The following is a 42,875-nucleotide window of genomic DNA, read 5'->3' on the forward strand; positions in this document are numbered from 1 at the left end:
CCCCAACCCCGCCCCCGCAACCGAGTAGGAACAAAACCTCGGGTACTTCAACCTACGCCGACCAACGCCTAGCCGAACGCAACAAACCCCCACCCCTCTACGGGTCGTAGGGCACTCCCACGGCGCGGAACACGTATTCCGGCGGGACATCGAAGGACACGGATCGCAGGGGGATCCGCATCAGCACGTCTTCGGGGATGGAAACCTTGTAGTGCATCGAGAGTTCGCCGCTGAAGCGGGAATCGACGGCGGCGAGGTCGACGTCGAGCCGCACACCGGTCTCGGAGAGTTGGGCGGTGACGGTTCCGGACTGCGCGGCGTCCCAACGTTGGTCGATCGTGCGGCCCGCCAGTTTCGGCACCGTCGACAGCGTGGCGAGCACGCGTCGATTGGTCAGCGCCAGCGAGCCCGCGTAGCTTGTGAAGTTTCCGTTCGCGCGTCGTCCCGGGATCTTGCCGCTGAAGCGCCGGGTCACCGGGATGTACTCGGCGAGAAAGAGGATGCCCTCGGCGTCCAGCTCCGCCCGCATATCGTCGGGCAGTCCGCCGATACGGAGTAGCTTGCGCAGGAACACCGCCATGGGCAGTCACCCTAATGGCCCGACGATCCGCGTGGTAGAGGTGGACGATGGCCTCACACAAGCCTTGGTTGGCGCTGTCGGCGCTGGCCGCGGTGGCGGTGTATGCCGTGCTGTGGGTTGGTGTCGCACAGCAGTGGAGGTGGTTGACCGATGTCGATTCCGCTGCGCTCTACACCTTCTACCGGTTCGGCGTCGAGCAGCCGGGATGGGTCCTCGGATGGGATGTCTTCTGCACCGTTCTAGGGCCGGGTGCTTTCCGTGTGGCGACAATCGTTCTCATCGTCGTCGCGTTCGTGCGCCGCCAGATCCGGATCGCGATTTTTCTGATCGTCAGCGTGGAACTAGCCGGACTCGTCACCGAGGTCGCCAAGGGAGCCGCCGACCGTCCGCGCCCCGACACCGCGTTCGTCAGCGCGCTGGGAACGTCGTTCCCTTCCGGACACGCCCTCGGGGTGCTCGTTGCGGTTCTCGCTCTGCTGGCCGTCGGTCTGACCGGCGTGCGTCGGCCTTCGCGCGCCTGGCTCATCGCTACGGGTGCAGCAATCGTCGTCTTCGTCGGTATCGGCCGTGTGGTGCTCAACGTGCACCATCCCTCCGACGTGTTGGCCGGATGGGCATTGGGTTACGCCTATTTCGTCTTGTGCCTTTTGGCGGTACGGCCGACGCGTCCGATCACGGAAGCGGACGAAACACCGGAAGCGCCCGGTATCGCACGCTGAAGCTGGCCGTTTCGCATTCGGTTCCGACCTCGCCGTCGTGGGCCAGCAGCGTCGGACCGTCGACCGCGGTGAACTCGAACTCCGGAACCCGCATCTCGTGGTAGAACGGGCTGCGCTCGAGCCGGCCCAGTGCGACGTCAACCATAATGCGCAGCTTGCTGAACCGGTGACCTGTCTCGAGGATCCGGACGTCCATCAGGCCGTCGTCCATCCGGTCCCGCCGCGACGGCGCGAATCCCGAGGGCAGATAGGCCGAATTGCCGAGGAAGAACAGAAAGGTCTGCAACGTCTTGTTGTCGTAGCGGATGCGGACCGGTTCCTCGTGACGCAGCGTCAGATACATCGCGTAGAGCCCGGCCAGCGGCTTGCCGATCTTGCCTTCGTATTTCTCTCGTGTGCGGACGAACGCCGGATATGCGCCGATACTCGCGGTGTTGACAACCATCTGCTTCTCGTTGAGACACACCATGTCGACGCAGGCGACGCTGCCTTGCCGAATCGCGTCGACGGTCTTTTGCACCGTGTCGCAACCGATGTCCTTCGCGAAGTGGTTGAACGTACCGCCCGGGAACACCGCCAGCGGAACACCCGCTTCGATGGCGGCGGCCGCAGCACACGACACCGTTCCGTCTCCGCCGCCGACCGCCAGAACCTCAGCGCGCTGGGCCGCCGAACGCAACGCATCCCCGAAGTCGTCGTCGTCGGAGAGCTCGACGATCTCCGCCCGCGGCAACGCCTCTCGGACCTCTTCGAGAATGTCTGCTCCGGTCCCGCTGCCGGACGCCGGATTGACGACCAGCACCACACCTGCCCCATCCGGGCGCGGCGGGGTATCCACCCGTAGCGGGTCGGCGGTCGGAAGCCGTGTCGGCGCCAGTGTAGGCACCACCCGCCCGCCCAGCACCGCGACCGCCGCGCCCAGGCCGAAGCCGGCGATCACGTCCCCGGGATAGTGCGCGCCGACGGCGACGCGGGACAAGCCGACGAGCCCCGCCAGAAGCGCCAGGGGGAGGCCGAGCGATGGGCTCTCCAGTCCGACACCCACGGCGAAGGCGGCGGCGCTGGCGGAGTGCCCGGAGGGAAACGAGTTGGACGTGGGTTGGCGGCGGACGCGACGCACCAGTGGCACGGAGGTGTACAGCGGGCGGGGCCGTCGCCGGACGCGCTTGGCGCCCTGATTGGTGATCAGACTCGTCGCTGCCACCGTGAGCACGCCGCGCGCCGCGCCGCGCCGCGCCCTCGGGTTCTTGGTCGCGGCCAGTGCCGCCGCGATCACAAACCACAGCTTCGAGTGATCGGCTGCCCGGGTCAGCGGCGGCATCACGGTGTCGAGCAGCGGGGTCGGGGACTCGGCGATCGCGTCGAAGATCTCCCGGTCGAGCGCACCGAGGCCGTGTGTGATTCGCCGAAGACCTGCGGGACGACGGACCACCTGCGCAACATCCATCTCCCCAACGTATCCACAGGCGTCGGAAAATAATCGTGTCATCGCAGATCGGTCACGAGCCCGCGTGGCATACGGGACTACAACGCGCCGGGACTTAGCATCTGCCGGTGCGCCGACTGCTGACCGTGCTGTGCTTGGGCCTGATGACCCTTGCGACGGCACCCGTCGGCCAGGCGCAGACCCCACCGTGGTTCGCCCGGTCGGTGGGCTCGGCCACCCAGGTGATTTCCGTTGTCGGCGTGGGGGGTTCGAAGGCCAAGATGGACGTTTACCAGCGGACGGCCGCCGGCTGGCATCCGCTGGCGGCCGGCATACCCGCCTGGATCGGCGCCAACGGCATGACACCACAGAGCCATGACGGCGAAATGAAAACGCCGACGGGCATTTTCACGCTCGACTTCGCCTTCGGCACTGCACTCAACCCCGGCGGCGGTCTGCCGTACGTCCAGGTCGGGCCGGACCACTGGTGGGACGGCGACATGAAGAGCCCGACCTACAACACCATGCAGGTCTGCAAGAAGGCACAGTGCCCGTTCGACACCGATCCGGTGAGCGGTACCGAGAATCTCCGGATTCCGCAGTACGTCCACGCCGTCGTGATGGGGGTCAACAAAGCGCGGGTGCCCGGCAACGGCGGCGCCTTTTTCCTGCACGCCACCGACGGTGGGCCGACCGCCGGATGCGTGGCGATCGACGACGACAAACTGGTCGAGATCATGCGGTGGCTTCGGCCGGGCGCGTTGATCGCGATCGCCCAGTGAGTCAGATGTTCAGTGCGCGACCGGTTTTCAGCTTGAAGTTCAGCGCCTCGAGCGACATCGACGCGTCATAGGTGCGGTCGTATCCGGTCTCGCTGATCCGCCATCCCTCGCTCGTTCGGCGGTACCTGTCGTGGTAGAAGCCCGCGCCGATCAGCATGAAGTTGAAGTCCGGTGCGATCACCCGGTCCTGCAGGTACCAGGTGCCGGTCGCCTCGTCGCCGTCCACGGCGATCTCAGGGTGGGTGACGCGGTGTTCGGTGATGATCTCGGGTCCCAGCGAGTCCCGCATGAACTTGACCAACTCGTCGCGGTTGGTGAAGTGATGTTCCTCGCCGATCGACTCACCGTACTTGCCCACCACATCCTCGGTGAGGGTGCCGGCGAACTCGTCCCAGTGCTTGGTGTCGAGCGCGCGTAGGTACCGGAACTTCACTTGCTGGATCTCGTCGATGTCACCCATGACCGACATTGCAGCACAACACCCCCGCAGCGCGTACAGTCCGGACATGAATTTCATCGACGCCTATGTCAAGTCTCCGTTCGCGGGGCTGGCGCCGTGGATATTGATGGCCATTGTCGCCGGTCCGGGCCGATTCGAGGAAGCCGCCTCGGCGGCCCTAGGCCTGGCGCTGCTCACGCTGTGGGTGGGCACCCGTCGCGGGGTGCCTGTCCATTCCCTCGAGGCGCTGACCATCGCCTATTTCGGAGTACTGGCCGTGCTCGGACTCCTCGCACCGGATGGGGTGATCGACTGGCTGCAGCTGTGGGCCGGCGCGCTCAGCAACATCGTGTTGGCGGTGTTCGCCGTCGGCACTCTGATCATTCGCCGCCCCTTCACCATGGCGTACGCGAAGGACACGACGCCGCGTGAGCACTGGGACACCCCAACATTCCGGCGCATCAACTATGCGATCAGCGGCGCATGGGCCGGCGCCTTCGTCGTGTCCGCCATCGCCGGTGCGATCGGTGATGCCGTCCTACGCGACAACGACAACTTCTGGACCGCATGGATCATCCCCATCGGTGCCATCGTTTTCGCCGGGTCGTTCACCGAGTTCTATCCCGACTACGCGACGGGTAGGTCAGAGGCGTGGTCGGGCGCCGTTGACTGGTTACCACCGTTCCTCACCGTCACCGGCATCGTCGGCTGGGTGACCGACTCGACGTCCGACACGGTCGCGATCGTGCTGATCGCGGTCGGCGTCATCGGCTCGGTCGCAGTCAGGCGCTTCCTACCGGAGAAGCCGGTAACTACTGCGCCGTAGTGAGATTGCGCGTCGCCGGCCCCTCGAGCAATGTGCCGTCCGGCGCGAAGCGTGACCCGTGCAGCGGGCACTCCCACGATTCGTCGGCGTCGTTCCAGTTGACGATGCCACCGAGATGCGGGCACACCGGAGAAACGCGATACTCGCGGCCGTCGACCACGCTTCGCGCTTCGAGATCCCACGGCGGGCCGCTGACCACGCCGCCCTCGTCGGGGGTGCGGTTGAGTATGCGGGTGACCGGCGTGATCCAGCCGCGGGTCAGGTACAGGCCGACCTCCGCGTTGAGCTGCATCGCCTTCGGGATTCCGGACAACTCATGAGGGCTCCAGCTCGCGAACGCCTCGGCCCAGTCCATCCGACCCCCGAGAATGCGGCTCGACAGTGCCAGCGCGGCGGCGGTTCCGTTGGTCATGCCCCACTTGTCGAAACCCGTTGCCACGAAGATCTTGTCGTTGCCGGGAAGGATCGGCCCCACATAGGGCAGTTCGTCGATGGGTGAGTAGTCCTGCGCGGACCAGTAGTGCGTCTGCATCGCGCCGGGGAAGTGCAGCTTCGTCCACTGGTCGAGCTCCTGCACCGACGATGCCGGGCTCTTCTCGTGGCCGACGGGGTGTCCGGCGCCGCCGGCGATCAGCCGGTCACCGTCGGGTGTCGGTGCATATCGCAGCGACCTGGTCGGCGAATCGGCCGAGATGTACATTCCGCGGGTGATGGATCCCGGCACCTTGTAAGCCATGCAGTAGGACCGGCTGGGCTTGAGGCGCGCGAAGAACCCGCCGCGGTCTAGGATCGGAATGCCTGTCGCGAGAACGCATTGCTTGGCGTGGACGTCGAATTCGTCTCCCGCGGTGGTGCGCACACTGAGAGCAAGTTTGTCGCCCTCGTTCGAAACCTTCTGCACCCGAACGCCTTGCGCCAACCGTCCGCCCCGCTCCTCGAGCTCGACCACCAGGCTGTCGAGCAACGGCATCGGGTCGAATTGGGCTTGGTCGGCCAACCGGACGGCGCCGTGGAACGGGAACGGCACATCGGCGTCGTCGACCCAGTCGACGTCCAACCCCGCAGCCTCACACGCTTCCATCTCCTGACGCACCGAGGAAACACCCTTTTCCGACTGTGCGTAGGTGTACGCGTCCTCGCGCTGTACCGCCAACCCGTGCGCCTCGCAATGCTGGACCAGCCACTGCTGGCCCTCGCGGTTGCCCTCGACGTACTGCCTGGCGGTCCCTGGGCCGTGTTTGGCCACGATCTTCGACAGTTTGGTGCTCTGCAGCAGGCTGATCTTGGCGGTGGTGTTGCCGGTGGCGCCCGCCCCGACGCGTTGCGCTTCGAGCACCAACACGTCCTTGCCGGCGCGCGCCAACAGCACTGCGGTGATCAGCCCGGTGATGCCGGCGCCGACCACTACCACGTCGGCCGACCGGTCCGATTCGACCAGCGGGTCGGGCGGTGTCGACCGCTCGACGCGGTTTGCTAGCCAGAGAGATGTCATGGCATTGCAGGTACCCAATTGGGCCACCCCAAAACCGTGGCGGCCGAACGGGGTTCGCACGGAGTGTCTGAACGGTTCCCGGTGGCCGGAAGGACTATCGTGTGGTCCGTTATGAGCGACCCGTTGGGGTTGTCGATCGGGACGACCAACTTGGTCGCCGTACGCACCGGCGACCATGCCGATCAAGCCGTGATTCGTTTTGTCGTACCAGTCGGTGCCGTAGGCCTGACTGTCGGATAATGCGGCGATGAACCGGATGCATGCCGCGGCGGCCATGGTGATCGCGTCGATGGTGGCAGCGCCGTCCGCGGCGGCCACCCCCGCAGAGGGGGACATCGAGCGCACCGACCTGGCGAAGGGCACGACGGATGCGCCCATCGCCATCGTCTCGGTAGGCCAGCCGACCACCCTCTACGTGCAGAACCTCGTACTCTCCCCGGCATCGAGCAGCGGTTGGCACACCCACCCGGGCCCGGAGTACTCGGTGATCAACGGCGGGGAGGTGAGTCTGCAGACCGCGGGTGGCTGCGTGCCCGCGGTCTTCGGCGCTGGGCAGGCCATCTTCGTCCCTGCCGGAGTCCCGCATGTGGTGTCCAACAAGGGCTTTGAGCATGCGGAGGCGACAGTCACCTATACGTTGCCCGCCGGCCGCGCCGTGCGGGATGACGCGGCGGCCGCCTGCCCGTAGGTCTAACGCCCGTACGAGTAATCCGGTTCGTGGAACCGGTTGATGATCGGGATCCGTTCGATGATGCGGTCGCGTAGCCGCGGTTGCGGAGGCGGGACATAAGCAGGTGCCGGCGGTGGCGGCGCGTAAACCGGTGCCGGTGGCGTGTACGCCGGTGCGGTGTCAACGGCGGCCGGCGGCGAGTAGGCGGGTTCTGGCGCGGTGTAGGCCGGCGCCGGAGGCACATAGGCCGGTGGTTCGTAGACCGGCACCGGCGGCGGCGCGTAGACCGGGGGCGGCGGCGCGGCCACCGCGATGGTCTGCGCGACGACAGGCCTGGCCTCGGCCGGCGTCGTGGCCTTTTTGTTTTCGTTTTCGACGGGCCGCGGCGCCGCTTCCGCGACGGCCACGGGTTCTTCCTCCACAGCGCTTGCGTCTTGGCGCGGGGACGTGCTGTCGCCCGTCAGGCTCAGGCCCACCGCCGCGGACGTCGACACCACGAACGTGACCACGGCGGCGACGAGAACCGAGGCCAGCGCCCCGACCCTCGACGGCCCCTTCGCCACTTTCGCGTCCAACCGGTTCACCGCACGCGCCGACGCCAGCGCCGCTCCGCGGGCCAACGCCAGATCGGCTTCGGCGGCGGAGAACACCGGTGAGTCCGTCACGTCGCCGAGTGTGGAGGTGATCAGCTCGAGATCACGGGCCGAACCGACCACGAAGATGGCCTCCGGTCGCCATTCGTTGAGCTCGAGCATGGCGATCACGCTGCTGGGCAGCTCGACGGCATCCGCGCCGTCAAGGGGTCTCGCGATGCGGTCGACGGTCACGCCATCGCCGTCGACCATCGCGATCACCGCGGCGTCGGGTTCCACGATGCACACCGCGACGTCGTCGTAATCGGCGATCTCGGCGATGCCAGCCGCCAGCACATCGCCCGCCTCCAGCTCGGAGACCGCGATCGCGTTGTCGTAACCGCGGCCGGTCAGGGCATCGAGCACACCGGACGCCACGGATTCGGCCTCGTTGGTCCAGGTGACTCCGATCGCGTGTATCGGGCTGTCGACGACATCGGCGAGCGCCACGTTGAGCAGATCGTCGGGATCGACGTCCGCGTCGAGGTCGAACGATCCGCGGTCGACGGTGGCCCCCTCGCCGGTGGTGCCCTCGACGAGCACCCACCGAACCGTGCTGGACGTCATCGACAGGCCGAGCACGAGGTCCATATCTTGTCCCCGTTCTTGCGTTGATAAGGCTCTGAGGTTACCCCGCCCGCAGCAGGTGGTACCCGGTCGATTCGGCAACCTCCACGTGCGGGGCGCCCCGATCCGCCAATTGGGTCGGTGGCAAGGTTATTAGTTTGCGACGATGGCGCGCGGGGGAACATTGAATTATCCGGATGGACGTCAAGGGGGAGCGACTCGTGGATCCGCTTGCCGAACCAATTTCGGAGGCGCCTTATTCGACACGCCGCTCAGCCCTGCGCTTCGGGGTGAGCACACCCGGCGGCTTCACGGCGGCGCGTGAATTGCAGGCCATCGCCGACGCCGTAGGGCATCGCCCCGACATGGTGATGGCGTTCGAGGACTTCTTTGCTCTGCCGCCGGTGCCAGGGATGGCAGTGGTGACGTACGGCGGTGCCGCACCCATCGTCTCGTGGGAGCCGTGGTGCTGGCAAGACGACCGGTCGTCCGCCGTCATGGAATCTCTGCGTGCCGGTGCATTCGACGACTACGTATACCGCTGGGCCGACGAGATCGGCGAATGGGGCCGCAACACCTTCATCCGGTTCGCGCACGAGTTCAACGGTGATTGGTATCCCTGGACGCCGTCACGCGGTACATCGCCCTCCGCGTATGTCGACGCATGGCGGCACGTACACGACATCTTCACCGACAAAGAAGTCGCCAACGTGGACTGGATATGGGCACCCACCGCTGCCGTCGGGCCCCTGACAGATTGGTATCCCGGCGACGAGTACGTCGACGTGTTGGGCGTCGACGGATACAACTGGGGCACAAGTCGGCCCACGACGCGCTGGATTGCTGCCGAGGAGCTCTTCGGGGCCGCCCTTGATGAGCTGAGATCGATCGCGGCCGACAAGCCGAAACTGGTCGCCGAAGTGGGATGCGCCGAGTCCGGCGGTTGCAAAGCCGAGTGGATCGCCGGCTTCGTCGACTTCGTCCAGCATCAGCGCGATGTGATCGGATTCGTCTGGTTTCACCACGACAAGGAAATCGACTGGCGGATCGACAGCACACCGGAGTCGGTTGCCGCGATGGCCAGCGCGATACAAGACGTGCGGTCGGCGTCATGACCTCAGACGTGGCTTACGACCGCTACGCCCTCTCGGCCGACGTAGAGGAGCAGCGACTTCACTCTCTCGCGCAACTGAACATCCTCGACACCCCGGCCGAAGAGCGATTCGATCGCATCATCCGGTTGGCACAGCTGATCTTCGACGTGCCGAGGGCCTACATTAATTTCATCGATCGTGACCGTCAATGGTGTAAGCAGGCCGTGGGTGTGGGGTTGGAGATCAGCGGACCGCGGAGGACGTCGGTATGCCGGGCCACGATCGCTCGGACCTACGACAAACCCTCGGAGCCGGCCTTGATCGTCGACGATCTGACGACTGAGCCGGAGTTCGCCGCGCTGCCGGCGATCGCGGCCGCGGGCGGGATCCGGTTTTATGCCGGATATCCACTGTTCGGTCCCGGCGGCCACGCGGTGGGCACCTTCTGTATCTACGACCTGAAACCCCGCTCACTCGACACCCGCCAGCGTGAGATCTTCCGGCAGCTCGCCAGTTGGGCACAACACGAACTCGAACGATCCGACGATCTCGAGCGCGCGGCCGCAATTCAGCGTCTCCTTCTGCCGACGTCGCTCGACGACCTTCCGGGCTACTCCGTGTGTGCAATGTGTTCGCCAGCTTTCGCGATCGGTGGCGATTTCTACGACTGGTACCCCGTGCAGGGTGGTGCGATGTTCACCGTCGCCGATGTGATGGGCAAGGGTTTGGGAGCGGCCCTGCTAACCGCCAGCGTGCGGTCGGCGCTTAGGGGGGCGTCGCGTGCTGTAGACCAGGTCGCCCACGACGCCGACTTATCGGCTGCGATCAATTCGGTGGCTGCTCAATTGGCCGAGGATTTCGGCCGCACAGACACCTTCGTGACGATGTTCCACGCTCGGCTCGACACGATGACGGGACGGGTGCAGTACGTCGACGCGGGACACGGAATAGCCGCGGTGCTGAGGAGAACGGGTGCGGTCGAGCGCCTGCCATCCGGCGGCCTTCCGATGGGCGTCATGCCCGACGACAGGTGGGAGTCGCACGAGACGGTCTTGGAATCGGGGGACATGCTTGTGGTCGCCTCGGATGGGTCGCTGGACCTGCTCGGTCGCAGCGCCGTAGAGGAGGATGTACTGGACTTCGTTGCGGCACATAGGAATCCGGGTGATCTCTGTGACGCGGTCACCGCATTGACCGCCAGGAGAGCGCCGCTCGACGACGTGACCCTGATAGCGGTGCGCCGGGACTCTCGGTGACACACCGAACTCCGCTGGAGGGAACGACGCCATCGCCATGGTTGCGCGTCCTGATATTGGTGACGGCCGCGCTCGGCATCAACTACGTCGTGTGGCGGTGGCTCGCCTCGACGAACTGGTCGGCATGGTGGATCGCCGTGCCTCTGGTGCTGGCCGAGACCTACAGCCTGGTCGACTCGCTGCTGTTCGGTATGACGATGTGGCGGCTGCGTCGTCGACCCGTGCCCCCGCCGCCCGCCGAGGATGCGACGGTCGACGTGTTCATCACTACCTACAACGAACCGATCGAGATGGTGTTGGCGACTGCCGAGGCCGCACAGCGTATTCGGTTTCCGCACCGCACCTACATCCTTGACGACGGAGAGCGCGGCGAGCTGGCGGAGGCGGCCGCCGAACGTGGGATCGGTTATCTGATCCGGTCGTCACATTGGCTGGACAAGCCGCGTCACGCCAAGGCGGGCAACCTAAACAACGCTCTGCTCGAGACCGATGGCGAATTCATCCTGATCCTCGACGCGGATCAGGTGCCGGAGCCGGAGATTCTCGACCGCACGTTGGGGTACTTCCATGACGAAAAGATGGCGTTGGTGCAGACGCCGCAGTATTTCGTCAACGTCCCGTTCTCCGATCCCCTCGGAAGTCAGGCACCGCTGTTCTACGGGCCGATCCAACAGGGGAAGGACGGCTGGAACGCGGCATATTTCTGCGGTTCCAACGCGGTACTGCGCCGAGACGCCCTGATGCAACTCGGCGTAACCGGTTACGTGCGTGCGGTCGAGGAGGGCGTCAAGCGTGCGCTGTACACCTCGCGCAAGATCCTCAAACAGGCCAAGCGGAACATCGGCAGGGATCAACCGGACGTGCTCGCGGCGTTGAAGAGCGTCGAGGACGCAGTCCACGAGGTCCGCGCCGCACTCAAGGACAAGCAGCCGCTCGCTGATATCACGTACGCTTTCCAGCAACGCGTCGACGAGGCGGCGAAAAGTTTGGTAGTTGCCGATGTCAGTGTGATGCGCGCAGATCTCGACGCGATCGCATCGCTGACCGACCAGGGCAAAGGTTTCGACACCGCAGTCATCTTCAACGATGAAGCGCTGGAAGCACTAGCGGGGCGAGACTGGTCCCCGCTCGGTGCTCTGGAGTCGATCCGCACCATGATTCGCGGGGTGGATGTGGGCAGGGACGACGAGGCCCAGCCGATGCTGCCGATGGCCACGATCTCGGTGACCGAGGACATGGCAACCTGTATGCGAATGCATGCGCTCGGCTGGACGTCGGCCTACCACCACGAGATTCTGGCGAAGGGGCTTGCACCCGACGACGTGCGCACCATGCTCACTCAGCGGCTGCGTTGGGCACAGGGCACGATCCAGGTGATGCTCAAGGAAAACCCGCTATTCGTCAAGGGACTGAGCATCGGCCAGCGCCTGATGTACTTCGCGACGATGTGGAGTTACCTGGCCGGTTTCGCGGCGCTGGCCTACATCGCGGCCCCGGCGATCTTTTTGATCTTCAACGTCATGCCGGTGCAGGCATACAGCTGGGACTTCTTCGGACGGTTGATCCCGTTCCTTATCCTCAATCAGCTCCTTTTCATCGTCGTCAGCAGGGGCACTCCGACATGGCGAGGTCAGCAGTACAGCCTCGCGTTGTTCCCGGTGTGGATCAAGGCGTGTATCACGGCATTTCGCAACGTCTATTTCGACCGGCCGCTTGGCTTCGCGGTCACACCCAAGACACGGCAGGGTGTCGGTGCCATCCCATGGGGTTTGGTGAAATGGCAACTCGCTGCGATGGTGCTGCTAGTGGTCGCTTCAATCATCGGGATCGTCCAGTTGTATTTCGGCGCAATTTCGGTGCTCGGTGTCGGAGTGAACCTATTCTGGGTGCTCTTCGACCTGATCATCCTGAGTGTGGTGTTCCAGGCGGTGCGATATCGCGGCCATGACGCGGAAGGCTTGAAGTGACCAAGAATAGTAGGCGGACAACGGTTTCGGGAGCAGTGGTGGTGCGACCTGAGGGGCGGTTGAACATGGTGGCGGCACCTGCGCTGCGCAAGGAATTGCACAGCCTCATCCAGGGGGGCAACACACGACTGGTCGTCGACCTGTCGGGGACAGAGTTCATTGACTCGTCTGGGCTCGGAGCACTGATATCGGGGCTCAAGCTCGCGAGGCAGGCGGGAGGAGATCTGCGAATCGCGGCGCCGACCACGCAGGTGGAAACGGTGTTGTCGTTGACCAATTTGGACAGGGTGTTGCGAGCACATCCCACAGCCGATGCCGCGTTCGACTAGCGGCGACCCGATGATGGAAAAGCCCGCAGCCGTCGTCGAACTGATCACTGGCCCAGAAACCCTTGCGACCCTGCAGGACACTTTGGATCAGATCTGGTCGACCCGTGATGTGCCCGACCGCACCCGGATGTCGATGGATCTGGCGGTCGGAGAGATCGGCGCCAACATTATCGAGCACGCGGGCGGTGGTGAAGCGGTGCGGCTGCGAATGGAGGTTACCGTCTCACCCACCGAGGTGACGACGACTCTCATCGACGACGGGAGGCCGTCGCCGGTGGACCTCAGCCAGGTGGAGCTACCGGACGATCTCGCCGAAAGTGGCCGGGGGCTTGCCATCACGCTGCGGGTGCTCGATGAGCTGTCTTATCGGCGCGAGCAGACCAGCAACCGCTGGACCTTGGTGTCGCGTCTGCACTGACACGGGAAGGCATCGATGGCCAGTGCGACCACTGAGATGACGGACTGGCTAAACGAGCCGTCAAGGAGTGCCCGCGGCTCCGCTCGCCCGCGATGTTGACTCGGCCGGTGACGGGTTGTGCCAGCTCAGCGGCGATATCGTCGTCCACAGAGAAGCCCTTCTCGCCGCTGAACCTGTTCGCCAGCCCGTTGCGGATGCCGCTCCGACCGACGGCGATGGCGAGCTTGTCTTCGAGCAGTCCCACACGTTCGGAGAATGATTTACGCCCGGCTGGGCGAGGCCCAAAGAATCGCCTCGGATTGCGACAAATGTAACGATTTGATATACAACCCTGCGTGGGTCGGCATTCCGTAGCCAAGAAGCGGCGCACGTCACCGATGGGCGTGGCTGCAGCGCTCGCCCCGGCCGCCGTCTTCTTCGCGGTCGGCGGAGACGTCCATCTTCAGGCTCGTCCGGCCCCCGAGAGCGAGCCCGTCGTCCAAGAGGTCGCAGACACCCAACCGTGCTGTGTGGAGATCGTCGCTGCGCCGGCGACAGTGCCTGCGGCTCCCGTCGCTCAGGTCAGTGTCGGTGTGGCGCCCGACCCCATGGTTGCGGCGGCGCGCTACCGCACCGTCGACCGCTCGCTGCCGGTCGGCATCGCGCCTGAGCGCGGCCTCCAGGTGAAGACGATTCTGGCGTCCCGGGCGATCAGTGAGGCCTTCCCCGAAATCAGCAATATCGGCGGTGTGCGACCGGATGCGTTGAGGTGGCATCCCAACGGCTTGGCGCTCGACGTGATGATCCCGAACCCCGAGAGCGCGGAGGGGATTGCGCTCGGTGACGAGATCGTCTCCTACGTGTTGCGCAACGCGAAGCGCTTCGGCTTGCAGGACGCGATCTGGCGCGGCGTGTACTACACGCCCGACGGTGCGCAACAGGGCGGTTATGGCCACTACGACCATGTCCACATCACCACCCATGGCGGCGGCTACCCGACGGGCGACGAGACCTACCTGCGCTGAGCCCTCGATTCGGGCTGAGGTGTACTGTCAGCCGACCTTTCGCAGCTGGAACGGGCTCCGGGTCACGACTCCGCCGGCGCAACCGTAATTGGAGTCGGAGGAGACCACGCCGCTGAGCGTTGTGGGATCGAGTGACATCGACACGACGGCCGGTTCATAGCGTCCGTCGTCACAGATGAGGCCGCCGGGCTTAGAGACAGTGAAGGTCCAGCGGCCGCCGGAAAACGTTGCGGGCGTACGCCATCCCTGGTTGCTGGCGACTGTCCCGGTACAACCGGCGGGGCCGCAACTCGTCGCGAAGGTCAACACCAGGATGGAGTCGCCGTCCACTTCGGTGTAGGCGCCGTTGAGCAGCGGCGGATCGGCGGCCGCCGTCCCAGCGAGTGCCGCACCTGCGATCGCGGGCAGGACGACCGCGATACCCAACCTGCGCAATACCTTTGCCATAGTGACTGATGAATTTACGGTTCTGTCAGGCCAATTGGCGGTAGCGGGACGGCTGAAACCCCGGTTGTGTCCGTCATGACGCCGAATCGAGACCTCCCGGATTGTTCGGCGCTATGACGGCGTCTTGCGCCGACGGCCCGACAGGAGGAAATACACCACCGCACCGATCGCCAGCACGCCGGCGATGCCCGCGCCGATGGCCACCGGCTTAACCCACGAATCTTGCCCGGGCGCCGTGGTTTCGCTATGGGTCAACTGGACCTGATAACCAGGAAGCGGACCCTGCGACGGCTCGGTGAGCCCGGGTAGCTGCTGGGTGCTGGTGATCTCGAACAAGCGCTCACCGCCTCCGGTTTTGGTCCAGCGCCCCCACGCGGGGGTCTCCTCGTCCAGAAGCACGCGGTGGCCCCCGACCGACGGGTCATCGCCGAGATCGGCCAGCGTCTTGACGCGGAACGGCTTCGACTCCCCGTCCTTGTACTTGAGCTGTACGAGCACGTTCTGAAAGGTTGTCGGGGGCTTGGGTTTCGGGGGCGGCGGCTGACCGGGAGCCGGCCGGTAGCCGCCACCGGAGAAGCTGCCCGTGGAGACCGTGACGGGCTTGCCTGAGGGATCCCGGTTGACCGCGGTAAAGCTGTACACGCCGGGGCTGGGGGCAGTGAGAACGGCGCGTCCGCTCGGCGGGACCTCGAAGACTCGGGTGGTGTCGCCGTAGGGATAGATGACTTGAAGCGGCGTGCTGTACGGGTTGGTGAAGACGGGTCGATACCAGCGGTCATAGCCGGTCCACCTCGAATTCCATTGCGTCACTTGACTGCTCCACGTCGACGTGGTGGTTGTGGTGCTGGTGAACGACTCGAGTGACTCCGTGATCTCGGTGACCTCCGTCTCCGATACGGTCGGCGCGTCGACGTCCACCGCGTCGGCGCCCTGAGCCTCGTCGAAGTCGGCCTGCGACGCCTCGGCGATGTCGGGCTCGACGGTGTCGGCGTCGATGGCCGGGTCGAAGACGTTCGTGCCTGGGTAGCCAGGATCACCAGGGTCGCCCGGCGCCTCGGCCGGTTCCGGTTCCTGCACACCTCCGGCGTCAGGCGCCTCCGGTTCGGAAGCGGGTTCCTCGCCGATCGGCTCCCCTGGATCCACCGAGGCGGGCTCTTCGGCCGGTTCGTTGAAGGACCCTGAACTGTCGACAACCTCGGAGGAGTCGCCGTCGTCATACGGATCGGCGAGGGCGAACGGAATGGCGCCCACGCCCACGACGGTCGTGAGGGCAACCGACGACAACGCGAGTGCGCAGCGTCGGTAGAGATCGATCCGGGCTTGATTCACATCTTCTCCTGTCGAGTGTCGCCAGTGCAGCGCGACGATCGTCGACTAGCGACATTGGCAGATTCTTCGCAGCCTCGGCGGTGGACACGCCGCGATGGCCGGACCCGACGGCGGCCGGCCATCGTGATCACGGCGTCGAAGAACGCGATGGCGATGACCAGAAGGAAGGGCCGCTCAGCGGATGCATCGATACCACCGGACCGTCGGCTCGGTGTGAATGGTCATCGACGGACAATCACGACAGCGGTTGGCGTTCGACGGAGCGCCCGAGGGCAACCTTTGCCGTGATGATGCCCAACTTGGCCATACCCATGTACGTCAACGGGTTGAACAAGGTCGGCCACACGGTGCGAGTGCGATGTTCATCGACCGGCCGGTCGGTGAATCGATCGCGCAGCCACCGCAGCGTCATGGGCGCCGACAGCGGGTGCAAGAGCAGGTGACCGCAGAATCGATCGCGGTGGTAGGTGACCGCTGCACCCATCTGTTCATACTCGGCCACCAAGGCATCGACGTCGTCGACGCTGATGATCCCGTCGTGCACCGCCTGGACGACGAGCACGGGGGGCTTGGGCCTGGACTTGCCGAGCTTGGTCTCGTCGAAGATATGGCGCACCTCGGGCAGGTCCCACAACTCGTCGGCCGTCATGTCGACGTACGACCCGATATCGACGTTGCGCAACTGCCAAACAGCCTCCGCTGTCGTCATTGTCTTCAACTTTTCGAGCAAGCCCTTGCCCTCGTCGGTTGCGTGCTCGTTGACGACATTTTGTGCGCCTGGGAAGACCTGGATCAATGCGGAGATCATCAGCGCGGCCAGACCAGCGAAGAAGCTGCCGTTGAGGCGGCGAGCCACACTCCCCGGATCTCCGACAGGTGAACCCAGCACCGCACCAACGATATTGAGCTCCGGTGCATATCGCTCACACAGCTCGGCCGCCCACGCCGAGGCCAAGCCTCCACCTGAATAACCCCAGAGACCCACTGGTGCAGACGGCTGCAATTCCACGCGCTCGCACCGCATCGCGGCACGCAGGCCGTCCAGAATCCGGTAGCCGGGCTCGACGGGAGCACCCCACATGCCGTGACAGCCTTCGTGGTCCGGTACGCAAACCGCCCAGCCTTCGGCCAGCGCGGCGACCACCAACAAGTACTCGGCTTGGACGAACGCACCGATCGGTCGCGCGCCTAGCCTCATGGCGAACGAGGGGAAACAGCGTGACGCGACGGCGTCGATCGCGCATTGGTACGAGAGGACCGGACAATGGACGTCCGAATCGCGCTGTGACGGGACAAGCACCGTCGTCACGGCGACTTCCGGTTCTTCGTGCAGATTCGTCGTGCGGTAGAGCAGCTGGATGGCTTTCACGCGTTGCTTGACGAGACCGAGAAATCCGATCTCCACGTCGCGTGATCGCAACACCGTGCCCGGGTCCGCCTGCTCGTAACCCTGTGGTGCGCGGTAGAACGGGTCGTCGTCCGGCGGGAGCAGAGGTTCGCCGCGGCGCAGCTCGTGGTGCGGCGGATTTGCTTCCTTGACTGGCGTGAATGAGTTGTCCATGGGTGTGACGGCCCCCTCGGCGTATTACTGACAGCTGCGCGCCTCGCCGCCGCCCGAGCTATCCATTACCCGCGGTAGCGGGCTGCCAACCGTCCGTCAGCCGATCAACGCTCCTGAGCTCGCATTTGATCGACAGCGTGTCCCGCCATTCGCTCAATGCCGATCGTTGAGGCCGCTAGGTGCTGTCGTCCCCGCCAGATCGTGTACACGCTGCAGATGAGCACGATACAAAGCGCGAAAACGTATGCCGCCGGAAGAAGCTGATCCCACGTCCCCGGGTGGCGCAAAGACATCAGGCCTGCCTGTGGAGGTGAGCTTCTCGATGCGATGAACCACCCGCCGAAGATCGCAGCGAGCGTCCACATGGCCAGCGCCGCGGCACGCGAGCGATGTACAAAGCCGAGAACTCCAAGGTGGACAAGGAGCGGCGCGAACCACACCCAGTGGTGGCTCCAGCTGAAAGGCGAAACGGCGGCCGAGGTCATCCCCGCGATGGCAACGCCCAGGAGCAAATGACCGCGGCGCCACGCCACCGCGGCGACTGCCATGGCGAAGACCGCGAGTATGACTCCGGCCGCGCTCTCCCACCGCGTCGCCCAGTCAAGACGCGCCAGGAGTCCGGTCAGACTGGTGTTCGCCAGAGGGTCACTGGAGATCCGTCGTACATCCTGGAACCGCCCCCGCAGCCAGAACTCGTTCGAATCGACCGGTAGCAGCACGAACCCAACTGCGACGGTCGAGACGAAGGTCAAGCCTGAGATGACCGCCTCGCGACGCCGCCCGGTTGCGATGAGGAAGATGATGAAGAGCGCGGGCGTCAGTTTGATCCCGGCGGCGATCCCGATACCTATTCCAGTCCACCTGCGGGGCGGTTGCGATAGTACATCGGCGAGGACGATAGCCATGATGAGCAAATTGATCTGGCCGAGCTGCAGCGAAAGTCGGACAGGCTCAAGCCAGATGATCGGAGCCGTTAGAAGCGCCGTCAACCCCCACAGACCGGTTGCGGTCGTGATTCCTGCAGCGCTGAGCATCCGATGGACGATGTACCCCACGCCGGCCACGTTCATCAAGAGGCCAAGGGCGAGAAGAGCAGGCTGGCTCAACCCGATCAGTGGAAGAAAGCAAAGAGCAGCGAACGGCGTGTAGGCGAACAGCATCGTGCTCGAATTTCCGGTCATCCCTACGGAGTACAGGTCTTGCCCCTCCCAGACGCGCAGTGCCCCGAACCGGTACACCTGCAGGTCCACCTGGCCGGCCAGGCTGGGCCACCGAAGATATGCGACCAGGTACAACGCCAACCCGACCAATAGGACGACAGGCCCCAACACACGGACCTCTCGAGAGATGGGGCGAACTGTGCGATGAGCCTGCACGATAAGGCGACTCCTACATCGGTGCCATATTCGTTGCCCCGGCCTTTCTTGTGGGCGGGAATCGCGGGCAATCCTGATAGCGCCTCACTGCGAATCGGGGATGAAACGCTCTCCGTCGGCGCCGTTTCGAATGGCCTCCCGAACGGCTGTTCCCGGCGCAGCGTCCGGCAAACGGTTTCGGAGTAATTGGTTCCCCGTCACAGTCATAGTTCAGATTCAACGGGCATTGCCAGACGCCCGTGCGCATGGCCTCGACGGCCTTCTGCCGATGTTCATACTTTCGTTGGATCTGCGCAAGTGTCAGGATTCGCCAGATCAACCCGCAGTCACACTCCCACCGCTCAGGATTCTCCGAGGTCGGCGCAGGATCCGGATGGTGCCCCTCACTCCGATGCCACTCCGCCCACGCTTCCACGCCCTTCGGCTTGGGTGCTGGCGGAACGATCCACCCGCGCTCAGCACTCATCGCGTCCGCCCGCGGAATGAGTCAGACAGGTCCCGTCGCCATAGCTACACGGCTCGGAGGGCGTCCTCGTCGCCGCCTTGTTCAGATGCCGCCACTTGGACTCCTCGCGCTGCATCTTCTTGGCCATGCTGAGCGGCATGTAGGAGTCACCGTGCTTGGCCCGTTGGAACGCCAGCATCTCGTCATCGTTCATCGCTGCCAGCTTCTCGAAGCGTGCGAACGCCGGTTCGTCGGTCGGCGGGCGTGTTCAACCCCGGGATGTCGGCTGACTCGTGAGCGGCACGGCCAGCAGCCTTCATCTTCGCCAGCGCAGCCTTCTGTTCGTCAGTGAGGAACTGACCGCCGCCCATCATGATGCGCCACTTGCGTTCCTCACCCGGAATGTAATAGCGGGGTGGCCGCGGTGATGGCTCTGTGAGCCAACCCTTTTCAGCCCTCATCGGCCTGCCCGTCTCTCGGCCGCATATCCATCAGCGATGCGCGGGGGCGTCGACTTCGCCCGCGCCGGTACCGGTCAGCCACCCGAAGCGGCGGGATGTGGCTGTAATCAATACTTTTCAGCTCGACGTTCTTGGCTTCTTGTTCGGCCCAGAGCTCCTGGATGTGGGTTCTCCGGGCAAATGAGCCTGGCGAGCAGCCACATGGGCGGGGATCCGAGGAGTCGTAGACGTGGCACGGTAGCCAGTCGTCGGCCTTCGCCAGGTCGAACACAGTGCGGGCACTGCCAAAGAATGACTCCATGGGGACCAAGAGCAGATGCCAGCGGGGCTTCCATTCGGCGCGGCCATCGAAACCGGCCAGCGCGGCGCGGATACGGTCTGGTTCATGGTTCCACCCCACAAACGACACGTCGTCGCCTTCGAGGTGCACCAGCCCGTCCGCATCGACTGTCACAGTCACTGGAATGACGTCGCCGGGGTTACGCATCGACTGATTGAACTGAATCCAGTGGACCTGATGGCCAGAAGCGTAGGTTCGGCACTGCTCATCGGCACCCGGAAGTTCCCACACATATCTCGACATGAAGACTCCATTGCATCGAGCCTCGAAGCGAGGCGCTCTTGCCGACACCGGTTGGTGCCAGCCGCTTCGTCATCCGAGCCACCCACGAGCGTGGGGTTGGCGCACCATCTAGTCGGAGCTTGGCGATGGTGACTCGTGAAGCAGTCGCTATCTTACCCACGGCACAAGAGCGACGAAAGCAAAATGTTTCCTCGACAAAGCCGGTCTAGGGCGATTCGCGCGGTCCGCCCCTACCACCCACAAGTACTTTCGAGATCCTGGCTACGTCCACTCGCAGGACGACGCTTTGAGGCGGCAGGTCACATTTTCAACCCGGGTTGTGAAACGTCGTGACGCCGAGGGTTGGGAATGCACTGGCCGGAAACGGTATCGATGCTGGTCGACGTGGAGCCGGTGACGGGAATCGAACCCGCGTTCTCAGCTTGGGAAGCTGATGTTCTGCCATTGAACTACACCGGCCTGTTTGAGCACGAAGGCTAACATCCGAGCCGCTAGGCTCGTCGGGTGCTGCTCTCCGACCGCTGACATGCGCCGAGGTCGCCGCCGAGCGGGGCTGAGCCTTGACCTGTCTGCGGACGTGAGCCGGCCGGAACTCAGTTCAGTTTCGACTCGTACTGCGGGCAGAAGGCCGCCGTTGCCGCGCCGATCAGGAAGGCGGCATCCTCGGTGCCGAGGTGCGGCTCGAGCGAGGCGACCTCCTGTGCGAACGTTGCACCGTTGCTCCAGTCCTGACACACACCTTCTCCGGCAGCGATCATGTTCGCCGGCGTCGCGCCCTCCCACGTCACGCCCTGTTGCTCGAGTGCGTCAAGGAAAGCGTCTTCCGGCGCGGCCGCGACCAACGGTGCGGTCGCCAATGCGGCCACGGCGAACGCGGTGCTAGTAGCGCCGACAAACTTTATTGAGAGTTGCATGATCGGTCCTTCGCTGAGAAGTAGGCCCTCGGGATTTGAATCGTTGCACCGCTATGACGCATCGAGGAGCCTTTCGTTGATCTCGTCGCGATTCGATTCGAAGTTCTTGAAACAGGGACTTGCGCGGGGACGGCGTCCAATCCTTCGAATGGCTCTCACATGCACGGACAATAGGTGGCGTCCGCCCTGTATGCGGGCTCCGCGCGGTATGTCTTGGACTGCTTGATGTTTCAAAATTTCTGAGTTCCTGCTCGCATCTGTCACCACCCGAATTGCGCAATTCTCGTGACAACGTGTTCTCGGAGCGAGAGACTTTCGCATGCCGATCACGCCTGATCAAATCGAACGAACGGCGCGGCGGGTTACCGACAAACACCTGGCGCCACGCAACAAGTGGGATCGCGATCCCGATGACCGACGGACGCGCGAAGCGGCCGCCCCGGCGGTGTACGCCGCCTGCCGTGAGTTGATGGCTGCAATCGCCGGTCAAGCCGCGCCTGACGAGGCGCTCGTCGACCTGATGCATGTGACTGGATACTCCACCGCTGGATTCAGCGGCTTCAACGCCAAGGTGCTCCTGCTCGTCGCCACCGATCGCAGAATCTGGTTCTGCCGTCACGGCAAAGGGTCAATAAAGGTACTTCAGCCGCTTGACTACGGGGCAATAACGATCGAGCAGAAGCGAGTTTTTCTTGGATGGCCCAAGCTGGACGGCACGACCATCACATGTGACGGATCAACCGCGGAGTGGCTGACAAGTCTGCGGTCGGGTCATCGTCAACCTGCGCCGTGGCTGCAGCCGACGCAACCGGCTGGAACCATTCCGTCACAGCCTGCGCCGGCCAACTGGTATCCCGACCCCTATCGGCGGTCGGAGCTGCGGTATTGGGACGGGAGCCGCTGGACCCCACATGTCTCGACCAACGGCATCACCGCCCAGGACCCAATCGGTCAATAGGGCCGAATCTCTTGGGAGTGGCCCAGTTTGCCGATACTTCGCCTGTCGGGCGCGGCCCAGAGTAAATTCATGCGCCTGACTGAGGCCACAACCTTAGGGGGAAGGGTGGGCATCACCGGCTATTCGTCGCTGACGTTGACTCCGCTCATCGCATCTGCGCTCGCCTTGACAGGATGCGTGATCACAACCGATCGGTCCGACCCGCCGCGAAAGGAGACGTCGAAGACCACGACTGCCGAACGTACCGGTAGCGCTTCGTCGTCGGCCCGCTTTGATGTCCCGATGGTCCCGTTCGTATTCGATTTCTCGCCGGAATACGATCTCGAGCCGGGTTCCGGAGAACTGTTGGGGGTAGTGAGAATCGCCGATTTCTCGGAGATTTCCGTCCGGCAGAACAGTGATCAGGGCGCTTTGCGCGACACATTCCTTCCACAGTTCGAGTCCGACTTCGAACGCCAGGGCATTGACGTCACGGTGCTTCCGAACGAGGTTCACTCGGACATCGACATGGCGATCTTCGATATGGAGATTCCGGAAGGAACGCCGGGATTCGAGGCGGTTGGTAATTCACTACACAACGTCTCCTACTTCTTCGTCGTCGACGGCAAGTTGTGGCAGATTCAGTGCGTAGCCACCCCAGCCTACGAGTCCGAAGTCCGGAAAGCTTGCGACATGGCGCTGGACACAATCGAACCGAATTAGGTGACGGTTCGCCGGTTCGACAGCTAGGGGCAGGTCAACGTCATCTCGAACGGCTTGCTCACCACCTGCTGTGGATTGTCTTCAGGAGCCCCGGTCGCTGTCCCTGTGACGGTATACGTGTCACCGTCCTTGGCGACCTCCGCGCTGCTGCCCGGAGGGGTGACCGTCGGCCAATGCCCGAGCTGTACTCCGTCGACGTTGCCGACCATCACCCACTGAACTTCCGGATTCTCGCCTTCGGTCAGCGTCGCGCCGATCCCGCTGTCGGGTCCGCCGATCTGGATACCGACGGTGCCGAACACCGGCTCGCACTCCACCGGTCCAGGTATGTCTTGCTCCACACCCTGAATCAGCACAGTCGCGTCGCCTGGCGCGGGAGCCTGCGCTGTCGTCTCGGTTGCCTGCGCGGCTTCAGGCTTGTCTTCGCCCCCGCATCCTGCGAGGCCTGCGACGACGACTGTCGCTCCGCTGACCGCCGCCAACAAATTACCCTTCATGTGCGTTCCCCTCCCTGCGACGCTATGGGCGATCCATCTTTTCATCTGCGGGTTCGAGTAGCAGCGAATTGGCAACCAGCAGGCCGGTATCGAGAGTCGGACTCGCGAAAGCCAACATCCGAGCCGCTAGGCTCGTCGGGTGCTGCTCTCCGACCGCGACATCCGCGCCGAGATCGCTGCCGAGCGACTGGGGCTCGATCCGTTCGACGACTCCCTGGTCCAGCCGTCCAGCATCGACGTCCGCCTCGACAACCTGTTCCGCGTCTTCAATAACACGCGCTACACACACATCGACCCGGCCAAGCAGCAAGACGAACTGACCACCCTCGTCCAGGCCGACCCGGGTGAGCCGTTTGTGTTGCATCCGGGCGAGTTCGTGCTCGGCTCGACATTGGAACTGTGCACTCTGCCCGACGACCTCGCGGGCCGGTTGGAGGGCAAGTCCTCCCTGGGCCGGCTGGGGTTGTTGACGCATTCCACCGCGGGGTTCATCGACCCCGGGTTCTCCGGGCACATCACCCTCGAGTTGTCGAACGTGGCGAATCTGCCGATCACGCTGTGGCCCGGTATGAAGATCGGCCAGCTGTGCCTGCTGCGGCTGACCAGCCCCGCCGAGCACCCCTACGGCAGCGCACGGGCCGGTTCGAAGTATCAGGGTCAACGTGGCCCCACCCCGTCGCGGTCTTATCAGAACTTCATCAAGTCCGGTTGATCCTGCGCCGAAGGCGCTTCCGAGTTGAACCGATGGGCGCGAACGGTCGTTGACGCGAGTAAGGTCGAGATACCGGCGTCGGCAGCATCGACCTCAGCAAATACCGGTGGAGGCGTAACGCCTGTGCTGCTCACGGCGATGAATTACTAGTCGCCGACTTGTGCGTGGCGAGATGCCGATCGGCGATCCAGGCTAATAGCAAACGTTTTGGAGGGGCAGTGGACATCGTTCTGGGTGTATCGATGACACCTGCGACCGTCCGCATGGTGCTGGTCGAAGGTGAGCTGGCCGACGGGGCCACCGTCGACCATGACGTCTTCGAGGTCAGCTCGAGTGATGGCTCAGCAACTTCGGGTGCCGCCGCCCAGGTGGTGGACGCCGTGCTCGGCACCAAGGAGAGTGCCGAGGCCGGTGGCCACGATCTGAAGGCCATCGGCGTCACGTGGAGCGATCACGCCGAGGCCGCGCATCTGCGGGACGCCCTCGCCGGCCGCGGAATCGACGACGTCATGCTCGTCTCCGATGGACACGCCGCGGCCGCACTGGCCCAGGCTGTCGGGCGGGCGGTCGGCTACGACACCACCGCACTGCTGTTCATCGACCGCGACACCGCGACGCTGTCGGTCGTCCAGACCGACGACGGGTCGGTGGTCAAGGTGCTCAGCCGCAGCCTGCACAGCCAGGACGCGATGGCCGTGCTCGCCGACATGGCAGCTGCTGTCGACTCCCAGGACAACCCGCCCCAGGGCATGTTCGTCGTCGGCTCCGGCGTCGACGTGAGCACGGTGAAGAGTCATCTCGCGCATCTGGTGAGCCTGCCGGTGCACGCTCCGGACGAGCCGGAGATGGCGCTGGCGCGGGGCGCGGCGCTCGCCGCCGCCACCGCGCCCGCTTTGGAGGCATCGACCGTCGGGCTCGCCTACTCTCAGGACCCCGACGGCACCACCGCGGGTTCGGTGTACGCCGGGCTCGCCGGGGCGCAAACCCAGCTGGCACCCGCCGGCGGTGACGGCGCCCAACTCGGCGAATACGAGTCCGCGACCGACCTGCCGGCCGCGGCCAACGAGGACCGCAAGCCGTTCCTCCTCGTCGGCAGCGCGATGGCGTCGATCTTCGTCGTCGGCGTTGTGGCACTGGTGATCTCGTTGGCGGTGAGTATCCGGCCGACGGCCGACCAGCGGCCGAGCCCCGGCCAGAGCGCGATCGTGCCCAGCACCGTCGCTCCGGCCCCACCGCCTCCGCCGAGCGAACAGGCACAGCCGATTCAGGCGCCTCCGCCCCCGCAGGCCGAAACCATCAAGGCACCCGTGCCGGTCGTCCAGCAGCAGCCCGCTCCGCAGGCGCCGCCGCGGACGGTCTACATCGAGGCGCCACCTCCTGCAGTGCCGCAAGCACCAGCGCCCGCTCCTCCGCCTGCCGCACCCCCGCCCGCACCGGCGCCCGTCGCGCCCGCCCCGGTGGCCCCGGCCCCGGTTCCGGTGTACGTGCCGCCGGCGGTGGCACCGCCGCAGTACTACCCGAGGCCGCAGAATCCGTGGAATCCGTGGAACCCGCCGCGCTCGACGTGGACGCCGCCATGGCAGGACGAGCCCCAGTGGCCCAGCCCACAGGTGCCGCCCTGGCAGAACGGGTCCGGTGGCTATCCCGGCAGCGGTTCGGGTGGCTATCCGGGCAGCGCGGGTGGCTACCCGGGCAGTGGTTCGGGTGGCTATCCCGGCAGCTCCGGTCGATACCCCGGCAGCGGTTCGGGCGGATCGAGCGGCAGCGGCTCCTCGGGCCGCGACGGGGTGTCCATCTGCGTGTTGAACATCTGTGCCGGATAGTCAGCTGTAACCTGCTGTTGGCCCGGCGCTCGGTGTCATGTAGCCGTTAGCTCATCGAGGCTGCATATCAAGGCGGTATGCGGTGCACCGTTTTCGGCACGGGATATCTAGGAGCGACCCACGCAGCGGGTATGGCCGAGCTGGGTCACGAGGTGCTCGGCGTCGACGTCGATGCCGGCAAGATCGCCAAACTCGCATCCGGTGAGATCCCGTTCTACGAGCCAGGCCTGCGAAAGTTGTTGAATGACAACATTTCTGCGGGTCGACTGAGCTTCACCACCGACTATGACGCCGCCGCCGAGTTCGCCGACCTGCACTTCCTGGCCGTCGGGACGCCGCAGAAGAAGGGGGAGTTCGCAGCCGATCTGCGTCATGTCCACGCCGTCATCGACATGCTGGTTCCGCGGCTGAGCCGATCGGCCGTCATCGTCGGCAAGTCCACGGTGCCGGTGGGCACCGCTGCCGAACTCGGAGGCCGGGCACGCGCGTTGGCGCCGACGGGAGTGGACGTCGAGACGGCCTGGAACCCCGAGTTCCTGCGGGAGGGCTTCGCGGTGCACGACACCCTTCATCCAGACCGGATTGTGCTTGGTGTGCAACCGGATTCGCATGCAGCCGAGGCGGCGATGCGGGAACTGTATGCCCCGCTGCTGGATCAGCAGGTCCCTCTGCTGGTCACCGATCTACAGACCGCAGAACTCGTCAAGGTGTCCGCGAACGCGTTTCTCGCCACCAAGATCTCGTTCATCAACGCGATCTCCGAAGTCTGCGAGGCCGTCGACGCCGACGTGACGCTTCTCGCCGACGCGTTGGGTTACGACCCGCGCATCGGTCGCCGCTTCCTCAATGCCGGCTTGGGTTTCGGTGGCGGATGCCTGCCCAAGGACATTCGCGCCTTCATGGCCCGTGCCGGCGAACTCGGCGCCAACCATGCCTTGACGTTCCTGCGCGAGGTGGACGCCATCAACATGCGCCGGCGCAGCAGGATGGTGGAACTGGCGACCGTCGCGTGCGGAGGATCGCTGCTGGGCGCCAACATCGCGGTGCTGGGTGCCGCGTTCAAGCCCGAGTCCGACGACGTGCGCGACTCGCCGGCTCTCAACGTCGCCGGGATGCTGCAACTCAACGGCGCGACCGTCAACGTGTACGACCCGAGGGCGATGGAGAACTCCCGACGCCAATTTCCGACGCTGACCTATTCGACGTCGGTCACCGAAGCGTGTGAACGGGCCGACGCCGTACTCGTGCTCACCGAATGGCGCGAATTCGTCGAATTGGATCCCGTCGACCTGGCCGGTGCGGTCCGCGCCAAAGTCATTGTCGACGGGCGCAATTGCCTCGACATCGACCGATGGGTGAATGCTGGTTGGCAGATCCACTGCCTGGGGAGGCGCGTGATGTCACCGAATCGGTAGGCTCGGCGGCGTGGAACCGATTCGTCGGGCTCGGCGCGGTGGACCGCTCCGTCATCGAATCCGCTGGCTTGCGGTGCACGGGTTCGTGCGCGGTGCCTCGAAGTTGCTGGCTCGCCGCGGCGACCCCCAAGGACGGATGATCGCCGATCCGACCGTTCGCGCCGACCCGGTCACGTTCGCCGAGGAGCTGCGGGCGCAGGGGCCGATGGTGGAGGCCGCCATCGTGCACCTCACCGTCGACCACGGGATCGCCAGCGATCTGTTGCGGTCCGACGATTTCGAGGTTCTGCCGATCGGCTCCAACCTGCCCAAGCCGGTCAAGTGGGTCGCCGACCGCACCAAGACCGATCTGCTGCATCCCCTCGAACCGCCGTCGATGTTGGCGGTGGAGCCCCCGGATCACACTCGGTACCGAAAGCTGGTGTCGTCGGTGTTCACCCCCAGAGCCGTTGCCGCGCTGAGGGACCGGGTGCAGGAGACCGCCGAATCGCTGCTCGACCAACTCGCGGGAGCCGGAACCGTTGACATCGTCGACCGCTACTGTGCCCAGCTACCGGTCGCGGTGATCGGCGACATCCTCGGCGTCCCCGACGTGGACAGACCACGAGTGCTGGAGTTCGGCGAACGCGGTGCGGCGAGCCTCGACATCGGTCTCACCTGGACGCAGTACCGCACCGTCTACCGCGGCGTCGTCGGGTTCAACGACTGGTTGTCCGGGCACCTCGAAGCGCTGCGCCGCAACCCGGGTGACGACCTGATGAGCCAGTTGATCGCGGCATCCGACGAGGGCGCGCGGCTCAACCAGCGGGAACTGATGGCTACCGCCGGCCTCGTGCTGGCCGCGGGATTCGAGACAACGGTCAATCTGCTGGGCAACGGAATCCGGATGCTGCTCGACAACCCTCAGCAGCTCGAGACCCTGGCGCAGCGACCCGAACTGTGGCCCACCGCGGTCGAGGAGATCCTGCGACTCGACCCGCCGGTGCAAATGACCGCGCGCAGGGCCACGAAGCACACCGAGATCGCCGGCCACCGGATCCCCCGGGGCAGGGCCGTCCTCATCTACATCGCCGGCGCCAACCGCGACCCCAACGTGTTCGACGACCCGGACCGCTTCGACCTCGAGCGGGAGAACGCCGGAAAGCATCTGTCGTTCTCCGGTGGCAGGCATTTCTGCCTCGGCGCGGCGCTCGCACGGGCCGAGGGCGAGGTCGGGTTGCGGGCGTTCTTCGAGCGGTTCCCCGACGCACGACTGGCAGGTGAAGGTAGTCGGCGCGAGACGCGGGTGCTCAGGGGGTGGGCGTCGCTGCCGATCGCCCTGGGAACGGCTCGCTCACCGATGAGTTCATCGGCCTGACCGGGTCCACCCCTTCAAAGAACGAAGGAATTCATGTCGGTTGACCATGGGAACCAGATCGGCATTATCGGGGGCTTCCGCGTCGAGTATTGAGTACGTTCGTGGGCGTGGATTTCCGAGCCGCACTGCTCGACCAGACCCGCGAATTCGGGGAACTGATCCGCAGTGCAGACCCTTCGACGCCCGTGCCGACCTGTCCCGACTGGACGCTCAAACAACTGTTCCGCCACGTCGGTCGCGGAAACCGGTGGGCGGCACAGATCATCGCCGAACGCCGGATGTCGGCGCTGGATCCGCGCGAGGTGCGCGACGGTAAGCCGCCCGACGACCCCGACGGCGCGGCCGACTGGCTCAACCAGGGCGCGCAACTGGTGGTCGATGCGGTCGAGCGGGCCGGGCCGGCGACCAGGGTGTGGACCTTCCGCGGCCCGCGCCCCGCGGGTTGGTGGATCCGGCGACGGTTGCACGAGGTCGTCGTGCACTACGCGGATGCGGCCCTGGCCGTCGGGTCCGACTACAGCGCACCGCCCGATTTGGTCGCCGATGCGATCAGCGAATGGATCGAGTTGATGGTCGGCACCGGCCCGCAACCCGCGCTGGATCGCGGCAGAAGCATTCATTTGCACGCCACCGACGACGGGCTGGGGCCGACGGGGGAGTGGACCATCGTCCACGACGAGGACGGTGTCTGGTGGTCGCACAACCACACGAAAGCCGACACCGCACTGCGCGGCAGCGCCATCGACATGCTGCTGGCGATCACGCGCCGGCGCACGGCGGCCGACCGCGGCGTCGAAGTGTTCGGCGACACCGCGGTGTGGGATGCGTGGTTGGAGCGCACCGGCTTCTAGCCGCGTCGGGCGCGAGCGGGCGTCGCCAGCACCGTGGCGATACCCGTCGTCAGCGGCACCGACAGGGCCAGCGCGATGCCGCCGACCGCCGAGCGGGCGATCTCGATGGCCACACTTTCGCTGGTGAGAACGTCGCCCAGGGTCCGATTGGCCACGCTGAACAACAGCAGCAGAGGCAATGCGCTGCCCGCATACGCCAGGACCAGGGTGTAGACCGTGCTCGCGATGTGGTCGCGCCCCACACGCATCGCGCCCAGGTAGATCGTCCGCCGCGAGCTGCCCTCGAGTTCGGCCAGCTCGAAGACCGTCGAGGCCTGGGTCACCGTGACGTCGTTGAGGACGCCGAGCGACCCGATGATGAACCCGGCGAGCAGCAGACCGGTGATCGATACGTTGCCCAGATATGCGGCCACCTGGTTGTTCTGGTCCTCCGAGAGACCCGTCAGATGCGCTAATTCGATTGCGCCCCAAGACAGGAACGCGGCGAGCAACAGCGACGTGAGCGTTCCGAGCAGTGCCGCGCTGGTTCGCAAGCTCACGCCGTGGGCCAAGTAGATGACGGCATAGAGGATCAACGCCGATGCCACCAGTGCGACGGGGATGGCGGCGGCTCCGTCGCGCAGCGCCGGCAGCATGAACACGACGAGCACGAGGAACGCGACCACGATGCCGATCAACGCACGAAAGCCACGCCACCTCGCGACCACGACCACCACCACCGCGAACGCCGCGGCGAGCGCGGTCAGCGGCCAGGTTCGCTCGTAGTCGTAGAACGAATAGGTGGTGGTGCCGGTCGCGTCGACCTGTCGGCTGATGCGGACCTGGTCGCCGGCGGCGAGGCTGGGCTGGCCGGGGCCACCGCTGAACTCGAGGAGGGTGGCCGCGCCCTTATTGGGCCCGGACTCGATCGCGATCAGCGCCTGCACGCACTCGGCGCCGTCGCCTACCGCGGGTACAGGATCAGCGGTGAGCACCTGACCGACCGACCGGCTGCCGCATGTCGCGGTGGTGCTTGAGCGGACCAGCCCCGATTCGGTGGTGACGGCGCCGCCCTCGGCGTTCTGGAACGGCAGCGGAATCTCGGTCTTCTGCTGGCTCGGCCACAGCCACGCCGTGCCACCCAGGACGGCCACTCCGATCGCGATCAGCAGGCCGACGACGACCTTCGCGGCGATCGGTCCCAGCGGTGCCGGGCCGGTCGGGGAATGGGAGTGGGAGTGTCCGTGTGAGTGCGCCACCCGGTCAGGGTAGAGGCAGCCGCGAACGCTCGCTGACGTACGGTTTGCGGCCTCCAACCTGTACTAGCTGACCGCTCGCCGTGCTGGGGCGCCGCTACTGCCGGTAGCTGACCAGGAAGTTGCCCAGGCGCTCGATCGCGTTCGCCAGGTCGCGGGCCCACGGCAGCGTCACGATGCGCAGGTGATCCGGTGTCGGCCAATTGAATCCGGTGCCCTGGGTGACCAGAATCTTCTCCTGCAGCAGCAGGTCCAGAACCAGTTGCTCGTCGTCGACGATGTCGTAGACCTCGGGGTCCAGGCGGGGGAACGCATACAGCGCGCCTTGAGGTTTCACGCAGGACACGCCGGGGATCTCGTTCAGCATCTGCCAGGCCACATCGCGCTGTTCCAGCAGGCGGCCGCCGGGCAGAACCAGATCCTCGATGCTCTGGTAACCGCCGAGTGCGACCTGGATCGCATGCTGCGCAGGCACATTCGGGCACAGGCGCATGTTCGCCAGCAGGCTGATGCCCTCGATGAAGCTGGTGGCGTTCTCTTTTGGCCCGGTGATCACCAGCCAGCCCGACCGGTAGCCCGCCACTCGGTACGCCTTCGACAAGCCGTTGAAGGTCAGGGTCAGCACATCGGGTGCCACCGATGCCGTCGCGATGTGCTCGGCGTCGTCGTAGAGGATCTTGTCGTAGATCTCGTCGGACAGCAGCAGCAGTTCGTGTTTGCGCGCTAAATCCGCTATCTGCGTAAGGATTTCGCGAGTATACACCGCGCCTGTCGGATTGTTCGGATTGATCACGACGATCGCCTTTGTGCGCTCGGTGATCTTGGATTCCAGATCCGCGACGTCGGGCATCCAGCCCTGCGTCTCGTCGCACAGGTAGTGCACCGGGGTACCACCGGCCAACGACGTGCACGCGGTCCACAGCGGATAGTCCGGCGCCGGAATCAGCACCTGATCTCCGTTGTCGAGCAACGCCTGCAGCGTCATCTGGATCAACTCGGAGGCGCCGTTGCCGAGATACACGTCGTCGACGTCGAATCGCGGGAACCCGTCGACGAGCTCGTAGCGGGTGAACACCGCGCGCCGCGCGGGCATGATGCCCTTGGAATCGGAGTAGCCCTGGGCATACGGCAGGGCCGCGATGATGTCGCGCATGATCACGTCCGGTGCTTCGAACCCGAACGGCGCGGGGTTGCCGATGTTCAGCTTGAGGATGCGATGACCCTCTGCCTCCAGGCGTGACGCGTGCTCGTGCACCGGTCCGCGGATCTCATACAGGACGTCCTGCAGCTTCGACGACTGCGTGAACGTGCGCTGCCGCGGGCCGTGTCCGGCGGCATGGATTGGCACGTGGTGGGTGGTCACGTCCTCCATGCTCTCACTTCTGTCCAACGATTAACCAAAATCGGCGGTCAACGGCTCATCGTTTGCCCGGGGGACGAGCACCTTTGGCGATACCCAGACCCTTCACAGGGGGTGCTTGCTGCTTGTCTCCGTTGTCACCGCCGGAAGGCTCAGGGGCACCGCCGGAAGGCTCAGGGGCAGAGCCGGATTCGCCATTGGAGTCGCCGGCGTCTCTCGGTTCCGTTTGTGGCGCAGCGGGTTTCGGAGCGGTGGACGGCTGTGCCGACGAGGCCGACTTCTTGGCTCCGGGTCGGCGTGCGCCTGGGGCGATGCCGAGGCCCTTGACCTCAGGCTCGGGCTTGGCTTCCAGTCCCCGATCCGAGTCGGCGGTGTCGGTCTTGGCTCCTGGAGCCGCCTTGTCCGGGTCGACGTTCGGCGGCTGGGTGACGGTCGCCTCGCCCTCGTTGGGGGACGCGGGCTGAGGCTTCTTCTTCGCCCCGGGCCGCTTGGCGCCGGCGGCGATTCCGAGGCCCTTGGCGGGAGGTGTTGCCGCAGCGGGCTTCTCGTCAGCCTTCTCGTCAACCTTGTCGGCAGCGGCAGCGGCGGTCTTCTTGGCACCCGGGCGCTTGGCGCCGCCGGCGATTCCGAGGCCCTTGACGGGCTTGGTCTCCGCCGGCTGAGCCGGTGATCCAGCTTCCGTGGCCGTGGCCGCCTCGGCCTTGGGCTCCGGTTCGGGCTGCGGCTCTGACTTCGCCTCTGTGGGAGCTTCCTCCACGGGTGCCGCCGCGGCCAGCTCGGCGGCGCGCTCCTCGGCCTCCTTCGCCGCGGTGCCCTTCTCCGGCAGCGTGATCGCGCTCTTGTCCAGCGAGCCGAGCAGCAGCTGGGCCACGTCGAGGACCTCGGCCTTCTCCACCTCCCGGGCGGCCGAAACCTCGTCGACGCCGTCGGTGATCATCACGCGGCAGAACGGGCAGCCCGTCGCGATGGTCGAGGCGGTGTCCATGGCCTCCTCGGTGCGCTCGGTGTTGACGCGCTTGCCGATGTGCTCTTCCATCCACATCCGCGCTCCACCGGCGCCGCAGCACAAGCCGCGGTCCGCGTGCCGGGGCATCTCGGTCAACTTCGCGCCGGACGCACCGATCAGCTCACGCGGCGCCGAGTACTCCTTGTTGTGCCTGCCCAGGTAGCACGGGTCGTGGTAGGTGATGTCCATCCCGCCGTCAGCCGGGGTGACAGGGATCAGCTTCTTGTCGCGCACCAGCCGGTTCAACAGCTGGGTGTGGTGCAGCACCGTGAAGTTGCCGCCGACCTGCGGATATTCGCGGCCCAGTGTGTTGAAGCAGTGCGGGCAGGTGACCACGATCTTGCGGTCCACCCGCTCGACGCCCTCGAACAACTCGTTGAGCGTCTCCACGTTCTGCGCGGCCAGCTGTTGGAACAGGAACTCGTTGCCCGAGCGGCGGGCCGAGTCGCCGTTGCACGTCTCGCCCTCGCCGAGCACCAGGTACTTCACGCCCGCGGCGGCCAGCAGTTCGGCGACGGCCTTGGTGGTCTTCTTCGCGCGGTCCTCGTAGGCGCCTGCGCAGCCCACCCAGAACAGGTACTCGTAGCCGTCGAACGACTCCACGTCCTTGCCGTAGACCGGCACGTCGAAGTCGACCTCGTCGATCCAGTTCGTGCGATCCTTGGCGTTCTGGCCCCACGGGTTGCCCTTGGTCTCCAGGTTCTTGAACAGCACGCCGAGTTCGCCGGGGAACTCGGACTCCATCATCACCTGGTAGCGGCGCATGTCGACGATGTGGTCGATGTGCTCGATGTCGACCGGGCACTGTTCGACGCAGGCGCCGCACGTCGTGCAGGACCACAGCACATCGGGATCGATGACTCCGCCCTGCTCCTCGGTACCCACCAGGGGCCGGGTGGCCTGCTCCGGGCCCGACCCCAGGATGCGCTCGAAGCCCGACTCGGGGACGTGGTCATGGGAGTGCTGCTCGGACTTCTTCTCGCCGCGCAGTTCCTCGCCGAGACCGCCCTCGGGGGTGTTCTCCAGCGGCGACTCCTTGTCACCGAGGATGTAGGGCGCTTTCGCGAACAGATGATCGCGCAGGTTCATGATCACGAGCTTGGGCGACAACGGCTTACCGGTGTTCCATGCAGGGCATTGCGACTGGCACCGCCCACACTCGGTGCACGTGGTCATGTCGAGGTACGCCTTCCACGTGAAGTCCTCGATCTTGCCGCGGCCAAGCACGGCGTCCTCCGGCGGATCCTCGAAGTCGATCGGCTTGCCCTCGTACTCGACCGGCAGCAGCGGGCCCAGGCCGTCGGGCAGCCGCTTGAACGTGACGTTGATCGGCGCCAGACCGATGTGCAGGTGCTTGGAGTGCAGCACGATCAGCAGGAACACCAGCATGACCGCGATGTGACCGAGCAGCGCGATGGTCTCGATCCAGGAGTTGGCGGTGTAGCCCAGCGGGCGCATCAACCAGCCCATGAACTGGGAGAAGAAGGCACCGTTGCCGTAGGGCAGCGCGTTGGTGTTGACCGCGGCGCCGCGCACCAGCGCGTAGGTCCAGATGACGTTGAAGATCATGAACAGGATCAGCCAGGCACCGCCGGTGTGCGACCCGTAGAACCGCGAGTCCCGGCCGTGCTGTTTCGGCTCCTGCCTCACCCGGATGATCGCGAACGTGATGATGCCGAGCAGCACCGCGACAGCGAAGAAGTCCTGCAGGAAGCCCAGGACATCCCAGCGGCCGATGATCGGGATGTGGAAGTCGTGGTCGAAGAGCAGGCCGTACGCCTCGAGGTAGACCGACGCCAGGATGAAGAAGCCCCACATCGTGAAGAAGTGGGCGAGGCCGGGGATCGACCAACGCAGCAGCCGGGTTTGCCCGAAGACTTCTTCGATTTGCGTGGTGATGCGCTTGCCGAGGTTGTCCTTGCGGTTGTTCTCCGGGCTGGTGGGCGCACCGGAGCGGATCAACGACGTCAGCCAGAGCACGCGTTTCGCGGCGAAGACCAGCACAAGAGCGGTCAGCCCGAGGCCGACGATGAGCCTGATCAGCATCTGCGTGTCCACCGCGCGCCTCCCGTTCCCAAGTTACCCGAGAGTAACTTATCGTAAGTTACCTGTGGGTAACTTAACTTGGGCCTGCTCAGCCCGGGAGCCATAGTTGCATCTCCGGAGGAAACGCCGCTACGAAGGTTGTCCTAACTACGCACCGTCGATCGGGCTGGACTCGCCGGGCACCGTGCCGGTACCCGTTTGCTCGCCGCTCGAATCCGGGTCGACGGGTTGCGGGTCGGGGGCTGGAGCGCCGTTCCCGGTCCCCGGATCGATCGGGGGAGGCTCGGACGCCGGCGGAGTGTCGGGTCCCGGATCGACAGGAGTCTGCGGGTCGGCCGGCGGGTGAGCGGTCGTCGTCGGTGGCGTGGTTGTCGGTGGAGTGGTTGTCGGTGATGCGGTTGCCGCCTGCGAAGGGCTTGGCGTGGTTCCCATGGTTGTGGGTGCAGGCGCTGGCGCCGAACGCGGGCCGCGCTGCTTCGGTGGGGACGACCGCTGCGCCGGTTGCACGACGACCGTGGTGAGTTGAGCGGCCTGCGGCGCCGGGGGTGCTGGAGTGGGAGCCGGCGCCGCAGGCGCGGCCGATGGCGCGACCTCGCGGAGGGTCGCCGCCTCGACGGGGGTTGCGGTGTCACCACGCAAGTGCATGAAGCCGAACAGGGCCGTCATGATCACCGCGGCGGCCGCGGCGAGACTGAACAGGACGAGCGGAGACCGCCGCGGAGCAGCCTCGTCCCGCCACTCCTCGTGCTGGAACTCAATCTCGGGGCGTGAACCGGTGAAGGGCAGGGGCGCATCCTCCTGATCGTCCTGAGACCAGGCCAGCGCGGCGAACGTGCTCGACGATGGTCCGGCGTCGAGTCGGGCGGTCGCTTCCTCGACCCCGGCGGGCGCGAACGTCGTCGCGACGTCGACGACGCGCCGGCGCTGGGTGATCAGAGCGGTGCCGAGGGCGGCGGCCAGCTGTGGCTGCGCGGTTGTCACGACGGGTACCCGCAGATGTTCGGACAGCTTCTGGGCCAGCATCGGGATGCGCGCGCCGCCGCCAACGGTCGCCACCGCCGAGACCGCGGCGACCGGAACCCGGTACCGTTCGAGCGTATCGTCCACTGCGGCAAGGAAATCGGTGACCGGACGCTGGATGATTTCCTCGAGTTCGGCACGGGTGACCCGGATGTCGCCGTGGTGTCCGGCCAGGTCGACCGCAACGGCCGTCGCAGTGTGGTTCGACAACCGCTCCTTGGCGGCGCGGCACTCGTCTCGCAGGCGCGTCAGCGAGCCGACGACAGCCGTTCCGGACGGATCGGCGACCGGTGGCAGCGACGTCATCACGTGGGTCATCACCCCCTGGTCCACCAGATCGCCTGAGAGGTCGGCGAACCGGACCGTCTCGCCGACCACCGCGTGACCCGAGGAGGCGTTGGCGAGCGTGATGTTGGTGCCGCTGCCGCCGAAGTCGCACAGCACTACGACGCCTCGAGAGGGAAGTCCCGGGTCCGTGTTCAGCGTCGTCAAGGCGGCGGTCGCGTCGGACACCACGGGCACGCGGCCACCGAGGGCCTGGCGCAGGGAGTCGGCGACCGACGGACGCCAGTGCGCGGGTACGGCAACCGTGACGTCGGCGGCCGACTGCGTGAGAGTGCGCAGCGCCTCGGCGAGTAGCTCCTCGGGGCGGTGCGCGGAGCCGTCGGGGGCGATGAGGGGAACCGGGTCGCCGACGCGGTCGACGAACCCGGTGAGTCGTTGCCCGTGCAGAGTGAGTTCGGAGGGCCGGATCACCGCGGCGTGTCCGTCACGTGTCGCCGCAAGGTAGGTCGCGCCGACCGAGACACCCAGCGGCCGGTCCGGGGTTGCCTGGTGAATGAACATGGGATGACGCTATGGCGCTGGCCCCGCCTGCGGATCCGGCGCCGGACCCGTCGCCGGACGCGGCGGTTAGGGGATCTCCGTTAGGGGATGGCGACGCGCTGGGGGATCACGACTGCGGCGCCAGCATGGCCCGCAGCATCGACAACATCTCCGAGCGGGATTCCGCGCCGAGACGACGGCGGATCCGGGCGACGTGGTGTTCGACGGTCTTCGCCGAGATGAACAGCTGCGCCCCGATGTCGCGGTAGGGCATGCCGAGGAGCAGCAGTTCGGCGACCTCGCGCTCGCGGTCGGACAGTCGAGACGACACGGCACGTGCCGAGCCGGCCCGCGCGGTCTCGGACGCCGCGAGCTGATCGGCGCCGGGAGCGTCGTCGGGTGCGACCGCCTGCTTCAGGTCGCGGGCGAGCTGCAGCATCGCGCCGGACACCCGGCCATCGGGGGCCTGCAGTGCGGCCTGACCGGCCAATCGGGTCGCGTCCCAGGTGAGGCCCACCTGCGCCAGCAGCCGCGCCGCCGTGGTGACCTCGTTGCTGTCGACGTGATTGGCCAATACCCGCAACCACGTGCGGCCGGCGGTCGCCAGCGTCTTGGCGAAGGCGCTGCTCTTTGCCGCGGCCGTCAGCGCCTGGCCGTGCGGCGCGACGGCGTCCGGGGAGTTGGCCAGGATGCCCGCGTGCACACCGGCCCAGTGCAGAGGGGCCGACCACAACACCGGCTCGCCGAGGGAGCCGAGCAGCGCGAAGGCCTCGTCGAGGGTGTGCTGAAGCCGGTCGATCTGACGCATCCGGGAAGCGGCCACCCACAGTTCGCCGAGCGGGAGTAGAGAAAAGAGGTCCATCGAGTACTCGGCGAGCACCTCCACCGCCGCGTGCCAGTGCTTCTGCATGGCGCCGGCGTCACCGCTGCGCCGGGCGATCGCCGTCTGCAGCCCGGCCGCCCACAACGCGTCGCGGCGATGCAGAGGGGCGGTGTCGGCGTCGGCGCACGCGATCGCCACGTCGGCCGTCGCCGCGGGAAGTTGCCCGTCCTGCATCCGTACCCAGCCCAGCAGCAACCGGTGTCTGCGGGCGACGAAATGCGCTGTCTCCGAACCATCTTCGAGGCCCGCGCGTACCGCGCGGGCGATCACGCTGCGGGCCCGTACCGGATCGCCTCCGTGCAGGGCGGCCAGGGTCACCAGCGCCGCCGGGGTGTCGGGAGCCACACCCGCCGCAGGCTGGTCCGTGGTGACCGCCTGCCCGAGCCGGGCTACTGCGGCAGGATACGAAGCGTCCAACGACATCAGCAGGCCGTCGGCGAGGCTGCGCGCGGCGCGGGCCGTGGAGGTGGGTGGTCCGACGCTCTCGGCGGACAACGCCGCCTGGGCGGCCGACATGTCACCGGCCGCGAGTGACACCACCACGCCCGCCGCGCTCACGAACGCGTCGGGATACGGGCCCAGCCAGCGAAACAGGTCCGCGGCCTGCGCCGCGCCGCCGTCGTGCAGCGCGATGCTGGCGGCGATCCGGACCGCGGCGGCCTTTGTGGCCGCGTCGTCGGAGCCGAGCAGTTGGTCGGTGAGCCGGCCCGCCGTGACACAGTCACCGGTCAGCGCGAGCGCATCGGCCAGCCGCGGACTCAGTGTGGTCGCCCCTGCATCGACGGCGGCGCGGTAAAGTCTTGCCGCCCTGGCGGGTTGATTAGGACTGCGCGCGGCCATGTCGGCCAGCGCGGTTGCCAGCCGATCGTCGCGCAGACCGTGTTCGGCCATCTGCAGTGCCAACTCGGTTGAAAGCGTCGACGATTCGAGTTGCGAAACCAGAAGCGAGACTTCGGTTTCGTGATGGCGTGCGGTGCCGAGGATCTGGGCGATGCACCGGTGCAGTGTCCGAAGGAAGGCCCGGCTGTAGGACGGCTCTACCAGACCGGTCGCGCGGGCGCGATCGACCACCGCGTAAGCGTGCTCGGCGTTCATCCGCAACGCCGCAGCGACGTCGTCGGGACCGAGGTCTCTGCTCAGCGAGGTGATCAGAAGGGTGTCGAGCGTCGCCTCGTCGAGGCGGCGTAGCCGTTCGCTCAACGCGTACCTCACCGCCTGCAGGATCGCCGTGGCCGGTGCCTCGTCCTCCGGTTCGGCGGCGGCCGCTATCGCCGGCCGCAGGAGGAATGGAAGACCCGCCGTTGCCACGACCAACGATCGCACGATGTCGGATGGCGTTGTAGCGCCCAGCTTTTCGGCGGCGAGGCCGGCCACGTACACCGGAGGCAGTGGTCCCAGACACACAGTCGGGTTCTCGCGTTCGATCGCCGTGAACAGCGCGCGCATGGCCGGGCGGTGGGCGATGGGTTCACTGCTGACGACGAGGGTCGAAGGCAAATCCGACACTCGACTCGTGAGCTGGTCGACCTCGTCGTCGTCCAGCAGCTGGGCATCGTCGATGACGACCGCGGCTGCCGGATCGTCATCGGCGCGCGGGATGCGGGTGAGCACCGGTAGGCCTGCGTTGCGCAGCGCGTTCCGAACGGCGGTCAGCACCGAGCTCTTGCCGGTACCGATACCGCCCGACACGAGCAGCTTGATTGGTTCGGTCGGTGCGGCCGCCAGCCTGGCGACCGCCTCGCGTGCGGGCGGCGGGATATCGGTCCGCGGGTCCGACGCGGTCATGGGTCTATGGCGCGTCCGGAACGGGGATGTCCGGCTCCGGTTCGACCGATGTGGTGGGCGGCTCGGTGGTCGTCGGCGGCTGGGTGGTCGTCGGCTGGGTGGTCGTCGGACGCGTCGTCGTGGTGGTGGGTTGCGTTGTGGTGGTCGTCGTGACGGTTGTGGTGGTCGTCGTGGGGGGTGCCGTCGTGGTTGTCGTCGTCTCCGGGGGCGGGGGTGGCGGGACCACGCTGGTGGTCGGGCGTCCGTCCGTCCCGGTAACTGTAACCGTCTGTGGTGCAACCGAAGTCGTCTGTTCCGGCGACGGGCCCGACTCGAAGGTGGTCGCGGTCTCGGTGACCGGGGAGCTGTCGCCGGACGTGCTCGTCAGCGTGACCGCGAGTCCACCGGCGGCCAGAAGTGCGGCCGCCGCCGCCGCGCCGAACAGCACCACCGGCCGGCGGTACCACGGCAGCGGTTCGGGTTCCGGTTCGTACTGCTCTTCCTCGTGGGCGAATTCCATCCCGGGCCGAGCGCCGGTTCCGCCGGCTTCGAACGTGTAATCCTCACCGGCATAGGGGACCGGCTCATCGGCCGGCGAGTCGTCCTGCGACCAGGCCAGCGCACGAAACGTCGCGGAGCCCGCGCCGTCAGCGGCCGACTGCGCGGCCGCGACACCGGCTGCACCGGCAGCCCACGCGGCCGCGGACATGCTCGTCGGCGCCATCCCGGTCGGGGCGTCAGCGACGGCAGCCATCCCGGTCGCCGCGTCGGCGGCGTCGGCGATCAGCGCTGCGCCCGCGGCGACGTTGAGTTGGGACTGCGGTGTGGTGATGACCGGGGCGCGCAGCCGGGTGGACAGCTGCTGGGTGATCAGCGGGATATTCGCGCCGCCGCCGACAGTCGCCACGGCCGAGACGTTCGCCGGCGCGATGTTGTTGCGCTGCAACGTTTCGTGAACGGCATTGAGCACCCCGTCGAGCGGGCCGCTGATCAGCTGCTCCAACTCGGTGCGGGTCACGCGCACGTCGGAGTTGAAGCCGGGTAGGTCGGCGTGGACGACCGCGGCGGTATCGGCCGACAGCTGTTCCTTGGCCGCGCGCGCCTCGTTGCGCAGCCGGGCCAGGGAACTGACGGCGGCGGTGCCCGCGGGGTCGGCGTCGTTGGCCGCCGCGATGCCCGCTACGACGTGGTTGAGCAGAAGCTGATCGATCTGGTCGCCGGAGAAGTCGGCGTAGCGGACCGTCTCCCCGATCGAGCTCAAGTCGGCTCCCGCGTCGGCCAGGCTGATGCTGGTACCGCTGCCGCCGAAGTCGCAGAGCACGACGACACCGCTCGACGGCAGGCCCGGCGCGGCCTGCAGTGCGGCAAGTGCGGCCGCCGAATCGGGCACCAACGTGGATGCCAACCCTTCGGGGGCCAGACCGGGCGCCGCCCGCAACGCGCCCCGCAGCGCGCCGGTGGTCGCCGCTCCCCAGTGCGCGGGCACCGCGATCACGACGGGAGCGCCGCCGCCGACCGTGCGCGCCATGGCGTCGAGCGCCTCGACCAGAACCCGCTCTCCGCGATGCGGCGAACCATCGGCGGCGACCAACGGCACCGGGTCGCCGACGCGTTCGACGAATCCGCTCAGCACCATGCCGGGTTGGTTCAGGTTGGGGTTCTCGGCAGGCACGCCGACCTCCGGCGCGCGATCGTCGAATACGGTGAGTATCGATCGGCGCATGACCGGGGGACGGCCGATCCGGGCCGCCACCAAATTGGTCGAACCGATCGACAACCCGAGTGAGTCGCTCATCTCCACCTTTGCATCTGGGTGCATTCGGACCCGGCCATCACGATAGCGGCTCATCCTGGTCGAATACGGGAGCTGCCCCTAGTGGGAGGAAATCCCCTACCGGCCCGTCCCCTAACGACGCGGCCGAGCAGGTGGGTTTCGCACCGATCACCGCGACGGTCACCGTCGATAGCATCGTGGCAGGCCACTTGTCTGGTCTTGTCTCTAGCCACATATATCTGTTCGAGGGAGGGAGGGTGTTTCATGGCCAACGAGTTACTCGACTTCGTCATGTCGGTGGTTGGTGATCCCGACGCCGCTGCGCGTTTCGCCGCCGATCCGAATCAAGCCATTCTCGACGCCAATCTGACGAACGTGACCAGCGCCGATGTCCACGCCCTGATCCCGGTGGTATCGGAGTCGATGTCGGCACTGCCGACGACGGTTCCGACCGGGCTGGACGGCGGTATCGCCGAAGCCGCAGCCAACGTCTGGAGCAGCGGTGCGGCCACCGCGGCTTTCGACGCATTCGGCGACCACGTGCCGGCCGATGTGGTGAACGACGTGTCCGACGCGCTGATCTCCGATCCGGGCGTCTCTGAACTCGCCGATCCGGATGTTCCGGGTGTCGCCGACGTGGACGACGCCTCGTTGCAGTTGGATCAGCCGGTGATCGAGGACGTCGTCGACGATGCGCCGACCATCGACGACTTCAGCGACGCGGTGGCGGATGTGCAGCAGCTCGACATCGATGCGGGCGGGTTCGACATCTTCGACTGAAACGCCGAAGCGACGGAATGCGCGGTCCCTCGAGGGGCCGCGCATTTCTCGTTCCCGCTCGAGATACGGCGGACCAAGCCGCCCCCGATCCATCCCCTAACCCCCTAACGGCACCCCTACTCCGATCCCGGGATCGCGCGGCTCAGGGAGGGGTCGCGACCCCGTTTCTGTGGCGTCGCGACGGCCATAACGTGGTTCTCAGCTCGCCGGACAGCCCGGCGACCAAACCAAGACCAACATCTTCGAAAGGATCCGACATGAACCTCATCGACTGGTTTCTGAACCTGTTCCGCGACCCCGTCTCCGCCGCTGCCTTCGTGGCGGACCCCGACCGCGAACTGCACCAGGCCGGCTTCGGCAACGTTTCGGCAGCCCAGGTGCAGGCCGTGGCGGCCACCGTGGCGCCGGCGGCGGTGGTGCATGGTGGTGGTGATCCGGTGGTGGGTTTGCAGCAGGCGGTGGCCCAGACCCACGGGATCGCTTTCGCTCCGCAGCGCCAGACCGAGGTGTTGTCCAACAACGACACGCTCAGCCACAACGACACCCGGTT

The 42,875-nt window shown here is 66.1% G+C and carries 38 protein-coding genes, 1 tRNA gene and 1 riboswitch; of the genes, 19 read left to right on the plus strand and 20 right to left on the minus strand.

Annotated features, from left to right (window positions below; all coding sequences use genetic code 11):
* Window positions 1–97 precede the first annotated feature (97 nt).
* The gene (locus tag AU193_RS15180; protein ID WP_064423203.1) at window positions 98–580 is read right to left on the minus strand and encodes a hypothetical protein; all 483 of its coding nucleotides are present in this window, start codon (window positions 578–580) and stop codon (window positions 98–100) included.
* 47 nt (window positions 581–627) lie between these two features.
* Here AU193_RS15180 and AU193_RS15185 point away from each other — a divergent pair, with 47 nt between their 5' ends.
* Window positions 628–1,299 carry a phosphatase PAP2 family protein gene (locus AU193_RS15185; protein ID WP_064423204.1) on the plus strand — a complete coding sequence of 224 codons (672 nt, stop codon included), beginning with the start codon at window positions 628–630 and terminating at the stop codon, window positions 1,297–1,299.
* Here AU193_RS15185 and AU193_RS15190 read toward each other — a convergent pair.
* Complete coding sequence (locus AU193_RS15190) at window positions 1,253–2,746, minus strand: bifunctional phosphatase PAP2/diacylglycerol kinase family protein (protein WP_064423205.1); 1,494 nt, start codon at window positions 2,744–2,746, stop codon at window positions 1,253–1,255. The genes AU193_RS15185 and AU193_RS15190 overlap by 47 nt on opposite strands.
* A 107-nt stretch (window positions 2,747–2,853) precedes the next feature.
* Between AU193_RS15190 and AU193_RS15195 the strand changes: the two genes are divergently transcribed.
* A complete protein-coding gene (locus tag AU193_RS15195; protein WP_064423206.1) occupies window positions 2,854–3,507 on the plus strand; it encodes a L,D-transpeptidase in 654 nt (217 codons plus the stop codon).
* 1 nt (window position 3,508) lies between these two features.
* Here AU193_RS15195 and AU193_RS15200 read toward each other — a convergent pair whose 3' ends face one another.
* A complete protein-coding gene (locus tag AU193_RS15200; protein ID WP_064423207.1) occupies window positions 3,509–3,967 on the minus strand; it encodes a nuclear transport factor 2 family protein in 459 nt (152 codons plus the stop codon).
* A gap of 46 nt (window positions 3,968–4,013) precedes the next feature.
* On the opposite strand from AU193_RS15200, the gene AU193_RS15205 reads away from it, so the two are divergent.
* On the plus strand, window positions 4,014–4,772 hold the full coding sequence (locus AU193_RS15205) for a hypothetical protein (RefSeq protein ID WP_064423236.1): 759 nt from the start codon (window positions 4,014–4,016) through the stop codon (window positions 4,770–4,772).
* Here the strand turns inward: AU193_RS15205 and AU193_RS15210 are convergent.
* Window positions 4,759–6,264: an FAD-dependent oxidoreductase gene (locus tag AU193_RS15210; protein WP_064423208.1), complete on the minus strand. Its 1,506-nt coding sequence runs from the start codon at window positions 6,262–6,264 to the stop codon at window positions 4,759–4,761. The two genes, AU193_RS15205 and AU193_RS15210, sit on opposite strands and share 14 nt — an antisense overlap.
* Window positions 6,265–6,511: 247 nt before the next feature.
* Here AU193_RS15210 and AU193_RS15215 point away from each other — a divergent pair, with 247 nt between their 5' ends.
* Entirely contained in the window at window positions 6,512–6,952 is a 441-nt protein-coding gene (locus AU193_RS15215) for a cupin domain-containing protein (protein WP_064423209.1), read from the plus strand.
* 2 nt (window positions 6,953–6,954) lie between these two features.
* Here AU193_RS15215 and AU193_RS15220 read toward each other — a convergent pair whose 3' ends face one another.
* A complete protein-coding gene (locus AU193_RS15220) occupies window positions 6,955–8,157 on the minus strand; it encodes a hypothetical protein (RefSeq protein WP_064423210.1) in 1,203 nt (400 codons plus the stop codon).
* 173 nt (window positions 8,158–8,330) lie between these two features.
* Here AU193_RS15220 and AU193_RS15225 point away from each other — a divergent pair, with 173 nt between their 5' ends.
* The 6 genes from AU193_RS15225 to AU193_RS15255 all read left to right on the plus strand — a co-directional run bounded on the left by AU193_RS15225 (window position 8,331) and on the right by AU193_RS15255 (window position 14,201).
* On the plus strand, window positions 8,331–9,248 hold the full coding sequence (locus AU193_RS15225) for a glycoside hydrolase family 26 protein (protein ID WP_082682998.1): 918 nt from the start codon (window positions 8,331–8,333) through the stop codon (window positions 9,246–9,248).
* The gene (locus tag AU193_RS15230) at window positions 9,245–10,483 is read left to right on the plus strand and encodes a PP2C family protein-serine/threonine phosphatase (protein WP_064423211.1); all 1,239 of its coding nucleotides are present in this window, start codon (window positions 9,245–9,247) and stop codon (window positions 10,481–10,483) included. Before AU193_RS15225 ends, AU193_RS15230 begins: the two co-directional genes overlap by 4 nt.
* Entirely contained in the window at window positions 10,480–12,450 is a 1,971-nt protein-coding gene (locus AU193_RS15235) for a glycosyltransferase (RefSeq protein WP_064423212.1), read from the plus strand. The genes AU193_RS15230 and AU193_RS15235 overlap by 4 nt, the downstream gene beginning before the upstream one ends.
* 65 nt (window positions 12,451–12,515) lie before the next feature.
* A complete protein-coding gene (locus AU193_RS15240) occupies window positions 12,516–12,779 on the plus strand; it encodes an STAS domain-containing protein (RefSeq protein ID WP_371259213.1) in 264 nt (87 codons plus the stop codon).
* Window positions 12,763–13,197: an ATP-binding protein gene (locus AU193_RS15245; protein WP_253867851.1), complete on the plus strand. Its 435-nt coding sequence runs from the start codon at window positions 12,763–12,765 to the stop codon at window positions 13,195–13,197. The genes AU193_RS15240 and AU193_RS15245 overlap by 17 nt, the downstream gene beginning before the upstream one ends.
* A 335-nt stretch (window positions 13,198–13,532) precedes the next feature.
* Window positions 13,533–14,201 (plus strand): hypothetical protein, encoded by a 669-nt coding sequence (locus AU193_RS15255; protein ID WP_172798319.1) that lies wholly within the window; start codon window positions 13,533–13,535, stop codon window positions 14,199–14,201.
* 27 nt (window positions 14,202–14,228) lie between these two features.
* On the opposite strand, the gene AU193_RS15260 is transcribed toward AU193_RS15255, so the two are convergent.
* The 8 genes from AU193_RS15260 to AU193_RS15295 all read right to left on the minus strand — a co-directional run bounded on the left by AU193_RS15260 (window position 14,229) and on the right by AU193_RS15295 (window position 21,317).
* Window positions 14,229–14,648 (minus strand): hypothetical protein, encoded by a 420-nt coding sequence (locus AU193_RS15260; RefSeq protein WP_064423216.1) that lies wholly within the window; start codon window positions 14,646–14,648, stop codon window positions 14,229–14,231.
* 111 nt (window positions 14,649–14,759) lie between these two features.
* Window positions 14,760–15,977, minus strand: coding sequence for a hypothetical protein (locus AU193_RS15265; RefSeq protein ID WP_064423217.1), 1,218 nt, complete (start codon window positions 15,975–15,977; stop codon window positions 14,760–14,762).
* A 235-nt stretch (window positions 15,978–16,212) separates the two neighbouring features.
* Window positions 16,213–17,538, minus strand: coding sequence for a lipase family protein (locus AU193_RS15270; RefSeq protein ID WP_064423218.1), 1,326 nt, complete (start codon window positions 17,536–17,538; stop codon window positions 16,213–16,215).
* Between the two features lie 104 nt (window positions 17,539–17,642).
* Window positions 17,643–18,719 carry a glycosyltransferase 87 family protein gene (locus AU193_RS15275; RefSeq protein ID WP_253867853.1) on the minus strand — a complete coding sequence of 359 codons (1,077 nt, stop codon included), beginning with the start codon at window positions 18,717–18,719 and terminating at the stop codon, window positions 17,643–17,645.
* A 650-nt stretch (window positions 18,720–19,369) separates the two neighbouring features.
* Window positions 19,370–19,573, minus strand: coding sequence for a hypothetical protein (locus AU193_RS15280; RefSeq protein ID WP_064423220.1), 204 nt, complete (start codon window positions 19,571–19,573; stop codon window positions 19,370–19,372).
* A gap of 236 nt (window positions 19,574–19,809) precedes the next feature.
* The gene (locus tag AU193_RS15285; protein WP_156425231.1) at window positions 19,810–20,403 is read right to left on the minus strand and encodes a hypothetical protein; all 594 of its coding nucleotides are present in this window, start codon (window positions 20,401–20,403) and stop codon (window positions 19,810–19,812) included.
* A 29-nt stretch (window positions 20,404–20,432) separates the two neighbouring features.
* Window positions 20,433–20,544: riboswitch (SAM riboswitch) on the minus strand.
* Between the two features lie 244 nt (window positions 20,545–20,788).
* Window positions 20,789–20,862: transfer RNA gene (locus tag AU193_RS15290), tRNA-Gly, on the minus strand.
* A 134-nt stretch (window positions 20,863–20,996) separates the two neighbouring features.
* The gene (locus AU193_RS15295) at window positions 20,997–21,317 is read right to left on the minus strand and encodes a DUF732 domain-containing protein (RefSeq protein ID WP_064423222.1); all 321 of its coding nucleotides are present in this window, start codon (window positions 21,315–21,317) and stop codon (window positions 20,997–20,999) included.
* 469 nt (window positions 21,318–21,786) lie between these two features.
* On the opposite strand from AU193_RS15295, the gene AU193_RS15300 reads away from it, so the two are divergent.
* Together AU193_RS15300 and AU193_RS15305 are read left to right on the plus strand one after the other, a co-directional pair.
* On the plus strand, window positions 21,787–22,275 hold the full coding sequence (locus tag AU193_RS15300) for a DUF2510 domain-containing protein (protein WP_253867855.1): 489 nt from the start codon (window positions 21,787–21,789) through the stop codon (window positions 22,273–22,275).
* A gap of 69 nt (window positions 22,276–22,344) precedes the next feature.
* Window positions 22,345–22,977: a hypothetical protein gene (locus tag AU193_RS15305; RefSeq protein WP_156425232.1), complete on the plus strand. Its 633-nt coding sequence runs from the start codon at window positions 22,345–22,347 to the stop codon at window positions 22,975–22,977.
* Window positions 22,978–23,000: 23 nt separating this feature from the next.
* Here the strand turns inward: AU193_RS15305 and AU193_RS15310 are convergent, their stop codons facing one another.
* Entirely contained in the window at window positions 23,001–23,474 is a 474-nt protein-coding gene (locus AU193_RS15310; RefSeq protein WP_064423225.1) for a lipoprotein LpqH, read from the minus strand.
* A gap of 139 nt (window positions 23,475–23,613) precedes the next feature.
* Between AU193_RS15310 and dcd the strand changes: the two genes are divergently transcribed.
* From dcd to AU193_RS15335, 5 genes are all read left to right on the plus strand, one after another.
* Complete coding sequence (gene dcd, locus AU193_RS15315) at window positions 23,614–24,186, plus strand: dCTP deaminase (protein WP_064423226.1); 573 nt, start codon at window positions 23,614–23,616, stop codon at window positions 24,184–24,186.
* A gap of 218 nt (window positions 24,187–24,404) precedes the next feature.
* Window positions 24,405–26,009 carry a hypothetical protein gene (locus tag AU193_RS15320; RefSeq protein ID WP_064423227.1) on the plus strand — a complete coding sequence of 535 codons (1,605 nt, stop codon included), beginning with the start codon at window positions 24,405–24,407 and terminating at the stop codon, window positions 26,007–26,009.
* Between the two features lie 77 nt (window positions 26,010–26,086).
* A complete protein-coding gene (locus tag AU193_RS15325; RefSeq protein WP_064423228.1) occupies window positions 26,087–27,424 on the plus strand; it encodes a UDP-glucose/GDP-mannose dehydrogenase family protein in 1,338 nt (445 codons plus the stop codon).
* A gap of 10 nt (window positions 27,425–27,434) precedes the next feature.
* Entirely contained in the window at window positions 27,435–28,781 is a 1,347-nt protein-coding gene (locus AU193_RS15330; RefSeq protein ID WP_305728633.1) for a cytochrome P450, read from the plus strand.
* A 107-nt stretch (window positions 28,782–28,888) separates the two neighbouring features.
* On the plus strand, window positions 28,889–29,632 hold the full coding sequence (locus tag AU193_RS15335; protein ID WP_064423229.1) for a maleylpyruvate isomerase family mycothiol-dependent enzyme: 744 nt from the start codon (window positions 28,889–28,891) through the stop codon (window positions 29,630–29,632).
* Here the strand turns inward: AU193_RS15335 and AU193_RS15340 are convergent.
* The 6 genes from AU193_RS15340 to AU193_RS15365 all read right to left on the minus strand — a co-directional run bounded on the left by AU193_RS15340 (window position 29,629) and on the right by AU193_RS15365 (window position 41,566).
* Window positions 29,629–30,870, minus strand: a complete 1,242-nt coding sequence (locus AU193_RS15340; protein ID WP_064423230.1) for a YibE/F family protein — start codon at window positions 30,868–30,870, stop codon at window positions 29,629–29,631. The genes AU193_RS15335 and AU193_RS15340 overlap by 4 nt on opposite strands.
* A 94-nt stretch (window positions 30,871–30,964) precedes the next feature.
* Window positions 30,965–32,239: a pyridoxal phosphate-dependent aminotransferase gene (locus AU193_RS15345; RefSeq protein WP_064423231.1), complete on the minus strand. Its 1,275-nt coding sequence runs from the start codon at window positions 32,237–32,239 to the stop codon at window positions 30,965–30,967.
* A 46-nt stretch (window positions 32,240–32,285) separates the two neighbouring features.
* Window positions 32,286–35,291: a 4Fe-4S dicluster domain-containing protein gene (locus tag AU193_RS15350; protein ID WP_064423232.1), complete on the minus strand. Its 3,006-nt coding sequence runs from the start codon at window positions 35,289–35,291 to the stop codon at window positions 32,286–32,288.
* 135 nt (window positions 35,292–35,426) lie between these two features.
* Complete coding sequence (locus tag AU193_RS15355; protein WP_064423233.1) at window positions 35,427–37,145, minus strand: Hsp70 family protein; 1,719 nt, start codon at window positions 37,143–37,145, stop codon at window positions 35,427–35,429.
* A gap of 106 nt (window positions 37,146–37,251) precedes the next feature.
* On the minus strand, window positions 37,252–39,792 hold the full coding sequence (gene iniR, locus AU193_RS15360; protein WP_064423234.1) for an isoniazid response ATPase/transcriptional regulator IniR: 2,541 nt from the start codon (window positions 39,790–39,792) through the stop codon (window positions 37,252–37,254).
* Window positions 39,793–39,796: 4 nt separating this feature from the next.
* A complete protein-coding gene (locus AU193_RS15365) occupies window positions 39,797–41,566 on the minus strand; it encodes an Hsp70 family protein (RefSeq protein WP_064423240.1) in 1,770 nt (589 codons plus the stop codon).
* A 243-nt stretch (window positions 41,567–41,809) separates the two neighbouring features.
* Here AU193_RS15365 and AU193_RS15370 point away from each other — a divergent pair, with 243 nt between their 5' ends.
* Together AU193_RS15370 and AU193_RS15375 are read left to right on the plus strand one after the other, a co-directional pair.
* Window positions 41,810–42,325 carry an IniB N-terminal domain-containing protein gene (locus AU193_RS15370; protein WP_064423235.1) on the plus strand — a complete coding sequence of 172 codons (516 nt, stop codon included), beginning with the start codon at window positions 41,810–41,812 and terminating at the stop codon, window positions 42,323–42,325.
* Between the two features lie 257 nt (window positions 42,326–42,582).
* The coding region (locus AU193_RS15375; RefSeq protein ID WP_216637284.1) for an IniB N-terminal domain-containing protein at window positions 42,583–42,875 on the plus strand (293 nt) is incomplete at its 3' end.

The sequence above is a fragment of the Mycobacterium sp. GA-1285 genome (assembly GCF_001499905.1).
GTDB lineage: Bacteria > Actinomycetota > Actinomycetes > Mycobacteriales > Mycobacteriaceae > Mycobacterium.

Bases quoted from the DNA above. Each gene is read 5' to 3' on its own strand.
- AU193_RS15180 (WP_064423203.1), bottom strand. From the start codon at position 580: ATGGCGGTGTTCCTGCGCAAGCTACTCCGTATCGGCGGACTGCCCGAC.
- AU193_RS15185 (WP_064423204.1), top strand. From the start codon at position 628: ATGGCCTCACACAAGCCTTGGTTGGCGCTGTCGGCGCTGGCCGCGGTG.
- AU193_RS15190 (WP_064423205.1), bottom strand. From the start codon at position 2,746: ATGGATGTTGCGCAGGTGGTCCGTCGTCCCGCAGGTCTTCGGCGAATC.
- AU193_RS15200 (WP_064423207.1), bottom strand. From the start codon at position 3,967: ATGGGTGACATCGACGAGATCCAGCAAGTGAAGTTCCGGTACCTACGC.
- AU193_RS15205 (WP_064423236.1), top strand. From the start codon at position 4,014: ATGAATTTCATCGACGCCTATGTCAAGTCTCCGTTCGCGGGGCTGGCG.
- AU193_RS15210 (WP_064423208.1), bottom strand. From the start codon at position 6,264: ATGACATCTCTCTGGCTAGCAAACCGCGTCGAGCGGTCGACACCGCCC.
- AU193_RS15215 (WP_064423209.1), top strand. From the start codon at position 6,512: ATGAACCGGATGCATGCCGCGGCGGCCATGGTGATCGCGTCGATGGTG.
- AU193_RS15220 (WP_064423210.1), bottom strand. From the start codon at position 8,157: ATGGACCTCGTGCTCGGCCTGTCGATGACGTCCAGCACGGTTCGGTGG.
- AU193_RS15225 (WP_082682998.1), top strand. From the start codon at position 8,331: ATGGACGTCAAGGGGGAGCGACTCGTGGATCCGCTTGCCGAACCAATT.
- AU193_RS15230 (WP_064423211.1), top strand. From the start codon at position 9,245: ATGACCTCAGACGTGGCTTACGACCGCTACGCCCTCTCGGCCGACGTA.
- AU193_RS15240 (WP_371259213.1), top strand. From the start codon at position 12,516: ATGGTGGCGGCACCTGCGCTGCGCAAGGAATTGCACAGCCTCATCCAG.
- AU193_RS15245 (WP_253867851.1), top strand. From the start codon at position 12,763: ATGCCGCGTTCGACTAGCGGCGACCCGATGATGGAAAAGCCCGCAGCC.
- AU193_RS15260 (WP_064423216.1), bottom strand. From the start codon at position 14,648: ATGGCAAAGGTATTGCGCAGGTTGGGTATCGCGGTCGTCCTGCCCGCG.
- AU193_RS15270 (WP_064423218.1), bottom strand. From the start codon at position 17,538: ATGGACAACTCATTCACGCCAGTCAAGGAAGCAAATCCGCCGCACCAC.
- AU193_RS15275 (WP_253867853.1), bottom strand. From the start codon at position 18,719: ATGACCGGAAATTCGAGCACGATGCTGTTCGCCTACACGCCGTTCGCT.
- AU193_RS15280 (WP_064423220.1), bottom strand. From the start codon at position 19,573: ATGAACGATGACGAGATGCTGGCGTTCCAACGGGCCAAGCACGGTGAC.
- AU193_RS15285 (WP_156425231.1), bottom strand. From the start codon at position 20,403: ATGTCGAGATATGTGTGGGAACTTCCGGGTGCCGATGAGCAGTGCCGA.
- AU193_RS15295 (WP_064423222.1), bottom strand. From the start codon at position 21,317: ATGCAACTCTCAATAAAGTTTGTCGGCGCTACTAGCACCGCGTTCGCC.
- AU193_RS15300 (WP_253867855.1), top strand. From the start codon at position 21,787: ATGGCTGCAATCGCCGGTCAAGCCGCGCCTGACGAGGCGCTCGTCGAC.
- AU193_RS15305 (WP_156425232.1), top strand. From the start codon at position 22,345: ATGCGCCTGACTGAGGCCACAACCTTAGGGGGAAGGGTGGGCATCACC.
- AU193_RS15310 (WP_064423225.1), bottom strand. From the start codon at position 23,474: ATGAAGGGTAATTTGTTGGCGGCGGTCAGCGGAGCGACAGTCGTCGTC.
- AU193_RS15325 (WP_064423228.1), top strand. From the start codon at position 26,087: ATGCGGTGCACCGTTTTCGGCACGGGATATCTAGGAGCGACCCACGCA.
- AU193_RS15345 (WP_064423231.1), bottom strand. From the start codon at position 32,239: ATGGAGGACGTGACCACCCACCACGTGCCAATCCATGCCGCCGGACAC.
- AU193_RS15355 (WP_064423233.1), bottom strand. From the start codon at position 37,145: ATGTTCATTCACCAGGCAACCCCGGACCGGCCGCTGGGTGTCTCGGTC.
- iniR (WP_064423234.1), bottom strand. From the start codon at position 39,792: ATGACCGCGTCGGACCCGCGGACCGATATCCCGCCGCCCGCACGCGAG.
- AU193_RS15365 (WP_064423240.1), bottom strand. From the start codon at position 41,566: ATGAGCGACTCACTCGGGTTGTCGATCGGTTCGACCAATTTGGTGGCG.
- AU193_RS15370 (WP_064423235.1), top strand. From the start codon at position 41,810: ATGGCCAACGAGTTACTCGACTTCGTCATGTCGGTGGTTGGTGATCCC.